Source organism: Streptomyces sp. NPDC002018 (assembly GCF_042890865.1).
Lineage (GTDB): Bacteria > Actinomycetota > Actinomycetes > Streptomycetales > Streptomycetaceae > Streptomyces.
Genome location: NZ_JBIASO010000019.1, coordinates 57,517 through 115,187, shown reverse-complemented (window position 1 = coordinate 115,187; position 57,671 = coordinate 57,517). Strand labels below are relative to the sequence as shown.

Here is a 57,671-nt window from a genome sequence, read left to right as displayed (position 1 = left end):
GCTGCTGATCGTGCCGCTGGCGGCGGCCCAGATGATCTTCGCGCCGCGCGCCCGGCTGATCGTGGACCGGTTCGGCGCCCGCGCGGTCTGCACGGGCGGCATGCTGCTGGTCGCGGGCGGTCTCGCGGCGTTCGCGTTCTTCGACGCGGACACCCCGGTCTGGGTGCTGTGCGTGGTGTTCTTCGTCCAGGGCACCGGAATGGCGCACATCATGCCGCCGGTGACCGTCGCGGTGATGCAGGCACTGCCCCGTGAGAAGGCCGGTTCCGGCTCCGCGATCAACAACACCTTCCGCCAGGTCGGCGGCGCCCTCGGGGTCGCCGTCCTCGGTTCCGTGCTCTCCGCGACCTACCGGGGCGGTATCGAGGGCCATCTCGGCGCCGTCCCGGCCGCCGCGCGGGACGCCGCGGGGGAGTCGATCGAGGCGACCCTCGGTGTCGCGGCGAAGATGGGTCCGGCGGGCAGGCCGCTGATCGGCTCGGCGTACGACGCGTTCCTGCACGCCATGCATGTCACGGCCGTCGGCTCGGCGGTGGTCGCGCTGATCGGCGCAGCGGTCGTCGCGCTGTTCCTGCCGGGGCGGCCACCGGCGCGCAAGCTCGCGGGGAGCGACGAGGCGCCCGAGCCCGCCGCCGCTGCCGGCACCCGGGCCTGACCCCGGCGCCTCGCAGGGCCTCGGCTGCTCCCGGCTGCCCGGCTGCCCGGCCATCTGGCCATCTGGCCGCCCGGCCGCCCGGCCTCCCGGTCGTCCCGGGTGGCCGGGAACGGCGGGCCCGCCGCCGTCGTGTACGAGAATCGAGGCGGCCGGACATACCCGGCGGCGGGACGGAACGGCCGACGGGCGGGCCGACGGGCCAGGCGAAAGGCGGAGCGACGTGCTGGACCAGGATCACGAGAAGGAACAGCGGCGCGGCAGGCCACGCAGCGAGGCGGCCGAACGGGCGATCCTGGAGGCCGTCGTGAAACTGCTGGAGGAGGGCGTGCCCCTGGGCTCCCTCTCCATCGAGCGCATCGCCCGCACGGCCGGCGTCGGCAAGGCCACCATCTACCGGCGCTGGCAGGGCAAGGAGGAACTCTTCGTCGACGTCCTGCGCGAGATCGAACCCCCCGAGGCCGAACTGCCCGGCACCTCGGCCCTCGACGATCTCCGCGTCACGCTGGAGTACATGCGCCGGCGCGGACTGGCCCAGCGCTCCTCGGCCCTGCTGCACAACGTCGCCGTGCAGATGAAGAGCCAGCCCCGGCTGTGGGAGGAGTACCACCGGACGGTGGTGGAACCCCGGCGCAGGGCCACCATGGCCGTGATCGCCCGTGGCGTCGCCTCGGGCGAGCTGCGGGACGATCTCGGGGTGGAGCTGCTGCACGACATGCTGATCGGCCCCATGCTGCTCCGTACGCTGCACCGGCCCGGCGCCCCGCTGGAGGAGGATCTCGCCGAGCGGATCCTCAGGACGGCGCTCCAGGGCGTGAGCCCCCGCGCCTGACGGTCGCCCCCAGGGGAGCGCCGGACGCTGATTCCCCGTACCGTACGGGATGCGGAATCGCCCGAACGGCGGACCGGGTCGCTGTCGTACTCATGTACACACGCACACATGTACGCGTGTATGCGCGGGGCGACGCGAAACGCCCGGCCGGGCGCGGCGATCCCCGGGGGGAGTCCGGGCGGCGGCGATCATGTGAGTGTTCCGTCACAGCCGCCCGTTATTCGTCCGTGATCGGAACCCGCCGCCCCGCGGCCTTCGTCTCCGAGACAGTACGGCCGTCCCCGGACGGCGGAGAAGCGTCCGTACATCCCCTAGGGTCAGGGGCGGGCGTGCACGGCAAGGCAGTGAGGGCAGCGGACATGACGCAGGAGTACACGGCGCACTCGGTGACGGCGGACGGGGAAGAGCCCCGCACCGGATCCCGCGTCAGAACCCTCCTGGGCCGCTGGCGCCGGGATCCCGGCATCTGGCGGCGCGGCATCGTCCTCGCGTTCGCCGCCGTACTGGTCGCCCTGCTGATGATCTTCCACGCGCAGATTCCCAACAGGATCGGCAACCTGGGCAGTCTCACCGAGACCTTCCTGCCCTGGCTCGGGCTGTCCGTTCCCGTGATCCTGGTCCTGGCCCTGGTGCGCCGCTCGGCCACCGCGCTGATCGCCCTGCTCCTGCCCGCCGTGGTCTGGCTCAATCTCTTCGGCGGACTCCTCGTCGGCAAGTCGGGCGTCGGCGGCGACCTCACGGTCGCCACGCACAACGTCAACGCGGGAAACCCCGACCCCGAGGGAACCGCGAGCAGCCTCGCGCGGTCCGGCGCGGATGTCGTCGCGCTGGAGGAGCTGAAGGACACCGCCGTACCGGCGTACGAGAAGGCGCTGTCCGGCACGTACAAGTACCACTCGGTGCAGGGCACCGTCGGGCTGTGGAGCAAGTACCCGCTGACGGGCACCGAGCCCGTCGACATCCGCCTCGGCTGGGTCCGCGCGATGCGCTCCACGGTCACCACGCCGCACGGCCAGGTCGCCGTCTACGTCGCCCATCTGCCGTCGGTACGCGTCAAGCTCCACGCGGGCTTCACCGCCAACCAGCGGGACGACAGCGCGGACGCGCTGGGCGAGGCCATCGCCGCGGAACAGCTCGCCCGGGTGGTCCTTCTCGGCGATCTCAACGGCACGATGAACGACCGTTCCCTCAACGCCGTGACCTCCCAGATGCGTTCGACCCAGGGCGCGGCGGGCAACGGCTACGGCTTCAGCTGGCCGGCGTCGTTCCCGCTGGCGCGGATCGACCAGATCATGGTGAAGGGCGTCGAGCCGACCTCGTCGTGGACCCTTCCCCGTACCGACAGCGACCACCTGCCGATCGCGGCCCGGGTGCAGTTGCGCTGACCCCCGCACCCGGGTGACCGTGGTGGGGCGCCGACCCCGTGGTTCGTGTCGCCCGTGCGGTCCGCGCCGACCGGGATCCCCGACGCAATCCGGTGTTCATCCGCCGGAACAAACGGGCTGAGAGGCTTTGTTCCGTAGAGGTACTTACTACGGAGAGGTCGTTCTTCATGCCCCTGGCCCTGCTCGCTCTCGCTGTGAGCGCCTTCGGCATCGGTACCACCGAGTTCGTGATGATGGGGCTGCTGCCCAATGTCGCGCACGATCTGGGCACGTCCGTGCCCACCGCCGGCCATCTCGTCTCGGCCTACGCGCTCGGCGTCGTCATAGGTGCCCCGCTGCTCACCGCCGTCGGCTCCCGGATCCCGCGCAAGCGGATGCTCCTGCTGCTGATGGCGCTCTTCATCGTCGGCAATCTCGCCTCCGCGCTCGCCCCCGGCTTCGGCTGGCTGCTGGCGGGCCGGGTGCTCGCCGGACTGCCGCACGGCGCGTTCTTCGGCGTGGGCGCGGTCGTCGCCGCCCGGATGGTCCACGAGGGACGGCAGGCACGGGCCGTGGCGACCATGTTCCTCGGGCTGACCGTCGCCAATATCGTCGGCGTCCCCGCCGCCACCCTGCTCGGCCAGCACCTCGGCTGGCGGGCCACCTTCCTGGTGGTCACGGTGATCGGCCTGCTCGCGCTGGTGGCACTGGCGCGGCTCGTCCCGTACGTACCCGTCGACGCGCACCAGAGCCTGGGCCGTGAGGTACGCGCCCTCGGCAACCGGCAGGTGCTGCTCGGTCTCGCCACCGCCGTACTCGGCTTCGCCGGGGTCTTCGCCGTCTACTCGTATCTGGCCTCGATGACCACCGAGGTGATGGGCTTCGGCGAGTCCACCGTCACCCTCGTCCTCGCGCTGTTCGGTATCGGGATGACCTTGGGCGCGCTGGCGGCGGGCCCGCTCACCGACCGGGCGCTGCGGCCCACCCTCTATGTCTCGCTCGCCGCCCTCGCCCTGGTCCTGGTCGCCTTCCGCTTCACGGCGCAGGTGCAGTGGGCGGCGCTGGTGACGGTCGTGCTGCTCGGAGGGATCGGTTTCCTGACCACCACGCCGCTCCAGATGCTCGTCATGAACAAGGCCAAGGACGCCCCGACGCTCGCCTCCGCTTCGAACCACTCGGCCTTCAACCTCGCCAACGCGGGCGGCGCCTGGGCCGGCGGCGCGGCGATCGCGGCGGGCTGGGGCTGGATGTCCCCGACCCTGGTCGGCGCGGCGCTCGCGGTGGTCGGCCTGACGATCGCGGTCACGGCCGGAGTGCTGGACCGGGGCGGCAGGGACACGGCGACGGGGACCTCCCGCGTCGTGGCGGAAGGCCCCCGCCGGGAGCAGGAGCACGCACCGGGCGTATCCGCGCACGCACCCGGCGTATCCGCCGACACCGCGGCGAGCGGTGCGGTGACCGGTGCGGTGAGCGGTGGCGCGGTGAGTGGTATCGAGGGCGGTGTGTGAGCGGTCGTGGTGGTCGCGCCACCGGCCGCTCCGGCCGCTGCTGCTCCGGCCGTTGCCGCTCCGACCGCTGCCGGGCCGACCGGAGCCGGGGCCCCCGGGGCTACTGAGCCCCCTCCGGGGCCGATGCCGTCGACTCCCGCCAGCGGTTCGTGATCGGCAGCCGCCGGTCCTTGCCGAAGCCCTTCGCCGAGATCTTGGTGCCCGGCGGGTACTGGCGCCGCTTGTACTCCGCCGTGTCCACCATCCGCAGGGTCCGCGCGACCAGTTCGACATCGAAGCCGGCCGCGACGATCGCGTCCTTGCCCTGGTCGCGGTCGACGTACAGCTCCAGGATCCGGTCCAGTACGTCGTAGTCCGGCAGCGAGTCCGTGTCGACCTGGCCGGGGCGCAGCTCGGCGCTCGGCGGCTTGGAGATGGAGTTCTCCGGGATCGGCGGGGTCTGTCCGCTCTCCTCGGCGGCGCGGTTGCGCCACCGGGCGAGCCGGAAGACCGAGGTCTTGTAGACGTCCTTGATCGGGCCGTACGCGCCGACGGAGTCGCCGTACAGCGTCGAATACCCCACCGCCAGCTCGGACTTGTTGCCCGGCGCGAGGACGATCTGGCCCTCCTGGTTGGAGAGGGCCATCAGCATCGTGCCGCGCAGCCGCGACTGGAGGTTCTCCTCCGCGAGCCCGGTGAGCGCGAGCGAGCCCATATACGCGTCGAACATCGGCTCGATCGGGATCGTACGGAAGTTGAGCCCGGTACGGCGGGCCAGTTCGGCCGCGTCGCCCTTGGAGTGGTCCGAGGAGTACTTGGACGGCATGGCCACGCCGTACACGTTCCGGGCGCCGACCGCGTCGCACGCGATGGCGGCGACGAGCGCGGAGTCGATACCGCCGGAGAGCCCGATCAGCACGGAACGGAAACCGTTCTTGGCGGCGTACGCGCGCAGACCCACGACCAGCGCCGAGTACACCTCCTCGTCGTCGTCCAGCCGGTCGGCGTACCCGCCGGCCAGCTCGGGCTCGTAGGCGGGGAGAGGCTCCTCGGAGAGGACGACCCGGTCGATCCGCAGCCCGTCGTCCACGACGCCGGTCGGCGGCTCGGGCGAGGCGGCCGGGAGGTCGAGGTCCAGCACCACACAGCCCTCGGCGAACTGGGGCGCGCGGGCGACGACTTCGCCGTCCCTGTCGACCACGATCGAGTCGCCGTCGAAGACCAGCTCGTCCTGGCCGCCGATCATGGCGAGATACGCGGTGGTGCAGCCGGCCTCCTGGGCGCGCTTGCGCACCAGTTCGAGCCGGGTGTCGTCCTTCTCGCGCTCGTACGGCGAGGCGTTGATGGAGAGCAGCAGCCCCGCCTCGGCGGACCGGGCGGCCGGCACCCGGCCGCCGTCCTGCCAGAGGTCCTCGCAGATCGCGAGGGCGATGTCGATGCCGTGGACCCGGATCACCGGCATGGTGTCGCCCGGCACGAAGTAGCGGAACTCGTCGAAGACGCCGTAGTTGGGCAGATGGTGCTTGGCGAAGGTCAGCACGACCGCGCCGCGGTGCAGCACGGCGCCGGCGTTCTGCGGGGAGCCGGCCGGCTGGCCGTACCGGGGCTGGGCGTCGGAGCGGTCGAGATAGCCGACGACGACGGGCAGCTCCCCGAAGCCCTCCTCGTCGAGCCGGACCGCGAGCGCGCGCAGGGCGGCGCGGGAGGCCTCGACGAAGGACGAGCGGAGGGCGAGGTCCTCGACCGGGTAGCCGGTCAGCATCATCTCGGGAAAGGCGACGACATGCGCGCCCTGCTCGGCGGCGTGCCGGGTCCAGTGCACGATCGCCTCGGCGTTCGCGGCGAGATCGCCGACGGTCGAGTCGATCTGATTCAGGGCGAGTCGTAGTTGAGGCACGGGCCCAGTGTAATCGTCTGTCTGACGCGATGTCCCGGGGTGGGAGATGTGTGCCGCCCCACTCGCACGGAGGCCGTGGTGCCAGGGCCGGTGCCGGGTCGGGGGCGGGAGTCTGGTCCGGGTGCCGGGTGCCGGGTGCCGGGTGCCGGGTGCCGGGTGCCGGGTCCGATGCCGGGTCCGGGGTCGGCGCCGGAGCGGCCGGTCCTAGCTGGAGCCGCCCGACCTGCTGGAGCCGCCCGACTTGGCGGAGCTGCCTGACTTGGCGGAGCCGCTGGAGCCGCTGGTCGCGTAGACCTGCTCGCACCACGCGCCGACCTGTTCGTCGCTGAGGTGCTGGGCGAGATCGGCCTCACTGATCATTCCGACCAGGCGCTTGTCCTCGATCACCGGAAGCCGGCGGATCTGGTGGCCCTGCATCTCGTACAGCACGTCGTCCACATCCGCGCTCGCCTCGATCCAGCGCGGTGTGCCGTGCGCCATCTCGCCCGCCGTGGTCTGCGCGGGGTCATGGCCCATGGCCACACAGCCGACCACGATGTCACGGTCCGTGAGTATGCCGCTGAGCCGTTCGTTCTGGTCGGCTATGGGGAGCGCGCCCACATTGAGCTGACGCATGAGCTGTGCGGCGCGATCAAGGGTCTCGTGGGCCGGGATCCACTGGGCTCCGGTGTGCATGATGTCCTTGGCAGTGGTCATGGGGTTCCGCCTCCTGTGCGTGGATACGTGGAGATGAGTTCCGTCCACCCCGAGCCACATCCATCATCATGCAGCCGTTCGGGTGACGCGACCGCTGAATGTGCGCGACCGCTGAACGTGCCAGGGGCCGCCGGTTCGTTTCGAACCGGCGGCCCCTGTGCGGCGTGAGCCGCTTGCCTCCGCCGAGAACCGCTACGGGCCCGTAGGCCGGAACGGGCCCCGTGAGCCGGTACAGCGCTCCTCAGCCGGTACGGGGCTTCGCGCCGCGGGCCTTCAGCAGGTCCGCCATCAGGCTCAGCTCCGACTGCTGGGCCGCGACCATCCCCTCGGCGAGGCTCTTCTCCGTGGGGACCTCGCACAGCTCGACGCAGCCTCGCGCCATCGCCACGCCGCCCTGGTGATGGTCGGTCATGAGCTGGAGATACAGGATCTCGGCCTGCTCGCCCCGTGCCGCGCGGAGCCGCTCCAGCTCCGTCTTCGTGGCCATGCCGGGCATCAGCGAGCCGTCACGGACCTCGTGTCCGGCGCTCCCGTGATCCATCCCGCTCATCCCGCTGTGATCATCGGAACCGGTGCCGGAACCCATGTCCATGCCGTCGGCTGTGTCCTTGGAGCCCTTGGACCCCTCGGAGCCCTTGCCCTCGGACTTCGCCATCCAGGCCATCGGCTCCTGGCCCGCCTCCACCTTCGGCAGTCCCCACAGATCCAGCCAGCCCAGCAGCATGCCGCGCTGGTTCGCCTGGGTGTTGGCGATGTCGTAGGCGAGCCGGCGCACCTCCTCGTCGTCCGTGCTGTCGCGCACGATGAAGGACATCTCCACCGCCTGCTGGTGGTGGACGGCCATGTCACGGGCGAAGCCCGCGTCCGCCGAGCCGGCCGCGGGGGAGGGGTCGGGCCCCGCCCCGCTGTCGCGTCCGGCGGACGCCACCGTCGCCGTACCGGCGAAGAGCAGCGCCAGGACGACCACGGTGATCGCCGCCCACTGCGTACGGGTGACCGAGCGGGCGGCGGAGGTCACCGGGCTCACTGCGCGCCCATTCCACCCGTGCAGGCGGCGCCCGGCTCGGGGGTCTGCGCGCCCTGGACGTACTTCGTGAGGAACTGGTCCACCCGCGGGTCGCCCGCGCTCTCCACGCTGACCTGCTTGCCCCACGCGCTCAGCATGATCGCGCCGGGCTGCTCCTTCACCGGGCTCATCAGCGAGTACGGAGTCTTCTCGACCTTCTCGCCGAGCGTCTTCACATCGGCGTCCGAGGCCTTGTCGTTGTACGTGACCCAGACCGCGCCGTGCTCCAGCGAGTGGACGGCGTTCACATCGGGGACCGGCTCCTTGTAGACGTCACCCTGGCAGTTCATCCACACCTGGTTGTGGTCACCGCCCACCGGCGGCGTCATCGGGTACTTGACCGGCTCGGTGACATGGTTGCGCCCGAGCTTCTTGACGTCCCAGGACTTCTCGTCCTTGATGGGCGCCTTGGCCGCCGCCTGCTGCTGCTCCTTCTTGTCGGACTCCTTGTTCAGGATGTAGCCGCCGAAACCGACGAGGGCGACGACCACGACGGCGCTCGCCGTGATCGTGATGATGCGGTTGCGCCGCTCACGGGCACGCTCGGCGCGGCGCATCTCCTCTATTCGGGCCTTGCGCTCGGCGGACTGGGACTTGGAAGCCATGATGTATGTCCTTCTGCGATGACGACGGAACGCGGATAACTGCGGAACTCAGGTGGGGGGATCGGGATCCCGGTGCGGGGTGCGGGCCCGGCTACGTCCGCAGTACTTGAAGGACGTGGAGGTCCGGCGCGCGGGCGAGCGCTCCGGAGCGGGGCACCTGGCCGGTGGGGCACGGCAGTTCGCGGTGCGGAAGCTGTACGTCGGCGGCGAGGGGGGAGGCCGGCGGCGGTACGGTGAGCACGGCCGGGCTGAGATGGGTGAAGAGCCCGCAGTCGCCGTCGTCGTACGGACAACTGAACCGGGCCTCGGCCTTGCTCACGGCGGTGAAGGAACGGTTCACGGCATGGCTGCCGCCGGTGGAGCCGGGGCCGGAACCGGGATCGGCGCCGGATTCGGGCCCCAGACATATGAAGAGCGCGGCGAACAGCGTCGCCACGGCACTCGCCAGTGCCATGGGACGCGTGCTGCGTATGTGGCTGCGCCGCGGTCCCCCCATGGGCGCAGATCGTAGTGCGTGCGCCCCCGGTCAGCAGCAGTGAGGAGCCCTTCCGCGGTCTGATGACGCCGCGACCGGCTCCGGACGGGGCCCGGCGGGAGCCGGTGGGGAGCCCGGGAGGAGCCCGTGAGGGTCCCGGGGGAGGCTTGCTGTCGGCGGGGGCGACGGTACGCATCGGACGGTACGAATCGGTTCCCGAGGGGGGACGAACCGGTCATCGGCGCGATACAAAGAGGACATGGCCGATCATCCGGAGACACCGCCCCCGCGTGACGGCCAGGGCGAGCCCGGCGGGGGCCGGCCGGACGCGGCCGAGGAGCCGTCGGCCGAGGGCCCGTCGGGCGAGGGCGCCGGTGTCCCGCCGGGGGCGGCCGGCCCGCCACGTGCCGATGTCGCGGGGCCACCGGACGCCGATGCCGCCGGTGCCGCCGGGGGTCCGCCCGACGTGGACGCTGATGCCGCTGATGCCGCTGATACCGCCGGGGGTCCGCCGGACGTGGACGCCGTGACCCATGCCGTGCTGGCCGCCTCGCGGCTGCTGGTCTCCGTGTCCGCCCGCTCCCTCGCGGCCGTGGGGGAACGGGTCACCCTGCCCCAGTACCGCCTCCTGGCGGTCCTCGCCACCCACGGCGACGCGAAACTGGTGGAGGTGGCCGAGCGGCTCGGGGTGAACCCCTCGACCGCCATGCGCATGCTCGACCGGCTCATCGCCGCCGGTCTCGCGACCCGGCAGAGCAATCCGGACAACCGCCGCGAGACGATGCTGCGGCTGACGCCCGAGGGGCGCGGACTGGTCGAGGAGGTCACGGCCGCGCGGCACCGCGAGATCTCGGCGATCGTGGAGCGGCTCACCCCCGGGCAGCGAACGGCCCTGGTCGGGGCGCTGACCGCGTTCACGGAGGCGGGCGGGGAGCCCACGGTCCCGGGCGACGACTCGGAGCCGTATCCCCTGGGCTGGTCGGACACCCACGCCCGCACCCGGCCCCCGGAAACGGGCGTCCGCCACCCGGAGACCCACACCCGGCCCCCGGGCGCGCGCCCGGCGCACAGGTGACCGCCGGACGCATCCGCGAATGACCGCCGGACACCGGCCCCCGGCCCCGGGCACGGCCCCCCGGCGCCTCAGGTCTGGACCCCCGGCGCCTCCGGCGCGGACCCCCGGCGTCGATCTTCGACACCACTTCAGCACCATGGGTTGCGGTCACCTATTACCTGGGCACCACTCGTAAGGGCACTATGGGCAGGTGTCCGTACACGCGCGCGATGCGGAGCGTTGGACGGGGGTTCGCAACGTGCCGGAAATCGTGTGGTGGGATGCTCGTGTGCCCCAACGTGCCCCAAGGCATCGGAGCAGGTGGCCTGACCAGCAAGGATGGGTAGGACAGCTAATATGGATAAGCAGCAGGAATTCGTGCTCCGCACGCTTGAGGAGCGCGACATCCGCTTCGTGCGCCTGTGGTTCACCGATGTGCTCGGCTTCCTGAAGTCGGTCGCCGTCGCGCCCGCCGAGCTGGAGCAGGCCTTCGACGAGGGCATGGGCTTCGACGGCTCCGCGATCGAGGGATTCGCTCGTGTGTACGAGTCCGACATGATCGCCAAGCCCGACCCGGGCACGTTCCAGATCCTCCCCTGGCGCGCCGAGGCCCCCGGCACCGCCCGTATGTTCTGCGACATCCTGATGCCCGACGGCTCGCCGTCCTTCGCGGACCCGCGCTTCGTGCTCAAGCGGATGCTCGCCAAGACCTCGGATCTGGGGTTCACGTTCTACACCCACCCCGAGATCGAGTTCTTCCTGCTGAAGGAGAAGCCGGTCGACGGCACCCGTCCCACTCCGGCGGACAGCTCGGGCTATTTCGACCACACCCCGCAGAACGTCGGGATGGACTTCCGGCGCCAGGCGATCACGATGCTGGAGTCGATGGGGATCTCGGTGGAGTTCAGCCACCACGAGGGCGCCCCCGGCCAGCAGGAGATCGATCTGCGGTACGCGGACGCGCTGTCGACCGCCGACAACATCATGACGTTCCGTCTGGTGATGAAGCAGGTCGCGCTGGAGCAGGGCGTGCAGGCGACCTTCATGCCGAAGCCGTTCTCGGAGTACCCGGGCTCGGGCATGCACACCCATCTCTCCCTGTTCGAGGGGGACCGGAACGCGTTCTACGAGTCGGGCGCCGAGTACCAGCTCTCCAAGGTCGGCCGTTCCTTCATCGCCGGTCTGCTGAAGCACGCGGCGGAGATCTCGGCCGTCACCAACCAGTGGGTCAACTCGTACAAGCGCATCTGGGGCGGTTCCACCCGCACCGCGGGCTCGGGCGGCGAGGCCCCCTCGTACATCTGCTGGGGCCACAACAACCGCTCGGCGCTGATCCGCGTCCCCATGTACAAGCCCGGCAAGACCGGCTCGGCCCGGGTCGAGGTCCGCTCGATCGACTCCGGCGCCAACCCGTACCTCACCTACGCGGTGCTCCTCGCCGCCGGCCTCAAGGGCATCGAGGAGGGCTATGAACTCCCGGCGGGCGCCGACGACGACGTCTGGGCCCTCTCCGACGCCGAACGCCGCGCGATGGGCATCGAACCCCTCCCGCAGAACCTCGGCGAGGCGATCTCCCTGATGGAACGCAGCGAACTGGTCGCCCAGACCCTGGGCGAGCACGTCTTCGACTTCTTCCTCCGCAACAAGAAGCAGGAGTGGGAGGAATACCGCAGCGAGGTCACGGCCTTCGAACTCCGCAAGAACCTCCCGGTGCTGTAGCCGCGGATCGCAGCAGGGTTCGCGTCGCCGCGAACGTGTGGGGCCGGTGGTCGTCGACCGTCGGCCCCGATGAGCGTGGCCTCCGTGAGGCGGGACCAGGGGCTGAGGAACATCAGGCCCCGGTCGGTGGCGCGCTCATCGCTGCCGCCAGGAATGTGATCGCCCAGCTCCGGGCCGCCTCGCCCGCTGCCGGGGACAGGCCGGCCGGCGGGCGCCGGTTGTAGACCTCGACGCGGTCCACCGCCGTCACGGCGAGGATCCCCCGCATCCGGAACCACAGTTCCTCCGGGGAAAGGCCCGGCAGCGCGCGTCCGAAGGCCGCCAGGTACCGGTCATAAACCGTGTTCTCGGCCGGGCCGGTCCAACTGCGCATTTCCTCGGCCGGGTCGCTGATGATCGTCACGATCAGCCGGGACGTCCGGGCGCCGCCCTCGTCGCTGGCCGGCATCTTGTCGAACAGCGGCCCCGCGAACGCCTCCACCAGTTCTGTGACCGGCGGGTCCGGGGTCCGGGCGAGCAGTCGGTCGAGCCCGGCGCGCTGCGCGGCGGTGATGGGCTCGATCACGCGGCGGGCGACCGCGGCCAGGAGCTCCGCCTTCGAGCCGAAGTGGTACCCGATGGCGGCCAGATTCGCTCCGGCGAGTTCGGTGATCGCGCGGACCGAGGTGCCGCGGTAACCACGCTCGGCGAAGAGGTGTTCGGCCGCGTTGAGGAGCTGGGTGCGGGTGTCGGGTGGCGCCACGCGCATACTGTACAGACGTTTGATTCAAACGAACGTATGAGTGAAACGCATGTGCGAAAGAGGGTTGTCGATGAAACTGCTCGTGTACGGCGCCGGGGTTCTCGGCAGCCTGTTCTCCGCCCGCCTGCACGAGGCCGGGCACGACGTCTCGCTCCTCGCCCGGGGCGAGCGCCTGGCCGCTCTGCGGCGGTACGGCGTGCGGCTCGCCGAGGGAGACAGCCCGGCCGTCAGGCGGATACCGGTGCCGGTGGTCGAGCACCCGGCCGGCGGGTACGACCTGATCGCCGTCCTCGTCCGCACCCATCAGGTGGACGCGGTGCTGGAGTCACTCGCCGGTCTGGAAGGCGACGTGCTGTTCCTGCACAACTGGGCGGCCGGCGCGAAGCCCCTGGGCGCGGTGATCGGCCACGAGCGGGTGCTGCTCGGCTTCCCCGCGGCCGCCGGCACGATGGACGGCGACGTGGTCCGCTACCGCCCGACCAACGTGGTGACCCGCCGGGTCGCGATGCCGATCGGCGAACCCGACGGCCGCACCACCCCTCGACTGGAGCGGATCGTGCGGGAGTTCCGCGCCGCCGGGATCAATGCCAGGGCCGAGCCGCGGATGGACGCCTGGCTCAAGACGCATGCCGCGTTCGAGGTGGCACTCGGGCAGGCGGTGAACGCGGCGGGCGGCCCGGTAGCGCTGGCCGACGATCCGGACGCGGTCCGCGGCATGCTCCGCGTCATGCGGCAGAATCTGGCCGCCCTGCCGACGCCGCCGGTGCCCCGTGGGTTCGTCGCGTTGCGGACTCTGCCGGAAGGGCTGCTCGTGGCCGTGCTGCGGCGCTTCTTGCGGAGCCCGACGGCCGTACACAGCGGACTCGGCAGCGCCTCGCCCGCGGTGGCGGCCGAACTGGAGCGGATGGCCGAGCAGGTACGTGCCCATGCGAGGGTCCGGTAGGCGACAGTCGGCTGTGCCTCCTGGGCCGCCGGCCCCGCCCGCTGCACCCGCGGCTCGTCCTATGGACCCACCGGCCGCGTCAGTACCGGCTCGATCCGTAGGACACTCCCCGTGATCCCCGCACGGGGCGGGTCTTCGTGGCAATCACCCTTCTGTGGGGTGTGACCAGGGATTTGTCGCTCATGCCGGTGAACGCGTGGGCGGTTACGGTTGGTGACGGCGGAGCGGAGCAGATCTTCTTCCGACCGGGCGTGCCTCGCGCCCAGACGGAAGGAACGTCCCTATGATCCGCACCCTCGCCGGTACCGTCGCCGCCGTCGCGGCCCTCGGCTTCGGGCTGGCCGGCCCCGCTGCCGTCGCCGTCGCCGCCGCTCCCGTGCCGGTCACCGGTCTGACATGTGACGGGGATACGGGTAAGTGCACGGCGGCTCTTCAGTTCGGTGATGGCAAGTGGAAGGCCCGCTGGGACGCCACGGTCTTCCACCAGGCGGAGCGGGCCGCCGCCGCTCCGGTGCCCGTGACCGGTCTGACATGTGATGGCGATACGGGTAAGTGCACGGCGGCTCTTCAGTTCGGTGACGGGAAGTGGAAGGCCCGTTGGAACGCCACGGTCTTCCATCAGGCGGAGCGGGCCGCCGAGCGCGCGGGGTGGGCCGGGACCGGGCGGCCCGGGATCGCCGCCATGGCGGCTCCCGTGCCGGTGACCGGTCTGACGTGTGACGGGGACACGAACAAGTGCACGGCGTCCCTCCAGTTCGGTGACGGCAAGTGGAAGGCGCGCTGGGACGTGACGGTCTTCCACCAGGCGTAACCGCCGGCATCCGGCAGCCGGCACCCCGGCACCGTGGGGTACCCCGGCACCGTCGTCACCCGGCACCGTCAGCGCCCCGGCGTCACCGGTATCCGGCACCACCGGCCGCCGACGCGGACGGGGTAGGGGCCGATCGACCCGCTCGCCCGGTCGGTCGGCCCCGTGCCGTGTGCGGGGTCAGGACTCATCGGTCCCGCGCGCCGCCCGGTGACCGGACAGGGCCTAGGCTCGAATCCCGGGGTTGATCGGACGAGGTCGACGGGTCGACGGGGTCGCGGACAGGAGACGGTGGATGACGGTGCCGGGTCGCAGAAGCAGTACGTTCATCCGCCTGCTGCGGCACGGCTTCACCGACCCCTCCGCCGCCGAGCGCCTGCTCGACGCGCCGGAGCTGGCGGTCGTACGGACCGATCCGCTGCTGCTCGACGCCTTCGGCGCGACCGCAGACCCCGATCTCGCGCTGCGCGGGTTCGTCCGGCTGGCCGAGGCGCAGAAGCCCGACGAGCGGACGATGCTGCTTGACACCCTGATCACGGCGAAGCCGCTGCGGGACCGGCTGCTGGGAGTGCTCGGCGCCTCCGAGGCACTCGGCGACCATCTCGCCAGACACCCCGGGGACTGGCACGCCCTGGTCACCTATGAACTGGCCGATCTGCACCCCGGCGTCGAGGAGTTCGAGCGCTGTCTCGCCGGGGCCGACGACCCGGTGTCCCTGCGGGTCGCCTACCGCCGCTGTCTGCTGGCCATCGCCGCCCGGGACGTCTGCGGTACGACGGATGTCGCCCAGACCGCCGCCGAACTGGCCGATCTGGCCACCGCGACCCTGCGCGCGGCCCTCGCGATCGCCAGGGCCGCCGCGCCCGAGGACGCCGCCGCGTGCCGCCTCGCCGTCATCGCGATGGGCAAGTGCGGCGGCCACGAGCTGAACTATGTCTCCGACGTGGACGTGATCTTCGTCGGGGAGCCGCCGGAAGGCGTGGACGGCTCCGCCGACGAGGGCAGGGCGGTCCGGGCGGCGACCCGGCTGGCGTCCCATCTGATGCGGATCTGCTCCGAGTCGAACGTCGAGGGGACCATCTGGCCCGTCGACGCCAATCTGCGGCCCGAGGGCCGCAACGGGCCGCTCGTACGGACGCTGAGCAGCCATCTCGCGTACTACCAGCGCTGGGCCAAGACCTGGGAGTTCCAGGCGCTGCTCAAGGCCCGGGTGGTGGCGGGGGACCCGCAGCTCGGCGCGGAGTACATCGACGCCGTCTCGCCCCTGGTCTGGCAGGCCGCCGAGCGTGAGCACTTCGTGCCCGACGTCCAGAAGATGCGCCGCCGCGTCATCGACAACCTGCCCGCGGGCCAGGCCGAGCGTGAGCTGAAGCTCGGTCCCGGCGGGCTGCGGGACGTCGAGTTCGCCGTACAGCTCCTCCAACTGGTCCACGGCCGCAGCGACGCCTCACTGCGCAGCAGCTCCACCCTCGAAGCGCTCGGCGCGCTGGCCGCGGGCGGCTATGTGGGCCGTACGGACGCCCGGCAGTTCGACGAGGCCTACCGCTTCCTGCGCGCCATGGAGCACCACATCCAGCTCTACCGGCTGCGCCGTACGCATCTCGTCCCGGAGGACGAGGCCGATCTGCGCCGGCTCGGGCGCTCGCTCGGGCTGCGCGGCGATCCGGTCGCCGAGCTGAACAAGGTGTGGCGACGCCATGCCTCGGTGGTGCGGCGGCTGCACGAGAAGCTCTTCTACCGGCCGCTGCTCGACGCGGTCGCGCAGCTCACGCCCGGCGAGACCCGGCTCAGCCCGAAGGCGGCCGGCCAGCGGCTCGAAGCGCTCGGCTACGACGACCCGGTGGCGGCGCTGCGCCATCTTGAGGCGCTGTCCTCCGGGGTGAGCCGCAAGGCGGCGATCCAGCGGACGCTGCTGCCGGTGCTGCTGGGCTGGTTCGCGGACTCGGCCGATCCCGACGCGGGGCTGCTCGGCTTCCGCAAGGTGTCGGACGCGCTCGGCAAGACCCCGTGGTATCTGCGGCTGCTGCGGGACGAGGGCGCGGCGGCGGAGAATCTGGCGCGGGTGCTGTCGGCAGGACGGCTCGCCCCCGATCTGCTGCTGCGCGCGCCCGAGGCGGTCGCGATCCTTGGCGACCCGGGCGGCCTGGCCCCACGCGGCCGGGACCATCTCGAACAGGAGATCCTCTCGGCGGTCGGGCGCGCGGACACCGCCGAGGGCGCCGTCGCCGCCGCGCGCGGGGTGCGCCGCCGGGAGCTGTTCCGTACGGCCGCCGCCGATCTGATCGGCTCGTACGGCACGGAGGAGAGCCCGGCCGAGGAGGACCCCGGGGCGCTGGTCGACCGGGTCGGGAACGCGGTCACGGACCTCAACGCGGCGACGCTCGCGGGCGCCCTGCGCGCCGCCGTACGGGCGGAGTGGGGCGAGACCCTGCCGACCAGGTTCGCCGTCATCGGCATGGGCAGGTTCGGCGGGCACGAGCTGAGCTACGGCTCGGACGCCGATGTGCTGTTCGTGCACGAGCCGCGCGAGGACATCGACGAGCACGAGGCGGCCCGCGCCGCGAACGCGGTGGTCACCGAGATGCGCCGGCTGCTCCAGCTCCCCACCGCCGACCCGCCGTTGCTGATCGACGCGGATCTGCGTCCGGAGGGCAAGAGCGGTCCCATGGTGCGCACGCTGGCCTCCTACGCGGCGTACTACCGGCGCTGGTCGCTGGTCTGGGAGAGCCAGGCGCTGCTGCGCGCGGAGCCGATGGCAGGCGACGCCGATCTCGGCCGCCGCTTCATCGAGGTGATCGACACCCTGCGGTATCCGGCGGAGGGGCTCGGCGAGGACGCGGTACGGGAGATCCGCCGCCTCAAGGCGCGGATGGAGCGGGAGCGGCTGCCCCGGGGCGCCGATCCGACGCTCCACACCAAGCTGGGCCGGGGCGGTCTCTCGGATGTGGAGTGGACGGTCCAGTTGCTCCAGATGCGGCACGGCTGGGCGGAACCGGGGCTGCGGACCACCCGCACCCGCGAGGCGCTCGCGGCGGCCGAGGCGGCGGAGCTGCTCTCGGCGGAGGACGCGCAGATCCTGGACGACGCCTGGGTGCTGGCCTCCCGGGTGCGCAACGGGGTGATGCTGGTCCGGGGCAGGCCGGGCGACACCTTCCCGTCGGACGGCCGGGAGCTGGCCGCGATGGGCCGCTACCTGGGGTACGGGCCCGGACACGTGGGGGACATGCTCGACGACTACCGGCGCATCACGCGCAGGGCACGCGCGGTGGTCGAGCGGCTGTTCTACGACGCGGGGTGAGCGCCGCGCGAGGAGGCGGCCGTGGAGCCGTCCCGGACGACCGGGGTGGCGCGTGCCTCCCAGGCCTCCTGTGCGTCCTCGGCCTCCCGTGCGTCCCGGGCGTCCCGGGCTTCCTGTGCGTCCCAGGCCCCCCGTGCGTTCCCCGCCTCCCGGGCGTCCTGGGTGTCCCGGACGGCGGCCGGTGCCCCGCCGACCGGTGCCCCGTCGGCGCCTGCTCCGCCGTCTGCCGCACCGCCTCGCGCCGCCGGCTCCGGCGCCGTCGGCGGGACCGCCGTACGCCTCACGGGCCCGAACACCGACGGCCGGCGTTCCGGCAGCCATCGCCCCGCCGGCCGTCGCCCGGTGAGCCACCGCCCCGTACCGTCGTCCTCCGCCACGGCGCGGGGGAGCTGGTGGGGGAGCGAGCCGTACCAGACGTACGAGACCGCGAAGCCGAACGCCAGACAGGCCATGCCGCCCACCGCGTCCAGCCAGAAGTGGTTCGCGGTGGAGACGATCACCACCAGGGTGGCCGCCGGGTAGAGCAGACCGAGGATCCTCGCCCACGGCGCCCTGGCCAGCGCGAAGACCGTCAGTCCGCACCACAGCGACCAGCCGATGTGCATCGACGGCATGGCCGCGTACTGGTTGGACATGTTCTTGAGGTCGCCCGAGGCCATCGAGCCCCAGGTCTCGTGGTGCGCGACCGTGTCGATGAAACGGGTCCCCGCCATCAGCCGCGGCGGTGCCAGCGGATACAGGTAGTAGCCGAGGAGGGCCACGGCCGTGGTCGCGAAGAGCACCAGCCGCCCGGCCGCGTACCGGCCGGGATGGCTGCGGAAGAGCCAGACCAGGACCCCGATCGTGACGACGAAGTGCAGGGTCGCGTAGTAGTAGTTCATGCCCACGATCAGCCACGTCACGGAATTCACCGCGTGGTTGACCGACCGCTCCACCGCGATGCCGAGAGTCTGTTCGGCGTGCCAGATCCAGGCCGCGTTCTCCAGGGCCTTCGTCCGCTGCTCCGGGACCGCGTTGCGGATCAGTGAGTACGTCCAGTAACTGACCGCGATCAGGAGGATTTCGAACCAGATGCGGGGACGGCGGGGTGAGCGCGCCCGCCGTAGCCACGAGCGGCCGTCCACCGGTTCCGTGGCCGCGTCGCGGGGCGCGTCGGTCGGCACGTGGTTCGCGTCGGCCTCCTCGTGAGTGATGGGTGACGGGGCGGCCCCAAGGCCTTCCTCTGTCTTCACTGTCGGTTCACCCATAGCGAGAGAGTCTGCCAGATTCTGGTTCTCCGACCGATCATCCCCCGGTCGGGTTCCCCGCGCATGTGCTACTACCGCAGGACGAGTTCTCAGCCCTCAGGAACGGGCCCGCGACCCGGACGCGCCGTGCGGCCCGGGGGCCGGACCCGAGGCGGTTGAACCGCGAACCACCAGCTCGGGCATGAAGACGAACTCGCTGTGCGGCGCGGGGGTACCGCCGATCTCCTCCAGGAGCGTCCGCACCGCCGCCTGGCCCATGGACGGCACCGGCTTGCGGATCGTCGTGAGCGGAGGATCGGTGAACGCTATGAGGGGCGAGTCGTCGAAACCGACCACCGACAGATCGCGCGGCACTTCGAGCCCGAGCCGGCGCCCCGCCCGGATGGCGCCCAGCGCCATCATGTCGCTCGCGCACACCACCGCCGTACAGCCGCGGTCGATCAGCGCCGAGGCCGCCGCCTGGCCGCCCTCCAGCGTGAACAGCGACTGCTGGATCAGCTCGTCCGTCTCGCCGGAGGACAGCCCCAGCAACTCCTGGACGGTGGACCGGAACCCCTCGATCTTGCGGAGCACCGGGACGAAGCGGCGGGGGCCCACGGCCAGGCCGATCCGCTGATGGCCGAGCGAGACGAGATGGGTCACCGCCAGCCGCATCGCCGCCCGGTCGTCGGGGGAGATGAACGGCGCCTGGACCTTCGGCGAGAAACCGTCCACGAGGACGAAGGGCACGCCCTGGGCACGCAGTTTCTCGTACCGCCGCATGTCGGCGGAGGTGTCGGCGTGCAGTCCGGAGACGAAGATGATGCCCGAGACATCCCGCTCGACGAGCATCTCCGTCAGCTCGTCCTCGGTGGATCCGCCGGGGGTCTGGGTCGCGAGCACGGGGGTGTAGCCCTGCCGTGTCAGCGCCTGGCCGATGACCTGCGCCAGCGCCGGGAAGATCGGATTCTCCAGCTCGGGGGTGATCAGGCCGACGAGTCCCGCGCTGCGGCGGCGCAGCCGCACCGGACGTTCGTAGCCGAGGACGTCGAGCGCGGCGAGTACGGATTCACGGGTGGCCGCGGCAACCCCGGGTTTGCCGTTCAGTACGCGGCTGACCGTCGCTTCGCTGACCCCCGCCTGAGTTGCGATATCGGCAAGCCGTGCGGTCATGTGAGTGGACTGTACCGGGCGGCTGTCCGATTGCCCACCGCGCGCGGGAACCGGCCGTCCGGAACCGTTCTTGCAAGATCTTGCGAAACCTTCCTGCGGTACGGGTGCCCTCCCGGCCGTACGTCTCCCACCTGCGCGATCCCTTCCCGTCAGGCCTTCAGGCCCCGCGTCAAGAGGGCCGGCCGCAATCGACGGGACGCGCCACAGTAACGATCAACGCTCCTTGCGGAAATCTTCCGCAAGGTCTTTCGGCCTTCTTGCATCGCTGTTACCTTCACGTCCGACCCGGCCCGCGACGGAGCGGTACGGCAGTTGAAGGAGTTCGGATGCGACGTGGCATAACGGCCACCGCCCTGGCCGCGACCCTGGCCCTCGCTGCGACCGCCTGCGGCGGTGACGACGAGTCACCGACCGGCAGGAGCGCGGGCGGCGAGCTCTCGGGAACGGTCACCTGGTGGGACACCTCCACCGTCGGCAGCGAGGACAAGGTCTTCAAGCAGCTCGCCGAGGACTTCGAGAAGAAGCACCCGAAGGTCGACGTCAAGTATGTGAACGTGCCCTTCGGAGAGGCCCAGAACAAGTTCAAGAACGCGGCGCAGTCCGGCTCCGGCGCGCCCGACGTGATCCGCTCCGAGGTGGCCTGGACCCCCGAGTTCGCCGATCTCGGCTATCTCGCACCGCTGGAGGGCACCCCCGCGCTCAAGGACGAGACGGACTTCCTGGCGCAGGCCGCCGCCTCCACGAAGTACAACGGCAAGACCTTCGCCGTGCCGCAGGTCATCGACTCCATGGGCGTCTTCTACAACAAGAAGATCCTCAAGGCCGCCGGGGTGGAGGTCCCCACGACCATCGCCGAGCTGAAGACCGTGTCGAAGACCGTCAAGGACAGGACCGGGAAGACCGGGCTGTATCTGCGCGGCGACGACGCCTACTGGTTCCTGTCGTTCCTGTACGGCGAGGGCGGCAATCTGGTCGACGCCGAGTCGAAGACCGTCACCGTGGACGACGCGGCCGGCGTCAGGGCCATGACCGTCGTCAAGGACCTCGTCGACTCGGGGGCGGCCAAGACCGACGCCACCGACGGCTGGGAGAACATGCAGTCGTCCTTCAAGGACGGCGAGGTCGCCATGATGATCAACGGCCCCTGGGCCGTCACCGACACCTACGGCGGCGCCGAGTTCAAGGACAGGGCCAATCTGGGCATCGCGCCCGTACCGGCCGGCTCCGTCGCGCAGGGCTCCCCGCAGGGCGGCCACAACCTCGCGGTGTACGCGGGCTCCAAGAACCTCGACGCCTCCTACGCCTTCACCGAGTACATGACCTCCGCCGAGAGCCAGGCCAAGGTCGCCGAGGAGCTGAGCCTGCTCCCGACCCGTACCTCGGCCTACGCGATGCCGGGCGTCGCGGACAACGAGATCGTCGGATTCTTCAAGCCCGTCGTGGACAAGGCCGTCGAGCGCCCCTGGATCCCGGAGACCGGCAGCCTGTTCGCGCCGCTGGTGACCGAGTACACCAAGGTCCTCACCGGGCAGACCACGCCGGAGAAGGGCGTCGGCAGCACCGGCGACGCCTACCGCGAACTGCTCAAGGGCTGGAAGTAGACCGGCCGGAGCACGGCGGACGGCGGAAGGGGAGGGGCCGGGATGCGCGCATCGCACGGCGGAGGGAGCCATGGCGGGGCCATGGCGGGTCATGACCGTAAGGACAACGGCAAGGACAACGGCGCCGTGAGGCGCGCGCACCGGCCACCGGGCACCGCACCGGCCGCGGCGGGCACCGCCCCGGCCGCGCGGACCGCCCCGGGCCCCGCCCGGCCGGTCCTCGCGGGCCCGGCGGGAAGGCGGGCCGGCTGATGGCGCTCCACACCGGCCGCCCCGCCGCCGCGACCGCGCGGGACGAGGCCGTCCGCGGCCCCCGGCGCGGCTCCCGCGGACCGTCCGCCACGCCCCCCGTCTCCGTACGGATCCGGCGGGGCCTCTCCACCCACTGGTACGCCTGGGCCATGGTCGCCCCGGTGGTGGCCGTGATCGGCGTGATCATCGGCTATCCGCTGGTGCGCGGTGTCCATCTGTCGCTCACCGACGCCAACGAGCGCAATGTCGAGCGCAGCATCGGCGTCAACCACCTGCCCGCCACCTACGAGTTCGTCGGACTCGACAACTACACCGCCGCGCTGACGGGCGATCAGTTCCTGTCCACGCTGGGCTGGACGCTGGTGTGGACGGTCTCCTGTGTCGCTCTCACCTTCGGGCTGGGGCTGGCCCTGGCGAACATCCTCAACCGCCGGATCGCCGGCCGCTCCTTCTACCGGATGCTGCTGATCCTGCCCTGGGCCGTCCCCGGCTTCGTCTCCGTCTTCGCCTGGCGCTTCCTCTACAACGAGGACCGGGGCTTCCTCAACAAGCTGCTGGCCGGCGGCGGTATCGACGCCGTGCCCTGGCTCAACGACCCGACCTGGGCCAAGTTCTCGGTCATCGCCGTGAACATCTGGCTCGGGGTGCCCTTCATGATGGTCGCGCTGCTCGGCGGACTCCAGTCCATCCCGGGGGAGATGTACGAAGCGGCCGAGATGGACGGCGCCAACGCCTGGCAGCGCTTCCGCCACATCACCCTGCCGGGGCTGCGCTCGGTCAGTACGACCGTGATCCTGCTCTCCACCATCTGGACGTTCAACATGTTCCCGGTGATCTTCCTGCTGACCCGCGGCGGCCCCGGCGAGGCGACACAGATCCTGGTCACCCAGGCGTACAAGTTCTCCTTCGAGATCAGCCCGCGCGACTACGCGCAGTCCTCCACCTGGGGCGTGCTGATCCTCGTCCTCCTGATGGCCTTCGCCGCGGTCTACCGGCGAGTCCTCCGTTCGCAGGGAGATACGTGGTGACCACCGCCGCAACCCCCCGGGCCGCCACCCCCACCAGCGCCCCCGCCCCGGCCACCGCCAACACCCCGCGCCGGGGCAGGCGTTCACCCCTGGCCTCCGTCGCCCTGCACACCACCCTGGCCGTCGCGTCCGTGATCGCCGTCTTCCCGGTGCTGTGGGTCCTGCTGACCTCGCTCAAGCCCGCGAGCTACGCGACCACCACCGACTTCTTCAGAGAGACGACGTTCGAGAACTACACCGGCCTGCTGCGGGACACCCCGTTCCTCACCTGGTTCGGCAACTCGCTGCTCATCGCCGGATTCACCACCCTGCTCGGTGTCTTCACCGCCGCGACCACCGGCTACGCCGTCAGCCGCTTCCGCTTCCCCGGCAAGCGCGGGCTGATGTGGACGCTGCTGATCACCCAGATGTTCCCGGTCGCCGTCCTGATCGTGCCGATCTACAACATCATGTCGGGGCTGGGACTGCTCAACCGGTCGGCCGGTCTGGTGATCACCTATCTCACCATCGCCGTGCCGTTCTGCGCCTGGATGATGAAGGGCTTCTTCGACACCATCCCCCGGGAGATCGACGAATCCGGCCAGGTCGACGGACTGACCCCGTTCGGCACGTTCTTCCGGCTCGTCCTGCCGCTCGCCAAGCCGGGGCTCGCGGTGACCGCGTTCTACTCCTTCATCACGGCCTGGGGCGAAGTGGCCTACGCCTCCGCCTTCATGGTCGGCGACGAGAACCTCACGCTCGCCGGCGGCCTCCAGAAGTTCGTCAACCAGTACGGCGCCCAGTGGGGCCCGATGACCGCGGCGTCCGTGCTCATCGCCATCCCCGCCGCGCTCGTCTTCCTCTTCGCCCAGCGCCATCTCGTCACCGGCGTGTCCGCCGGTGCCGTCAAGGGCTGACCCCCCTTGGCCGTACCACCGTGTTCGAACGACGACGACGGCGCCCGGCCGACCACGTCCGGCGCGCCGCTCCCTTCCCCCAGACACTCCAGGGATGACATGACCCAGCACCTCGCTGCCCCTCTGACCGGCACGTCCGACGACGCCCCGGGCCACCGCCACGGCTGGTGGCAGGACGCGGTGATCTACCAGGTCTACCCACGCAGCTTCGCCGACGGCAACGGCGACGGAATGGGCGATCTCGACGGGGTACGCCGCCGGCTGCCGTATCTCAGGGAGCTGGGCGTCGACGCCGTCTGGCTCAGCCCCTTCTACGCGTCCCCGCAGGCCGACGCGGGCTACGACGTCTCCGACTACCGCGCCATCGACCCCATGTTCGGCACCCTGCTCGACGCGGACGCGCTGATCAGGGACGCCCATGAGCTGGACCTGCGGGTCATCGTCGACCTCGTGCCCAACCACTCCTCGGCGGAGCACGACTGGTTCAGGCGGGCACTGCGGGAGGGGCCGGGCTCCGCGCTGCGGGAGCGCTACCACTTCCGTCCCGGCAAGGGCGCCCACGGCGAACTCCCGCCCAACGACTGGGAGTCCATCTTCGGCGGCCCCGCCTGGACCAGGACGACCGACCCCGACGGCACCCCCGGCGAGTGGTATCTGCATCTCTTCGCCCCGGAGCAGCCCGACTTCAACTGGGACCATCCGGCCGTCGCCGACGAGTTCCGCTCGATCCTGCGCTTCTGGCTGGACATGGGGGTCGACGGCTTCCGGGTGGATGTCGCCCACGGCCTGGTGAAGGCGGACGGACTGCCGGACATCGGCGGGGCGGGACAGCTCAGGCTGCTCGGCAGCAGCGACGGCGGCATGCCCTTCTTCGACCAGGACGGGGTGCACGAGATCTACCGGCAGTGGCGCAGGATCCTCGACGAGTACCCGGGCGACCGGATCGCCGTCGCGGAGGCCTGGACCCCCACGGTGGAACGCACCGCGAACTACGTACGCCCCGACGAGCTGCACCAGGCGTTCAACTTCCAGTATCTGAGCACCTCGTGGGACGGGCCCGCGCTGCGCGAGGTCATCGATGTGTCGCTGGCGGCGATGCGGCCGGTGGGCGCGCCCACCACCTGGGTGCTGTCCAACCACGATGTGACCCGGCACGCCACCCGGTTCGCGGGCCCGCCAGGAGCCGGTACGCAGACCCGGGAGCCCGGCGACCGTACGCTCGGACTGCGGCGGGCCCGCGCGGCCAGTCTGCTGATGCTGGCGCTGCCCGGCTCCGCGTACATCTACCAGGGCGAGGAACTCGGGCTGCCCGATGTCACCGATCTGCCCGACGAGGCGCGGCAGGATCCCTCGTACTTCCGCGCGGACGGGCAGGACGGCTTCCGCGACGGATGCCGGGTGCCGATCCCCTGGACCCGGGAGGGCAGTTCGTACGGTTTCGGCACCGGCGGGAGCTGGCTGCCGCAGCCGGAGGGCTGGGGCCCGCTGAGCATCGAGGCCCAGACCGGCGACCCCGGCTCCACGCTGGAGCTGTACCGGGCGGCGCTGACGGTCCGCAAGGAGCACCCGGGCCTGGGCGGCGGCGCGTCGGTGGAGTGGCTGGACGCCCCCGAGGGCGTCCTGGTCTTCGCCCGCCCCGGCTTCCTCTGCACGGTCAACACCACGGACACGGCCGTACGGATCCCGGTCCGCGGCACCCTGCTGCTGTCCAGCGGCCCCGTCACGGTGGACGGTCCCGAGGCCGAGCTGCCCCCGGACACGACGGCGTGGTGGGCGGTGTGAGCCACCTCCCGCCGTGGGGCACGGCCGGGCCGGAGGGCGCCGCCGCCGGGCGGCGCTCCCCGGCCGCCGGGCCGGGCCCCGCGGCGGGCGCCCGGGACCGGCCCGGGTCCCCCGCTCCACGCGCGCGTACCGGCAAGAGCTCCACCCGCACCCATCGGTAAGGGCACCACCCGCACCTCCCCCCACCAGTGCAGGAGGAACCATGGCTCGCAGATCCCTGGCCGCCGCGCTCGCCCTCGTGGCCGGCGCCGCCGCCGCCCTCGTGACCCCGGCCGGGACCGCCCAGGCGGCCCCGCCGGGCTCCAAGGACGTCACCGCCGTCCTGTTCGAGTGGAAATTCGACTCCATAGCCAGGGCGTGCACGGACACCCTCGGCCCGGCCGGCTACGGCTATGTACAGGTCTCACCGCCCCAGGAGCACATCCAGGGCGGCCAGTGGTGGACTTCGTACCAGCCCGTCAGCTACAGGATCGCCGGGCGGCTGGGCGACCGCGCCGCCTTCTCGAACATGGTGAACACCTGCCACGCGGCGGGCGTCAAGGTCGTCGCCGACACCGTCATCAACCACATGGCGGCCGGTGACGGCACCGGCACCGGCGGCTCCTCGTACACCAAGTACCACTACCCCGGCATCTACTCGGGCGCCGACATGGACGACTGCCGGTCGCAGATCGGCGGCAACTACGGCGACCGGGGCAACGTCCAGAACTGCGAACTCGTCGGCCTCGCCGATCTCGACACCGGCGAGGAGTATGTGCGCGGCCGGATCGCCGCGTATCTGAACGACCTGCTCTCGCTCGGTGTCGACGGCTTCCGGATCGACGCCGCCAAGCACATGCCCGCCGCCGATCTCGCCAACATCAGGAGCAGGCTGAGCAATCCGGGCGTCTACTGGAAGCAGGAGGCCATTTACGGCGCGGGCGAGGCCGTCTCGCCGAGTGAGTACCTCGGCAACGGTGACGTCCAGGAGTTCCGGTACGCGCGCGGCCTCAAGCAGGTCTTCACCAACGAGAACCTCGCCTATCTGAAGAACTACGGCGAGGGCTGGGGCTATATGGAGTCCGGCCGGTCGGCGGTCTTCGTGGACAACCACGACACCGAGCGCGGCGGCGACACCCTCAGCTACAAGGACGGCGCCAACTACACGCTGGCCAATGTGTTCATGCTGGCCTGGCCGTACGGCTCGCCCGATGTGCACTCCGGGTACGAGTTCAGCAACCATGACGCGGGTCCGCCCAACGGCGGTACCGTCAACGCCTGTTACAGCGACGGCTGGAAGTGCCAGCACGCCTGGCGCGAGATCTCGTCCATGGTCGGCTTCCGCAACACCACGCGCGGCCTGGCCGTCACCGACTGGTGGGACAACGGCGGCGACCAGATCGCGTTCGGCCGGGGTTCGGCGGGCTATGTCGCCATCAACCACGAGGGCTCCTCGCTGACCCGGACGTTCCAGACCTCGCTGCCGGGCGGGGCCTACTGCGATGTGCAGAGCGGGCGGACGGTCACGGTGAACGGCTCGGGGCAGTTCACGGCGACGCTCGGCTCGAACACGGCGGTCGCGCTGCACACCGGCGCCCGCACCTGTCCCAGCGGCGGGGGCGGCAACCCCGGGCCCGGTGCGACGGGCGCGTCCTTCGGCGTCAACGCGACGACCCAGCCCGGCCAGAACATCCAGGTCACCGGCGACCAGGCGGCGCTGGGCAACTGGAACACCGGCAGCGCGCCCACGCTCGACCCGGCGGCCTATCCGGTGTGGAAGCTCGATGTGGCGCTGCCGGCCGGGACGACCTTCCAGTACAAGTACATCCGCAAGGACGCGGGCGGCGCGGTCACCTGGGAGAGCGGCGCCAACCGCACGGCGACGGTGCCCCCGTCCGGCCGGGTCACACTGAACGACACCTGGCGCAACTGAGCCCGGCTCAGCGGTGGCTCGGGCCCTGAACGCGTTGGGGCCGTTGGCTCGCCGGACGGGCCGCCGTACTCCCTCCTGAGTCGCCGGACGGGCTCACCGCGGCCCGTCCGGCGACCGGGGCATGCCCGTTCCCCCCGCCCTCGGGGACGCGCGACCCGGGATCCGCGTCCATGTCCGCACCCGCACCCGCGCCGCGCCCCGCCGCATCCGCCTCCGTCTTCGCACCCGCCCCTGCCCCCGCCCCCGCACCCGTACCTCCGAGGAGATCCCGAGTGACACGTCCGCCCCTGCGAAGAACGGTGCCCGCCGTTCTCGCCGCCGCCCTCTGCGCGGCGCTGGTGCCCGCCCTGCCGGCCGCTTCGGCCGGGCCGCCCGCCCCGCCGTCGGACGCCCGGCTCGCCGCCGAGCCCGTACGCCACGATCTGACCCGTGAGCAGTTCTACTTCGTCCTGCCCGACCGCTTCGCCAACGGCGACCGGGCCAACGACCGCGGCGGGCTGACCGGTTCGCGGCTGGAGACCGGGTACGACCCCGCCGACAAGGGCTTCTACCAGGGCGGCGACCTCAAGGGCCTGACCGGGAAGCTCGACTACATCAAGGGGCTCGGCACCACCGCGATCTGGCTCGCGCCGATCTTCAGGAACAAGCCGGTGCAGGGAGAGGGCGAGGACGCCTCGGCCGGCTACCACGGCTACTGGATCACCGACTTCACCCAGGTCGACCCGCACTTCGGCACCAACGCCGAACTGGCGAAGCTGATCGACAAGGCCCATGACAAGGGCATGAAGGTCTTCTTCGACGTCATCACCAACCACACCGCCGACACCGTCGACTACGCCGAGAAGGCCTATGGCTACCGGCCCAAGGGCGCCTATCCCTATCTCGACAAGGACGGCCGTCCCTTCGACGACCGCGCCGGGACGGGCGCGAGCGCCGACGCCGACTCCTTCCCGTACACGCCCGTCGTACGCGCCGGGGAGAAGAAGGTCCCCGGCTGGCTCAACGACCCCGCCATGTACCACAACCGGGGCGACTCCACCTTCGCGGGCGAGAGCAGCGAGTACGGCGACTTCTCCGGGCTGGACGATCTGTGGACCGAGCGTCCCGAGGTCGTCGACGGCATGGAGAAGATCTACGAGAAGTGGGTCCGCGACTTCGACATCGACGGCTTCCGCGTCGACACCGTCAAACACGTCGACCTGGACTTCTGGACCCAGTGGGCGACCGCGCTCGACGCCTACGCCGCCGAGCGCGGCCGGGACGACTTCTTCATGTTCGGCGAGGTCTACTCGGCGGACACCGCGATCACCTCGCCCTATGTGACCCGGGGCCGGCTCGACGCGACGCTCGACTTCCCCTTCCAGGACGCGGCGCGCGCCTACGCCTCGCGGGGCGCGCCCGCCGGCCGGCTCGCCACGGTCTTCGCCGACGACTACCGGTACACCACGGACAAGGCCAACGCCTATGAGCAGGTGACCTTCCTCGGCAACCACGACATGGGCCGGATCGGCACCTTCCTGCGGCAGGACAACCCGGGGGCCGGCGAGAGCGAGCTGCTCGGCCGGGCCCGGCTCGCCAACGAGCTGATGTTCCTGTCCCGGGGCAACCCGGTCGTCTACTACGGCGACGAACAGGGCTTCACGGGCGCGGGCGGCGACAAGGACGCCCGGCAGACGCTCTTCGCCTCGCGGACCGCCGACTATCTGGACGACGACCAGTTGGGCACGGACCGTACGCACGCCTCCGACGCGTACGATCCCGCGCACCCGCTGTACCGGTCGATCGCCGCGCTCTCGAAGCTCACCCGGGAGCATCCGGCGCTGCGCGACGGAGTGCAGACGGAGCGGTACGCGAAGGACTCCGTGTACGCCTTCTCGCGCACCGCCTCGCCCGCCGACTCCCGCACCGGCACCGACTCCCGCACCGGCACCGACTCCCGCACCGGTTCCGGCACGGACACCCGGGCACGCGCCGAGTACCTCGTCGCCGTGAACAACGCCACCGCCGGCCGGACCGTGGAGATCCCCACCGGAGCGGCCGCGGGCACCGGCTTCCGTACGCTGTACGGCGGTTCGGGCACGGTACGTGCCGGAGCGGACGGGACCCTCACGGTGACCGTGCCCGCGCTCTCCTCGCTGGTGCTGAGGGCGGCCGAGCCTCCTGCCGCGCCCGCCACCCGGCCCGTGATCACCCTGAAGGCCCCGGCGCCCGGCGCCACCGGCACCGTCGAGCTGTCCGCCGAGGTCGGCGGCGGCGGCCTCAACCGGGTCGTCTTCGCCGCGCAGACCGGCAACGGGACCTGGCGGACACTCGGCACCGCCGACCACGCCCCGTACAAGGTCACGCAGTACATCGACCCCGGCACGGCCGCCGGCACCCCCCTGCGCTACAAGGCCGTCGTCGTCGACAGCGCGGGCCGCACCGCGAGCGCGACCGCCGCGTCGACCGCCGGACGGACACCCCCGCCCGCCCCGCCCACCGCCGTGGACCGTGACTACGCGGTCGTCCACTACAAGCGCCCAGCGGGCGACTACGACGGCTGGCAGCTCGTCTCCGACGGTACGACGGCCCCGTTCACCGGACGGGACGCGTACGGCGCCTTCGCCTGGGTCAAGGTCCCCGAGGGCGCGTCGAGCGTCCCGTACACCGTGGAGAAGCCCGGCGCCCCGGCCGAAGGACCGCGGCGCACCGTCGATCTCGCCCGCACCGGCGAGGTGTGGATCGCCCAGGGCGAGGACGGCCAGTCGGACACCCCGCCCGACGGCGCCCGCCCGCCGCAGGACAGGACCAAGGCCGTCCTCCACTACCAGCGCGCGGACGGCGCGTACGACGGCTGGGGGCTGCACACCTGGACCGGCGCCGCGACGCCCACCGACTGGTCCAGGCCGCTCCAGCCGGTGCGGCGGGACGCGTACGGCGTGACCTTCGAGGTCCCGCTCGCCGAGGGCGCCACCTCGCTCAGCTACATCCTCCACAAGGGCGACGAGAAGGACCTCCCGTCCGACCAGTCGCTCGACCTGGCGACCTACGGCCACGAGGTGTGGCTGCTTGCCGGGCAGCCCGCCTACCTCCTGCCGCAGACCGGCGCGGGCCCGGATCTCGATCTCGCCAGGTCCGAGGCGCAGTGGATCGACGCGGACACCGTCGTCTGGGACGTGAGGGCGACCGCCGCCACCAGCCAGCAGCTCGTGTACGCGCGCGACGGCGGCATCACGGTCGAGGACGGCGCGCTGTCCGACGAGGGACAGTGGCTCCGGCTGACCCCGTCGGCCCTGACCGACGCCCAGAAGGCCGCCTTCCCGCATCTGAAGGACCTGCCGGCCTTCACCGTGGACAGCCGTGACCGGGACAGGGCCGGGGAGTCGCTGTCCGGGCAGCTCATCGCCACCCAGCGGGCCGCGAACGGCGCGCTGCTCGCGGCGACCGGCGTGCAGATCCAGGGCATCCTCGACGATCTGTACGGCGCCCGCGCGACCGGCGCCGCCCTCGGCCCGGTGTTCCGGCACGGCAGACCGACCCTCTCCGTCTGGGCCCCGACCGCCCAGCGGGTCGCTCTCGAACTCGACGGCCGTACCGTCCCGATGAGGCGCGACCCCGCCTCCGGTGTCTGGTCGGTCACCGGGCAGAAGAGCTGGACGGGCAAGCCGTACCGCTATGCCGTACGGGTCTGGGCGCCGAGCGTCCAGCGGGTCGTCACCAACAAGGTCACCGACCCGTACTCGACCGCGCTCACCACCGACTCCGCCCGCAGTCTGGTCGTCGATCTGGCCGATCCCGGGCTGGCGCCCCGGGGATGGTCCACGCTGCGCAAGCCCGCGGCCGTCCCGCTGCGCGACGCGCAGATCCAGGAGCTGCACATCCGTGACTTCTCGGTCGCGGACCGCACCTCGAAGCACCCGGGCCGCTATCTCGCCTTCACGGACAGCGGCTCCGACGGGATGCGGCATCTGCGCGCGCTCGCCGCGTCCGGCACGTCGTACGTCCATCTCCTGCCGGCCTTCGACATCGGCACCGTCCCGGAGCGCGCCTCCGGACAGACCACGCCCGCCTGCGATCTGAAGGTGTACGCGCCCGACTCGGCCGAACAGCAGGCCTGTGTGACGGCCGCCGCCGCGAAGGACGCGTACAACTGGGGATACGACCCGCTGCACTACACCGTGCCCGAGGGCTCGTACGCCTCCGATCCGGAGGGGACCCGCCGCACGGTCGAGTTCCGGCGGATGGTCCAGTCGCTGAACGGCGCCGGACTGCGCACGGTGATGGACGTCGTCTACAACCACACCGTGGCGAGCGGCCAGGACGACAAGTCCGTCCTCGACAGGATCGTGCCCGGCTACTACCAGCGGCTGCTGGCGGACGGCACCGTCGCCACCTCCACCTGCTGCGCCAACACCGCCCCCGAGAACGCCATGATGGGCAAGCTGGTCGTCGACTCGGTCGTCACCTGGGCCAGGGAGTACAAGGTCGACGGCTTCCGCTTCGACCTGATGGGCCACCATCCGAAGGCCAATGTCCTCGCCGCGCGGAAGGCGCTGGACGCGCTGACCGTGGCGAAGGACGGTGTCGACGGCAGGAAGATCGTCCTCTACGGCGAGGGCTGGAACTTCGGCGAGGTCGCCGACGACGCCCGTTTCGTCCAGGCCACCCAGCGCCATATGGCCGGGACCGGGATCGCGACCTTCTCCGACCGGGCCCGGGACGCGGTGCGCGGCGGAGGTCCCTTCGACGAGGACCCCGGGGTCCAGGGCTTCGCCTCCGGGCTCCACACCGATCCCAACTCCTCGCCCGCCAACGGCACCCCGGCCGAGCAGCGGGCCCGGCTGCTGCACTACCAGGACCTGATCAAGGTGGGGCTGACCGGCAATCTGGCCGGATACTCCTTCACCGACACCTCGGGACGCACGGTCACGGGCGAGCAGGTCGACTACAACGGCGCGCCGGCCGGTTACGCGCGGGCCCCCGGCGACGCGCTCGCCTACGCCGACGCGCACGACAACGAGTCGCTGTACGACGCCCTCGCCTTCAAACTGCCCGCCGCGACCTCACCCGCGGACCGTTCCCGCGCACAGGTGCTGGCCCTGGCCACCGCCGTGCTCTCGCAGGGCCCGTCCCTGTCGCAGGCCGGTACGGATCTGCTGCGGTCCAAGTCCCTCGACCGCAACTCCTACGACAGCGGGGACTGGTTCAACGCGATCCACTGGGACTGCCGGGACGGCAACGGCTTCGGGCGCGGGCTGCCGCCGGCGGCCGACAACGAGACCAAGTGGCCCTACGCCCGGCCGCTGCTGACCAGTCCGGCGCTCACCCCGGGCTGCGCGGAGATCGACGGCGCCTCCGCCGCCTACCGGGACCTGCTGCGCATCCGCACCACCGAGCCGGCCTTCGGTCTCAGCTCCACGGAGGCGGTCCAGTCCGCGCTGTCGTTCCCGCTCTCCGGGCCCGACGAGACACCGGGGACGATCACCATGCGCCTCGGTGATCTGGTGGTGGTCCTCAACGCGGCACCGGGTACCAGGACCCAGCGGGTGCCGGCTCTCGCCGGACGGCCGTACGCCCTGCACCCGGTCCAGGCCGCGGGAGCGGACCGTACGGTCAGGGAAGCGGCCTACGAGAGGAGCACGGGTACGTTCACCGTGCCGGGGCGGACCGCCGCGGTGTTCAGGACGGACTAGGGCGTGTTTCGGAACACGCCCTAGTGCATTGGCTCAGTGCGTCGGCGTCGGGTCGCCGAACCGACCGGAAAAGAGCAACTCTCGGTCGTTTCTGACTGTTTCCCACCATGGGTGTCGGCCATGCGGCCGAACTGGTCCAGACTGTCCCCGTGGTGGGGAACCTTCCCGGGGAGAAGACCAGTTTCGTCGGCCGCCGGACCGAACTGGTCCTGCTGGAACACGCGCTCCAAGAGGACCGGCTGATCACCCTGACCGGTATCGGCGGTGTGGGCAAGACCCGGCTGGCGCTCCGGGCCGCCCGGCAGGCGGGCCACGGCGGGGACGGGGCCCCGGACGGCCGGGGCCGCTTCCCGGACGGTGTGTGGTGGGCCGATCTCTCCCCGCTCCACGACGAGCGGATGCTGCTCACCACGGTCTCCGACGCCGTCGGGCTCGCCGACCACTCCCTGCGGATGCCCATCGAGGCGCTCTGCGAATGGCTCGGCGACCGGCGGATGCTGCTCGTACTCGACTCCTGCGAGCGGATGGCGCCCGCCTGCGCCCATCTCGTCGCCGAACTGCTCACCGCCGCCCCCGGCCTCACCGTCCTCACCACCAGCAGAGCGCCCCTCGGCGCCAAGGGCGAACGCCTCGTCGACGTGCCGCCCCTGCCGGTGGACGACGAGGACGACGAGATCCTCCAGCTCTTCCAGGACCGCGCCGCCGTCGCCGCGCCCCGGCTGCGGCTCGACGATCCCGGCACCCTCGCGTCCGCCGTCCGGATCTGCCGCAGGCTCGAAGGAATCCCGCTCGCCGTCGAACTCGCCTGCGCCCGGCTCCACGACAACTCCGTCGAGCGGATCGCCGAACTGCTCGAAGTCCGGCTCGACGCCCGGCTCGACATGCTCACCCACCAGGACGTGTGGCCCCAGCGCCACCGTGCCCTGCGGACCGCCATCGGCTGGAGCCACGAGCTGTGCGCCCCCCTCGAACGGCTCCTCTGGGCAAGGCTCTCCGTCTTCCGCGGCGACATGGACGAGTACGACATACGGGAGGTCTGCGCGGGCGGCCCGCTCACCACCGCCGGTGTCACCAGGGCCCTGGACGGTCTGGTCGCCCAGTCCGTGCTGCGACGGGACGGCGCCCGCTACCGGATGCTCGACACCATCCGGGAGTACGGCGCCATGTGGCTGGCCGAACTCGGCGAGGAGAAACAGCTCGCCGACCGGCACGCCGCCCACTTCGCCGCACTCGTACGGCAGGCCCACACGGGCTGGATCGGACCCGACCAGTCCGGCTGGTACCGGCGGATCTCCGACGCCCACGCCGATCTGTGCGCCACGCTCGACCATCTGCTCGTGCACGACCCGGCGACGGCCGTCGAGACGGCGGGCCGCATCGGCTTCTTCTGGAACTGCTGCCGCCATCTCCACGAGGCCCGGATCTATCTCGAACGCGCGCTCGACGCGTCTCCCGCCCCCGGGCCGCACCGCACCCGCGCCCTGACGGCCTTCGGGATCGCCCTCGTGCTCCAGGGCGACCACGAGGGCGCCTACCGGCTCGGCGAGCAGTGCACCCTCGCCGCCTGGCACGACCAGGACCCCGAGTCCGCGCTCTTCGCCGCCTATCTCCTCAGCCTGAGCTGTCTGATGCTGGGCCGCGCCCGCGCCGCCCACACGGTCGCCGACCGTGCCCTGCGCGCCCACCCCGGGGGCCCCTTCGACTCGCCGTCACAGCTCATGTGCCGGCTGGCCCTGGTCTTCTCGCTCACCGCGCTCGGCCGGCTCGACGAATCGCGCGCGCGGGCCGACGAACTGCGGCGGCTCTGCCAGGAGCACGGGGAGTGCTGGACCGGTGCCTACGCGGACTACCAGCTCGCGCTGGTGCATCTGCTCCAGGGCCGCCCGCACGAGGCGGAGGCACACGCCCGTTCGATGGTCAGGGGCAAGGAACAGCTCGGCGACAGCTTCGGGATCGCCCTCGGCCTCGATCTGCTGGCCGCCGCCGTGGCCGCGCAGGGCGACGGCGAACGGGCCGCGTACGCCTACGGCACGGGCCAGGCCTTCTGGCGCATGGTGGGCCACCCGCAGCGCGGCACCCCCGAACTCGGGCCGGTGCGCGCCGAGTGCGAACGGCAGGCGCGCGCGGCGGCCGGGAACCCCGCGTACGAGGAGGCGTTCCACCGCGGTCTGGTGGCCGACGGCGAGAGCGGTCTCGCCCGCGCCCTCCACGGCCGTCCGCCCCTGGAACCCGGGGCGTGAGCGCGGTGTGAACCGGCGCGCGTGGGACATCTGATAGCTATGACGTCCACCGACGTGAACGACGCGAAACCGCGCGCCCCCCGGCCCCCGCGCTGGACCAAGATCCCCCTCGCCCTCGTCGTCGTGGCCGCGCTGCTCTTCCTCGGCAGCCGGCTCGATCTGCTGCCCGGACTCGGCAACCTGTTCGGCGAGGAGACCCACGACCGTACGGGACCGACCCTGCTCGAATCGATTCAGGACCTCGACCGGTACGAGGCCGCTTCCGGCAACTTCCAGGTCGTCGTGGACCTGGAGAAGGACGCCAAGTATCTGCCGGACGCGATCCGCGGCACCCGGACCCTCTATGTGGGCGCCGGCACGGTCAGTTCGTACGTCGACTTCGGCGGACTCGGCGGCGACAGCGTCATGACCGACGAGAAGCGCACCTCCGCGACGATCCGGCTGCCGCACGCGCGCCTCGGGCAGCCCGCCCTGGACCCGGACCGTTCGTACGCCGTGTCCAAACAGCGCGGACTGCTCGACCGGCTCGGGGACCTCTTCTCCGACAACCCGGCCGACGAGCGCGCCGTGAACCAACTGGCGGCCCGGCACATCTCGGACGCGGCCAAGGAGAGCGAACTGACCGCCCGCGCCGAGAAGAACACCACCAGCATGCTCCAGGGCCTGCTGCGCTCCCTCGGCTTCACCGAGGTCACGGTGGTCTACGCCTGAACGCCCAGCCGGGTGAGCCGGCCGACGAGATCCCCGAAGGCGCCGTCGGCCGGCTCGTCCGCGACGACCCGGAGCAGCAGCGCCGCCATCTCGTCGTCCTGGGCGGCGCTGACGGCGATCAGCGCCGCGAAGTCCTGCACGAGCTGCACCTCCAGCTCACCCCGGGGGATACGGCGGCCCTCCAGCCATATCAGCGCCGTCGTCTCGGCCAGCGACACCCAGGACCGTACGACCAGCTCCAGCCGCGCGGGCGGGCGGCCCACCCCGAGATGGGCCGCGATCTGCTCATATGCGGCCTGCCGTACCTCGCCGACCATCGCGGTCGCGGTGGACGAACCGATGGCGGGACCGCCGCGCATCAGGGCGGAGAAGCCGGGGCCGTGCTCCTCGACGAAGTCGAAGTAACGCCCCATGACCCGCAGCAGCCGGGCCCCGAGCGGCCCTTCGCGCGGCTCCGCGAACCGGCCCGCCAGATCATCGGCGGCCCGCCGCAGCGCGGCCTCGTACAGGCTCCGCTTACCGGGGAAGTAGTGGTAGACGAGCGGCCGTGAGATACCGGCCGCCGCCGCGATCTCGTCGATCGAGACGTCCTCGGGGGAGCGGTGGCTGAACAGCTCCAGCGCCACGCCGATGAGCTGCTGCCTCCGCTCCTCGACGCCCATCCTGCGGCGCACTACGGTCGTCATATGAACAGCCTAACGGGCGGGCCATCCGGGAGGTCCGTTACGCTCGCCGTCCATGAGCGCATCTGACCAGGACGAGGTCGTGGACACACCGACACCGGAGCCCGAGCGCGAAGGCCTGACGCCCCATCAGGCCAGGCTCGTCGGAATCGCCCTGGCCTCACTGCTGCTCGCGGCACTCGCGGTCCTGCTCCTGGTACGGCTGGCCCAGCGGACGTCGGTGCTGGTGGTCGGGGTCTACGGACTGGCGATGGTCCTGTGCGGCATCGTGATCGAACTGAACCGCCACGGCCGCACCCGCCTGGGCGCCTGGCTCCTGGGCGTGGGCCTGATAGCAGCCCTGAGCGCGGACTGGCTGCTGCCGTAATTTTTTTGAGGGCTCGGTTCGCCTCCGGGGCGCCTCATGTCGGTGCCGACAGTCGACCGTGCTCGGCCGCTCGTTCCTCACGGCCTCCGCGCGCTCTCCTTTTCGGCACCGACGCGCCCCTTCGGCTCACACACCTTCTTTTTTGAGGGCTCGGTTCGCCTCCGGGCGCTTTGTGCCACTGTCGACGGTCGACCGTGCTCGGCCGCTCGTACCTCACGGCCTCCGCGCGCTCTCCCTTTCGACAGCGGCGCGCCCTTCGGCTCACTCGCCGGCGGCCGACAGCAGCCGGAGACATGTCCGCACCCCGAGGCGGCCGGGGTGATCCGGCACCCGAACGGGACCCACCGGCGGGAGGCCAACACGGCCAGTGCATGCCCACCCGCTCACCCGCAGTGGGCGACGGGCGGGAGGGGGTCGGGGTCGTAGGAGGTGCGTGTCCGGACACTAAAGCGTGATTTGTGGCGTCCGGACGCCCGTATCCAGCGGCCGCCCAGGGGCGCCGTAAATCATGCCGTCCGGACATGTACCTCCGGAGGCCCCGGCACCCGGCACCACCCACCCACCGCACCCCCGCCGGAAGGCGCACCGCCGGGAGGCGCACCGCACCCCGCACCACGGCCCCCCCCGCCGGACGGCGCACCGCACCACCCACCCACCCACCCACCCACCGCACCCCCGCCGGAAGGCGCGCCCCGTTACCTCAGCGCGTCCACCCTCCCGCCCTCCCCGTCCCGCCCGTACAGCGCCGCCTCCGCCCCCTCCTTCGACCGCACAGCCAGCAGCCGCCCCTTCGCGCGTCCCTCGACGCCCCCCGACACCTCCAGCGACGCGACCCGTTCGCTGCCCGCCGCCAGCACGTACCACCGGCCGCCGCGCGACTTCCACAGCACACCCGCCAGCACCCGCGGCTCGCGGACCCCGCACGCCGGTGTGTCCTCCGCGCGGGCCGCGACCGCGCCCGGCGCCGTCTTCCGCTCCGCGGGCGCCTGGAACTGGGCCAGGACGCGGTCGCCCGTCCCCCGCCAGGTCTCCGCGCGGGTGCACAGCCACAGTGCCGTCCCGTTGGACTCGGGCAGGGGCTGCCGGGCGTACTCCCAGGAGTTCACCGAGCGCACCCCATGCGACCGCACGGTCGGCAGCAGACAGGCGGTACGCGCCCAGGCGGCCCGGTCCGCCGCGGCCGAGACGTCCTCCGGCGACGACGGCGGCCCGGACGTCAGCCGCGCCGGGATCAGCTCGCCGAGATCGGTGAGCAGCCGCTCCGTGCCGTCGGCGTGCACCTCCAGCGTGTCCCAGGACGCGCAGTCCCGTGCCATCGCCGGACTCTCCAGCGGCTCCGTCACCCCGTGCGCGTCCCGGCGCAGCGGACGCGCCGCCCCCGCGGGGTCGAGCAGATCGCGTACGGACGTCTCCCGCACCCACGGCGCCGTCAGATAGCGCACATTGCCGTCCGAGCGGCCGAGGACCAGCGCGCCCGAGACCGTCGCGTCCGCGCCGTCGGCCCGCGCGAAGTCGAGCGCGACGGCCTTCCCGTCCGCCGTGCGGCCGCTCCGGCCCGCGCCGCGCCCGTCCGGCGCGGGTTCCGCGTACCGCACCACCCGCAGACCGTCGTGGAAGAGCACCACCCGCGCCCTGTCCACCCGCCCCGCGTAGAGGAGTTGCGGCGGTCCCATCGGCGGCCCCGGCGGAGTCGAGGGCGTCGCCGTGACCCGCACCGCCGTGCCGGGCCTCGTCCAGACCGTCAGCGCCCTGCGCAGCAGCTCCCGGTCCCCGGCCAGCGGTCCGCGCGCGGGCCAGACGGAGAAGTCCGTACGCGTGGAGCGCTCCCACGCGGTGGGCGCGACCCGCCGTACCTTCGCCGGATCGAGGGCGGCCTCGAGCGCCGGATGACGGGAGGACGAGGGCGCCGCCGCCCCGTCCGGGCCCCACCCGCCGCCCGGCAGCCCGAACAGCGCGCCGCTGACGGCCAGCGCCGCCGCGGCCGCGACCGCCGTCCGCGCGTGATGGCGCCGGCGCATCAGATCCGTGGGCCGCGCCTGGAGCGAGCAGGGGTCGAACTCGGACGACTCCAGCAGCTCACCGGCGTCCGCCGTGCCGACCGTCCTCAGCCCGGCCGCCGCCGCGAGCGCCGTATCGACGTCCCTGGCCCCCGCCGCGTCCAGCACCCGCCATACCTCCGGGTCCGGCAGCTTTTCCAGGGCGCGCAGCACGAACGCCGCGCGCGCCGCGCAGGAGAGGCCGGACAGCCGCTGGTCCAGGGCGAGTTCGTCCGCGCCGCCCGAGCGCGGGAACAGCCGCAGCCCCCACACGTGCGGCAGCAGCGGCGGCAGTTGCGCGCGCCGGGGCCTGGCGAGCCGGCGCAGCGGACGCCCCGCGTCCAGTGCCTGCCGCAGCACCCGCCCGCGTACATACGCGTAGCCGAGGTCCCGGGCGCTCCCGTCCGTGCGGCGCGGCGCCGGGATCCCGGACATGTCCGCCGCCGTACGGCCGCGCGGCAGCGAGCGCTGTACCAGGGCGTGTGCGGTCAGCACCCGCCGGTTGCGGCCGAGCGACGGCGGCAGGACGAGATAGGCGATCCGGACGAGGCGCGGATAGTGCTCGACGAGCGCCGCCTCGGCCTGTTCGACGCCGACGGTGGCGGCCGGAGGTTCGGGAGTGGTCACGGAAGCGGTGACGGCTTTGTCCTGGGGCACGTTCAGCAGAACGAGCGATAGGTCCGATGGTCACCCCATCGCATCCCGGCCCGTGGCCCCGTCCGGGTCTTTCGTCCCGTTCCGGTCCCTCGTCATGTTCCATCCCGCTGTTCCCTCCCGCAACGGGGGCCTCAGGAGGCACGATGGTCCCATGAGCAAGGAACGAACCCGAGTGGTACTGGCGGCCCTGGCCCTGATGCTGGCGGCGGGCTGCGGCGCGAACGACGGCGCGGACCACGACTCGAACGACAACAAGGCCCCCGGGGTGCCGAAGACGGCGACCGGGAGCCTCGAACAGCTCGCCTCGAAGGCCGAGTGCGAGCCGAACATCCAGACCGACGCGACCGAGCTGCGGCAGGCGAACTGCACGACGGGCGACGGCAGGTATGTGCTGGCCACCTTCGCCACCGACCGCGGCCAGCGCGAGTGGATCAACGAGGCCAAGGACTACGGCGGCTCGTATCTCGTCGGCAGGAAGTGGGTCGCGGTCGGTGACGCGAAGGTGGTCGCGGCGCTGCGCGGCCGGCTCGGCGGGACCGTGGAGACCGGCTCGTCACACCACGCCGGAGGCGATGGTGGTGGGGAGCACGAGGGTCACTCCGGTCACGACATGGGCTGAGCCGGCCGCGCGGCGCGGGCGGGGGGTGCCGGACCGGGCGGGAGGAGCGCCCGGTCCGACGGTGGGCGGGTGCCTCAGCGGCACTTGCGCCCGGTGTTGATGCAGTTCACCACGCGGTTCATCAGGTTCTCGTCGAAGACGTTGATGAAGTCGCCGTGGTCGGTGACGGGCTTGTGGAGCTGCTCGGGGAAGGAGTCGAGCGCGAACCCGGGCCCCGGCGGTACGTTGTACACCACCCGCTGCTGAAGCTGCGGAATCGCCTTGAACCCGTTCTGGCAGCGGCCGTTCGCATCGGCGAACGCCACATGCGTGCGGTGGTTGGCGCTGTCGCTGTTCTGGCCGTCCCAGCAGCTCTGGAACTTGAAGGTACGGACCACCTGGCTGCCCTCGGGGCAGATCGGGTATTTGTCCTTGAGCTGGCGGTTCTCGAATCCGGTGCAGCTCCACGACGCGTTGGCGTTGGCGTTGCCGTTGACGAATGCCTTGGCGTCACCCGTGATGATCCGCAGGAACCGCGGCATGGCGGTGACCTTGGACACCGGGCTGCCCGCGAATTTCAGGGTCACCTGCGACGGAGTCTGGATCTCTCCGACATTGCCTTCCTTGCCACCGCCGTCGGCATTGGCGTCCGCCTCGGCCTGCCCGTTCTGGAGACGCAGGACCGGCCAGTAGTAGGTGGACTTGTCACCCTGATTACGGCAACTGGTGGCTGCGGCGGCGAGAGAGTCATCGGTGGCGAAGGCATCGTTGGCCTGGTTGCCGACATAATCGTGCATATGGTGGGCGCCATTGCTCACACCAGGCGCGACGATGACATTGTCCGAATTGAACTTTCCGGCCTCGTTACGACCGCATTCGGTGGTGAAAGCGCCGTTCGAAGAACCGCGGCGCTGACGGGGCTGGCTCACATTCGGCTGGACGGTCGTGATGTCGACGAAATCGGAGGCCTCGGGGCCGTTGCCGGCCTGACCGCCACCGGCCTGGCCACCGTCCTGACCGTCGCCCTGGCCACCGTCCTGGCCCTGATCCTGACCCTGGTCCTGGCCGCCGTCCTGGCCCTGACCGCCGTCCTGACCCTGGTCCTGACCACCGTCCTGGCCTTGGCCGCCGTCCTGACCCTGGCCGCCGTCCTGGCCGCCGGGCTCTTCGCCGCCCTGGCTGTCGTCGGCCCGCAGGGTGCAGGGCGCCAGCGCCTCCAGGCCCTGCGGCCGCTCGCCGACGCGGTCGATCGCGTTCGCGATCCGCTCCAGCGAGGACAGCCGCTTCTGCTTCAGCGGATTGAGAATGGCATTCTCGGCGAACGCGGGGTCCTGCTCGATCTGTTCCTTCTGATCGGCGAACCGCTTGTACGCCTGGGTGATCTGGCTGTCGATCCTGGCCAGCTCCCGGTCGACCTGCCAGCGTGCCCCTCGGGGCACGTCCGTAAGTTCGTTCGCCACATCAGGGCAGTCGATGGTCGACATTGCCTGTCCGGCATTCTCGCTCTGCGGCGGACGCTGGTGGGACCTGCCCTCACCCGCGGATGCGTAGACATTCACCGCTACCAGGCCACCCCCGCCCAGGAGCAAGGCAGCCGAGGCGGCGATCGCCCGGTTTGCCAGTGTGGAGCGTTTTCTCGATGTGCGTCCCATGGAACTCCTCAAGCTTCGTTTGCCGGTTACAGGGAAATCTCGGCAGGGGGAGAAGCGAAGCGCTCCGTTCCATACGGACACCATTCGCGGCGTGTTCAGCCGCCGCGCGAATTCATAGAAAACTCCATCAACAAAACGGGCGGATACCCCTGATTGCGTCCTCATTGCGGCCGAGCCGCGCGAAGGGGGTGATGGCCGGACAGGAAGGGGCACCTGTCACGGCCCGGACCGGCCCCGGACCGGCCCGGATCGGCCCCCGACCGGCCCGGATCGGCCTCGGACCGGCCCCCGACCGGCCCGGATCGGCCCCGGATCGGCCCCGGATCGGCCCCGGATCGGCCCTGGGCACCGTTTCACCTGTCCGGTCCGGACAGCTCATGTGCGGCGCTCCGGGTACATCACCGTCATCTGTCACGGTCCAGATAGGCGAGCACCGCGAGCACCCGGCGGTTGTCGTCGTCCGACACCGGCAGGTCCAGCTTCCCGAAGATGTTCGAGGTGTGCTTGGCCACCGCCCGCTCGGTGATGACGAGCTGGCCCGCGATCGCGGCGTTGGAGCGGCCCTGCGCCACCAGCTCCATCACCTCCCGCTCGCGCGGTGTCAGACCGCCGATCGGTCTGTCCTGGGCACGCCGGGACAGCAACTGCGAGATGACCTGGGGGTCCATCGCCGTACCGCCCGCCGCGACCCTCCGTACCGCGTCGATGAACTGGTCCGCGTCGAAGACCCGGTCCTTGAGCAGATACCCGACCCCGCCGTCGCCGTCCGCCAGCAGCTCACGCGCGTACAACTGCTCGACATGCTGGGACAGTACGAGGACGGGCAGGCCGGGGCGCGCGCGGCGCGCGGCGAGGGCGCACTGAAGGCCCTCGTCCGTGTGGGACGGCGGCAGCCGGACATCGACGACAGCGATGTCCGGCGTCAACTCCGCCAGCGCTTTGGTCAGTTCGGGTCCGCTCTCCACCGCGGCCAGGATCTCGAAGCCGTACGCCTCCAGCATCCGGACCAGACCGTCGCGCAGCAGGAAGAGATCTTCGGCTAGGACAACTCGCAAGGAATCTCCATGGTCACCATGGTGGGACCGCCGGCGGGGCTGCTGACGGCCAGGATGCCGTCGAATGTACCGAGTCTGCGCTCCAGACCGCTCAGCCCAGAGCCCTTCCCGATCGCCGCGCCCCCGCCGCCGTCGTCGGTGACCGCGATCCGCAGCATGCCCTCCGTATGGGAGAGATCGACCCAGATCCGGTCGGCACGCGCGTGCTTGATCACGTTGGCCAGAGCCTCGCTCACCGCGAAGTACGCGGCCGACTCCACCGGCGCCTCCGCCCGGCCCGGCAGCTCCACACTCACCTCGGCCGGCAGCGGCAGCCGCAGGGCCAGCGCCTTCACGGCGTCACCGAGCCCCCGCTCGGCGAGCACCGGCGGATGGATCCCCCGGACGAGATCCCGCAGTTCGGTCAGCGCCTCCGCGGAGGACTGACGGGCCTTGCCGATCAGCTCCTTGGCCCGCGCCGGATCCTTCTCGATCAGCGCCTCGACCGTGCCCAGATCCATGCCCACGGCGACCAGCCTGGCCTGCGCGCCGTCATGCAGATCGCGCTCGATCCTGCGCAGCTCGGCGGCCGAGGTGTCCACCGCGTCATGGCGGGACTCGGTCAGCCGCTCGATGCGCAGGGCCAGTTGCCGGTCCCGGCCGGGCGCGAGCATCACCCTGGTCAGAAGGAAGTGGAGCCGCAGCAGATCCGCGCTGTACCGCAGACCGAGCGCGAACAGCGCCAGCCCCAGAGCGGCGGCGGCCAGCGCTGTCACCTGGCTGTCGACCGGCACGAATCCGTACCAGTACTGATCGTCCCTGAACACCCGCCACAGGCCGGCGGCCAGGACGAACCCCTCCAGCGCGTAGACGTTCAGGGCGAAGGTCAGCAGGGCCAGGACAGCGCCCAGGGTCATGTCCACCAGCATCCACTGGAGATCACGCCACGTCGCGGGATCCTTCAGCAGCAGGGTGCAGCGCTCCACCTGACCGGTGACCCCACCGCGCACATCCGGCGGCAACGGCCGGTACGGCACGGCAATCGGTATGTCCGACCAGGTGGCGGCCAGCAGCCGGCGCTGGTTGGCGTGCTTCCTGACCGCCGTCAGCAGCGCCGGGGTGGTGAACACCCCGACGCCCAGCGGCACGAGGGCGATCGAGACCACCGTCAGCACGAAGAGCGTGATCGATCCGGCGAGCGCGGCGAACGACAGCACCAGCCCGCGCCCCATCGCCGTCAGCGCCCCCCGGAGCTTCCATCCGTCCATGGTCATCTCTCTTCCTCATGGCCGGGGCGAGTTCCCGTGGCCCCCGACGGCCCGGCCTCCGGGCATGCCGCCCAGTCTGAACTCTCCGGGGCCCGACCCGTCAGCCGGTCACCCCCCGACCGGGGGTGTTGCCAGCACCACCCCCGATCAGGGGCTTCGGCGGCTGGGGCGGAGGGCCCCGGATTCCTAGCGTCATGGACGACCTGTTCATCGCTTACGACGCATGTACTTCTGGGGGCGAAACGCCATGAGGCAGAACCTCGCGGCACGTATCGGTGTGTGGAGCGCACACCATCGCAAGACGGCGATCATCGGCTGGCTGCTGTTCGTCGTGCTGGCCGCGGGTCTCGGCGGTGCCTCGGGCATGGTCGAGATGTCCGCGTCCGAGAGCGGGGCGGGCGATTCCGCGCGAGCGGAGCGCATCCTCGACGAGGCCGGCATCGACGAACCCGCCGGGGAACTGGTCATGGTCGCGGGCCGGGCCGAGGGCGGCTGGCGTACGGCGGCCGGAGCGCTGACCGAGGCCCTGCGCGCGACGGGTGAGGTGGGCGGGATCGCCCCGCCCCTCGCCTCCGAGGACGGCAAGGACGCGCTGATCCGCTTCGAGATCAAGGGCGACTCGACGACGGCGGCCGACCGGGTGGGGCCCGTGCTCGACGCCGTACGGGAGACCGGCGAGGCGCACCGGGACGTGCGGCTCTACCAGTTCGGAGAGGCCAGCTCGGGCAAGCTGCTCGGGGATCTGCTCGCCGACGACTTCCAGCGCGCCGAGTTCACCGCCGTACCGCTGGCGCTCGGCATCCTGCTGGTCGCCTTCGGGGCCGTGGTCGCGGCGCTGCTGCCCGTCGGGCTCGCGCTCACCGCGTGCCTGGCCGCCTTCGGACTGCTCTCCCTCGCCAGCCACCAGCTCCATCTCTTCCAGACGACCTACTCCGTGATGTTCCTGATGGGACTGGCCGTGGGCGTCGACTACTGCCTGTTCTACCTGCGGCGTGAACGCGACGAGCGGGCCGCGGGGCGCGACGCCGAGACCGCGCTGCGGATCGCGGCGGCCACCAGCGGCCGGGCCGTCCTGGTCTCCGGTGTGACGGTGATGGTCGCGATGGCCGGGATGTTCCTCTCCGGGCTGATGCTCTTCAAGGGCTTCGCCCTCGCCACGATCCTGGTCGTGTTCATCGCGATGATCGGCTCGGTGACCGTCCTGCCCGCGCTGCTGGCCTGGCTCGGCGACCGTGTCGAGGCCGGACGGGTGCCGTTCCTGAACCGCCGGGGGAAGAAGAACGCGCGCAAGGGCGCGCGGGAGAGCGGCGCGCTGGCGGGGGCGCTGCTGCGGCCCGTACTGGCCAGGCCCAAGCTCTTCGCGGTGGCCTCGGCCGCCGTGCTGGTGGCACTGGCGGTGCCGGCGCTCGGCATGAAGACGGAATCGCTGGGCATGGAGAAGCAGTTCGGCTCCGGGTCCGAGCTGACGGTCGCGCACCGGAACATCACCGAGACGTTCCCGGGCGGTCCCGCACCCGCGCGGGTGGTCGTGAAGGCCGACGACATCGGGGCGGCCGGGGTACGGAAGGCGCTCGGGCGGTTCCCCGCGGACACGGTGACCGTGCACCCGGAACGGAACATCGCGGAGATCGAGGTCCCCCTCGCGGGCAACGGCAGCGACGCGCGCTCGAAGGCCGCCCTGTCCGAGCTGCGGGACGAGCGGCTGCCCGCCGCCTTCGCGGGCACCGGCGCACAGGTCCATGTGACCGGCGATCTCGCGGGATCGGTCGACTTCACCGCTCAGCTCAGGCGCGGGATCGTCCCGGTGTTCGTCTTCATCACCGCGGTGACCTTCCTGCTGATGCTGTTCTGCTTCCGGTCGTATGTCATCGCCGCCACCTCGATCGTGCTCAATCTGCTCTCGGTGGTGGCCGCGTACGGGGTGATGGTCGCCGTCTTCCAGCACGGCTGGGGCGCCGAACTGCTCGGTACGGAGAAGATCGGGGCGATCGAGAGCTGGATGCCGCTGTTCGTGCTGGTGGTGCTCTTCGGCCTGTCGATGGACTACCACGTGTTCGTGGTCTCCCGGATGAAGGAGGCCCACGACCGGGGTCTGGACACCCCGTCGGCGATCCACGAGGGCATCCGCCGCACGGCGGGCGCGGTGACCGGCGCCGCGGTCATCATGGTCGCCGTCTTCGCGGTCTTCGGAACGCTGTCGATGCAGGACATGCAGCAGATGGGCGTGGGGCTCGCGGTGGCGGTACTGCTGGACGCGACGCTCGTACGGATGGTGCTGCTGCCCTCGGTGATGGTGCTGCTAGGGGAGCGGAACTGGCGTACGCCGAAGGGGCTGGGACGGCTGCCGGGGATCAGGCACGGCGACGTCGAGGGGGAAGCGGGCGGCGCGTCGGCCGGGGGAGCCGGCGTGGGTACGGAGCCGTCGGCCGCGGGGCCCCGGCACGTGGCGCCGACGACTTGGCGCTGAGGCGCCGGGGGAGCTGATCCGCTGAGGCGGCGGCGGCCGTCGCGCCGGGCGGTTCGCCGGCGGGGCCTCACAGGCCCATGGTCCGGACACCGTACGGGGGGTGTCCGGGCCATGTCCGTGCGCGGGGCCGATTGTCAGTGGCACCTGGCACGATCTCCGTAACGGGATGAAGAACGACCAGGGGGCAGACCGTGGGCACATGGGACACCGGCCACTTCGACAACGACACCGCGGCGGACTTCGCCGCCGACCTGGACGAGGCGACCGAGGCGGGGCGTACGGATCTGGTGCGTGCGGCGCTCCTCCGCGCGATCGCCGCCGAGGAGTATCTGGACAGCGACGAGGCGGTGGTGGCCGTGGCGGCGGCCGCGCTGGTCGCCGAGCAGTGCCCCGGCGGCCCGCCCGTGGAGACGGTGTACGGCCCGGACGAGCCCCTGCCCCGGTTTCCCGAGGAGCTGAGAGTTCTCGCGGTCCGGGCCCTGGACCGGGTGACGGCGGACAGGTCCGAGCTGCGCGATCTGTGGGCGGAGGCGGACGGAGAGGCCGGCGCGTGGCAGCGGGGGACGGCGGAGCTGCGGACCGCGCTGGCGGCGGCGATATCCACGGCGGCGTCCCCGGGGATATCCCCGGTGCCCGCCCCGGCGCCATCGGTCACGGCCTCATCGGTGCCGACGGGGACGATCACGGGGGACGGCGGCAGGAGCGGGGCCAGGGACAGGACCAGGGCCGGGGACACGCACGGCCGGTGAGGACGGCCCGAGCGGCCGGAGCGGCACGAGTGGTGGGCTGAGGGCGATCCTGGGTCGCCGGGGAAGCCGGGCGCGGCACGGGCCCGGGGCGGGGAGCCCGGCGGTGGGGGTGTCAGCCGCCCAGCACCTTGGCCTCCAGTTCGGGCGCCAGGCCCACGGGGGTGCGGTCCGGGCGCTGCGGTGCCCGGCCCCCGACCGACAGCAGCCAGGCCCAGGTGTCCGCGACCGTCTCCGCCACCGGACGGCAGCGCAGCCCCGTGGCCAGTGCCCTGGTGACATCGCTCCGGTGCAGGGTGTCGTGGAGTTCCCCCGGCGGCAGCCAGATCGGCAGGTCCATCCAGGGCTCGATGCCCGCGGCGAGGATCGGCTCCGGTGCGGTCCAGCGCAGTTCGGCACCGGAGCCCGTCACCCGTACGCACGCGTCGAGGAGTTCACCCATCGTGGTGTGCCCGGCCGAGCTCACCAGGTTGTACGGGCCGCCAAGACCCTGCCGCAGGGCGTCGAGGGTCCACTCGGCGAGATCGCGCGCGTCGATGTACTGGACGGGGTTGTCGTACGGCCCGGGGGCCAGCACGGGACCGCCCCTGGCGATCCTGTTCAGCCACCACGGCAGCCGGCCGATGTTCTCCCAGGGGCCGAGGATCAGACCGGCGCGCACCAGCAGCGCCCGGTCGCCGAAGACCGCCTCGGCGGCCAGTTCGCCGCCCCGCTTGTCCTGGGGGTAGGCGGTCTGTCCGGCCTCGGCGGACGCGCCCGTCACCAGCGGGCCGTCCTCGTCCAGTCCGGCCGGGGCCGGGTGGCTGTACACCGAGCGGCTGGAGACATACGCGTACCGGCCGGCCCGGCCCGCCAGCAGCCGGGCCGCCGAGAGCACCGTGGAGGGGGCCGCCGACCAGGTGTCGACGACCGCGTCCCACTCGCCCTCGGCCAGGGCGGCCAGACCGCCGGGGGCGGTGCGGTCACCGAGGAGGGTGACCGCCCCCGCCGGTGCCTCATGACGGCCGCGATGGAAGACGCTCACCTGCCAGCCACGGGCGAGCGCCGCCTCCGTGACGGCGCGGCCCACGAATTCCGTACCACCGAGGATCAGGAGTCTCATGGCACCGACTCTGCCCGTGAGCGGGCGCCGAGGACAGGGAAGTTCGCCGTCGGGAGAATCAAGGGCTTTTGGGATCTGCCGTACGGTCCCCCGGGATGGCAGCATGTGCGCACCATGACAGATGCCCGGTCGCCGTTGCGCGCCTTGCGGGCCGCGGCCTTCGCGGCGGTCTGCGTGACTCTGGCGGCCGTAGGGCATTTGTTCGCATCCGGGCATGAGATCCCGGTCGGCGCGCTGTGGACGGCGTTCGCGGTGACCGGATGCCTCGGCTGGCTCGCGGGCGGCCGGCGCCGCGGGGCGTGCTCGATCGGGGCCGCCCTCGTCACGGTCCAGGGTGTGCTGCATCTGATCTTCGCCGGGGCGCTGCCGTACGGACTGCCCACGGCGGCACGGCTGTCAGCGGTGGCGCACGGCCCGCGACCGCATCCGGTCACCGGGCCCGGGACGGGGATGGGCGGGGGCACGGGCGCGGTTGCCGGTATGCCTTCCGGCATGGGCGTCGGCATGACCATGGGCGGCGCGGGCACCGGCCCCGACGGGCGGCCGACCGTGCTGGAGGCCCTCACCGACGGCTCCCCCGCGATGCCGGCCGCGCATCTCCTCGCCGCCGTCCTCTGCGCGCTCTGGCTGGCCCGGGGCGAGGCCGCCCTGTTCCGGCTCGTGCACGCCGCCGGCGCCCTGGCCTTCTCGCCGCTGCGGCTGCTCCTCGCCGCCGTACGGCTGCCCGCCGCGCCCCGGCTGATACGCCCCCGGCCGGAGGCCTCCGCGCACCACCGCGTCCACGGGGTCGTACCGGCGCACACGCTGTCGCGGCGCGGGCCGCCCGCGTTCCGTACCACCCGTACCACGGCCCCTGGAGCCGCTCTCAGCACCACTGTCTGACGTCGGGCGGCGGCCGGGGCCGATTTCCCCATGCCAACGCCAACACCGAGGACAGTCATGGCCATTGACGACCCCGTACAGGGCGCAGCAGCGCACGGCGCCGCAGCAGCGCACAGCACCACGTCCGAGCCCCCGGCCCCGGCGGAGACGCCGTCCGTCCGGAGTTCCCTGCGGCCTCTTGTGCTGCGTCTCCACTTCTACGCGGGGCTGCTCATCGCCCCGCTCCTGCTGGTCGCCGCCACCAGCGGGTTCCTCTACGCCCTCTCCTTCCAGGCGGAGAAGGTGATCTACCGCCATGAGCTGCGGGTGCCGGTCGGTGACCGCACCGTTCCGCTCGCCCAGCAGCTCGACGCCGCCCGCGCCGCCCGCCCCGACGGCACGGTCACCTCCGTACGCCTCCCGTCGGACGAAGGCGCCACCACCCGGGTCCTGATGACCGCGCCCGGTGTCGAGGAGGGCAAGTCGCTCGCCGTCTTCGTCGATCCGTACACCGCGGAGATACGGGGCGAGCTGACCAGTTACGGCAGTTCGGGCGCCCTGCCGCTGCGCACCTGGCTCTCCGAGTTCCACCGCCATCTCCATCTGGGCGAGCCGGGCCGTCTCTACAGCGAACTCGCCGCGAGCTGGCTGTGGGTGGTCGCCCTGGGCGGAGTGCTGCTCTGGGCCGGGCGCAGACGTGCCTCCAAGCGGGCGCTGCTGGTGCCCGAGCGCGGGGCCACCGGCCGGCGCCGGACGCTCTCGCTGCACGGTTCGGTCGGTCTGTGGGCGGTGACCGGACTGGTGCTGCTCTCGGCCACGGGGCTGACCTGGTCGCGGTACGCGGGCGAGAACATCGGCGCGGTCCAGGACCAGCTCGGCGGCGCCACCCCGGCCGTCTCGGCCACCCTCGAAGGAGGCGGCGGCGCGGCGGGCGGCGGCCATGAGGGCCACGAGGGCATGGAGGACATGCCCGGGATGGAGGGGACGGACGGCGCGGGCGCCATGGACGTCGGTATCGATCTGGTGGTCGTCGCCGCACGGCAGGCCGGTCTCGACGGACCGCTCTCGGTGACCCTGCCGAAGGAGGGCGACGGCTATGTGGTCGCCCAGACGGACACCCAGTTCCCCGTCGCACTCGACTCGGTGGCCGTCGACCCCGCCAACGGCACGATCATCGACGAACTGCGCTTCGCGGACTATCCCGTGCTCGCCCAGCTCACCCGCTTCGGCATCGACGCCCACATGGGGGTCTTCCTCGGAGTGGTCAACCAGCTCGCGCTCGCGGCTCTCGCCCTGGCACTGATCCTGCTGATCGTGTGGGGCTACCGGATGTGGTGGCAGCGCAGGCCCACCAAGGAGCGCAGGCTGACCGCGGGCAGGCCGATACCGCGCGGTGCCTGGCGCAAGGTGCCGCTCACGGTCCTGCTGCCGCTCGCCGCGGTGGTGGCCCTGGTCGGCTGGTTCGTCCCGCTGCTGGGCATCAGCCTGCTGGTGTTCCTGGTTCTCGACGGGGTGCTGGGGGCGCTCTCCCGCGCCCGCGCCCGCGGCGGAGCCACCACCGGAACCGGGACGGGAACGGGATCCGGGACGGGCGCCCGGACGTAACGCCTCGGCATCGGGCGCGCCCCGTACGCCCCGTAGACAGGGCGCGCCCCGTGCGCTCCGTACGCAGGGTGTGCGGGGTGTGCGGGGTGCGCCCTGCGCGGGGAGCCCTGCCGGTCCGTCACCGGTCCGGCACCGGTCCGGCACCGGACCGGCAAGGCTGCCCTCCGGGCGGTTCAGGGCGTGTACTTGTACCCGACGCGCCGTACGGTCTGGATGGTGTGCCGGTACTCGGCCCCCAGCTTCCGGCGCAGCCTCGCCACATGGACATCGACGGTGCGTCCGTCGCCCACATGACCGTAGCCCCACACCGTGGTCACCAACTGGTCGCGCGTGTGCACCCGGTGGGGATGTGCCACGAGATGGGCCAGCAGCTCGAATTCGAGATACGTCAGGTCCAGCGGCTTCCCGTCCACCAGGGCGATCCGCTGGGCGCTGTCTATCCGGACGGGACCGCCGCCCGCGGCCCGCGCCTCGGAGGTGACCTCGGACCCGGCCGGTTCCGTCTCCACGGGACGGTACGGGGCCGAGGCGGCCAGCACGGCCGCCTGCTGGTCGGCGGGGACGAGCACGAGATAGCCGATCATCGGCGGCTGTCCCGGCAGGGAGGGCAGTGTGTGCTGGGGCGCGGGCAGCCAGGTGGCGCCGGGCGGCAGGAAGTCCACGACCTGTCCGGTGGGGGCGACGGCGGGGCGGGCGGCCGGGACGGTCTCGTCGCGGTCGACGGCACGGAGGCGGTGACGGCCGGGCGTCGCCGGTTTCTGGTTGTGTGCCGCGGCCGAGGCGGTGGCCGCGCCGGCGGAGAAGGAACGGGGGTTCGCCATGAGAGGTCAGCTCTTTCGCGCGAGGGAGTCGTCAAGTCGACAGGAGACGGACGGGACGTACGTCGTGCGCGGCGGCCGAAGGCCTCGAAGGAGGTTTTAGAGGGCCGGCGCGTTCCTCGCGCGGCAACACACGCGGTCGAAGTCGTGGTGCTGCCGGGACGGCCAGAAAGGCTCCAGGTCGGTGCGACCTGTCGCGGGGTGCTGGAAGCTGGCCATGACCCCATTGAAGCAGATACCGACGGGCGGCAGCAGGTCACTTTCCGCTGTCCTTACCCGCCCATGGCGTGACGGTCAGCACAGCGGCGACGAAGCCTCGACGAAGCGGTGACGAAATGGCGGCGAAGCGGCGACGAAACGGCGGCGTGACGGCCCTCGCGCACGCGTGGCGGACGCGTGCCGGACGCGCGCGGACTCATGGCAGGCGGCGCACGGGCGGCGGCGCACGGGCAGGCGGCGCACGACGGAGGGGGCGGACACCGAACCGGTGTCCGCCCCCTCCGGGTGCCGTGAGCGGGACGGCCCGCCCGGATCAGACCCGCCCGGATCAGACCTGGCCGGATCAGACCCGCCCGGATCAGACCTGGCCGGCCTTCTCCAGGGCGGTGCAGCAGGTGTCGACGATGAGCCGGGTGACGACATAGGGGTCGACGTTGGCGTTGGGGCGGCGGTCCTCGATGTACCCCTTGCCGTCCTGCTCGACCTGCCAGGGGATACGGACCGAGGCGCCGCGGTTGGAGACGCCGTAGCTGTACTCGTTCCACGGGGCGGTCTCGTGCAGTCCGGTCAGACGGTCGTCGATGCCCGCGCCGTAGTGCTTGACGTGGTCGAGCGGCTTGGAGCCCTCGCCCAGCGACTCGCACGCGGTGATGATCGCCTCGTACCCCTCGCGCATGGCCCGCGTGGAGAAGTTGGTGTGCGCGCCCGCGCCGTTCCAGTCGCCCTTGACCGGCTTCGGGTCGAGCGTCGCGGAGACGTTGAAGTCCTCGGCGGTGCGGTAGAGCAGCCAGCGGGCGATCCAGAGCTGGTCCGCCACGTCGAGCGGGGCCAGGGGACCGACCTGGAACTCCCACTGGCCCGGCATGACCTCGGCGTTGATACCGGAGATGCCCAGACCCGCCTTGAGACAGTTGTCCAGGTGCGCCTCGACGATGTCGCGGCCGAAGATCTCGTCCGAGCCGACACCGCAGTAGTAGCCGCCCTGCGCGGCCGGGAAGCCGCCCACGGGGAAGCCCAGCGGACGCGAGCCCTCGAAGAACGTGTACTCCTGCTCGATCCCGAAGATCGGCTCCTGGCCTGCGAACTTCTCCGCGACCTCGGTGAGCCGCGCACGGGTGTTGGACTCGTGCGGCGTCATGTCGATGTTCAGGACCTCGCACATGACGAGGACGTCGTCCCCGCCGCGGATCGGGTCCGGGCACGAGAAGACCGGCTTCAGCACCCGGTCGGAGGCGTGTCCCTCGGCCTGGTTGGTGCTCGACCCGTCGAAGCCCCAGATGGGCAGCTCGGCGCCGTCCGCGAGGATCTTGGTCTTCGAGCGCAGCTTCGCGGTCGGCTCGGTGCCGTCGATCCAGATGTACTCAGCCTTGAAGGTCACGGGGCCTCATCCTTTACGGGTGCAGCAATTTTGACCCGAAGCTTCGCAATCTGTGATTTCCCGTCTGTTGCCCGACCGTGAACCACGTGTTACTCAGGTTTCCTTTGTTTCAGCGGCGTCGCGTGGGGAAGCGCGCCCTGTGGCTTGTTCGGGGTGTTCGGGGTGTTCGGGGTGCCCGGTCGTACCGCCGGCGGTACCAACGTCCGGGTGACCGGCCGCGCGGCCGGCCGACCGCCTGGCCACCGCGTGCGTGTTGACCAGCGACTCGAATCCCGCGGCGCGGATCCGGCGTACCAGTTCGTCGTAGGTCGCCCCCAACGCCTCGGCCGTACGCCCGAGATGCCAGTCGTGATCGGCCAGCCGGGTCAGCAGATGGCCGCGTCTGATCTGCGCGTCGGAGAGCCGGAACGTCTTGAGATACGCCGTGCGCCCCTTGTGGTCGCTGATGAGTTCGCCGATGTGCTGCTCCTGCCGGTCCCGGTGGAACGGCGGGAGGAAACGGTGCAACTCATACGAACCCCTCCTATACACGCGTTCGAAGGAGTAGGACGTGGAGAGGAGTTCACGGGCGAGGACCGCTTCATGCGTCTCGCTCCACACGCGTTCCTGCGCACGCGCCGCGGCCCGCAGATCGGCGAGCGTCTCCAGATGACGGCCGTCGCGGATCCGCGCCTCGAACTCCGCCACCGGGGCGCCGAAGAACGCGTACTGATGGACCAGTTCCCCGTACAGGTCCTCGACCAGGGTCGGGTGCAGGGCCCGATAGTCGTCGGGGTGCGGTACGACGAAGGCGGCGGCGAGCGAGTCCGACGTGTAGACCATCACCCCGCACTGCCCGGGATGGATCTCGAACACGCGGAGGGCGTCGGTGAGTCCCCGGACACCGAGGCCGAGATAGGCGTCCTCGGCGCGGGGCGAGAGCCCCTGCCGTACCGCCTGCTGGGACCACTCGTCCCAGGCGATGGACGGACCCCCGAAGTGGAGGGAGAGATAGCCCTCCAGCGCCAGATGCAGGGGCAGGAAACGGCAGCGCGTGGCGGCGGCCGCGTGGGACAGGCCCTTGCCGCCCTTCCCCGCCCGCGCGCGCCTGACCATCCGGTGATGACGGCGCACGGGCACGGTCTCGGGTCGCAGGCCGGGCCGGTCGTACGGGTCGAGCCGGTCGTACGGGCCGGACCGGTCGTACGGGTCGGACCGGTCGTACGGGTCGGGCCGGTCGCCGTGACGCTGACCGTGACCTTCGCCGTCGCCGCGCCCTCCGCCGTGGCCGTGGCCGTGGCCGTCGTCGTCACCGACACCGAGCTGGGTGCCGTACGCCGCCGCCTGGCTCCCGTCGCCCGACCAGTCGGCCACGAAACCGTGCGGGATGTACGACACATAGCGGGTGCCCGGACCCACCTCGACCTCGCCGTGCCTTGCGCCGTCTCCGTAACCTTCGTAGATCCGCCGGTGCAGCCGCAGACCGGGCAGCGGCTCCGCGCGCACCAGCGGCACCAGACGGATACCGCCCCAGACCTGCGCGGGACGTGTGATCAGACCGGTGAGATCGAGCCGGGTCATCGCCCCTCCGGGAAGGTCTCGCCGCGCGTCGCTCCGGCGTCCACGAAACGCTCTGCCCGCCGGTCCAGATACGCGCGCAGCTCGGCCAGTCCCGTACGGCCCTCCGCGAACTGCGCGATCTCCACCAGCGCCGGCAGATCCTCGGCGTCCCGTATCCCCGCCGTCGGCACGCTCGCCGCCAGCCGGCGTACGTCGAAGCCGTCCGCGTCGTATACGGGGTTGAGATGAACCGCGCTCGTCCTGCCCTCCCGGTCGAGCCGGGTACGCCAGACCCGCAGCACCTCGCCCGCCAGCCCGGGAGGCGCGTTGTCCCAGCCGTCCGAGACGATGACCAGCCGGTCGGGCGCGTGGTCGAGCGCGTCGATGATCCGGGTGCCGAGCGGGGTCGGTCCATAGGGGCGGACCAGCAGCGGATCCGTGCTCCCCGAGGTCCACAACGGGGTGTACGAACCGGCGGCCGCCAGCGCGTCCAGCAGGAAGTGGCAGGCCAGAGCGGTGGCGAGCGGACGGCGGCGCTTCTCGCCCGACCCGGACGAGGAGTAGCTGTCGTCGAGCACGGCGGCGACCCGTCCCCAGGTGCCGGTGTACGGACCGGCCACGCGGCGCGCGGCCGTACGCAGGGCACGGGTGAGCTCGGCCCGGCGCCGCATCCGCTCGTCCGTGGCCAGGGACAGGACGTACAGGGCGAGCCGGGTCAGCGGCATGACGGTCAGATCGGTCCGCGTCGCCTCGGTGCCGGCGTCCGCGGCGCTCCGCGCCGTCGCGGCGCGCTGCGTACGGAGCCGCTCCAGCCGGGTCATCCGGGGCTCCATCCGCTCCAGGAACTCCCCACGCGGGACGCCGTGCCTGGCGGCGAATCCCTCGGCGACCGTGAACGGCAGCTCGTAGAGCGCGCCCTGCTCGAAGTGCGCACGGCGGTACGCGTCCAGCAGCCCGTGGTCGTAGCGCTTGCGGCGGCCGGGCGCGAAGAGGAAGTCACCGAGTTCGGACGAACGGCCGCGCTGCGCGGGCGCTGTCGCCGTTGTTGTCGCTGTCGCTGTCGTCCTCGGGTGGAGAGGCGCGTGGACAGGTGTGTGCGGAGGCGTGTGCAGAGGCGGGTGGAGGGGAGCGTGGAGGGGCGTGTGCGGGGGAGTGTGGAGCGGCAGGTGGAAGTGGCGCGCGGCGGACTTGAGACCGTTGCGGTACTTCACCGCGTCGTGGGCCAGATCCGGCCGGCCCGCCAGCCACTCGCGCAGGATGGCGCGGGTGCGGCGGTTGCCGACCCCCGAGGCCCGCAGCCCGCCGAAGAGCCGGTAGACACGCTGCGGGGGCAGCAGGGTCAGCCGCCTCGCGATCAGCCGCCCCTCCGCGCGCTTCTCCTCCGGGCCCGCCTCGCGCGGTGTGCGCAGCAGCCCCTCGATGATCAGCAGCGCGTTGTGGTCGTTGATGTCGAGCGCGAGCGTGGCGGCGTACACCGGGCGGTAGTTGACCCGTACGTACTCATGCAGAAAGGCGAGCGACAGCCGCTGCGTGTGCGCGTCCGAGTGGAACTCGCGCTGCCCGGTCGCCGTGACGGCCGCGTTGACGAACAGCAGCACGTCCTCGGCCGCGATCAGATCGGAGAAGGTCTCCGCCATGGTGTGTCCCCCAGTGCCTGCCTGAATCGGCGGTGCCGGCCGGGGCATGGGGGCGCGATCAGCGAAATCACTGCTTTACGAGGCAAGTCCCGGAAGTCGCGCCGGAGGCCCGCGGCCGGCCCGTGCAACGTAACACCGGCCGTGGGGCCGGGGGCCACTGTTTTATGTGCCGGGTGCCGGGTGCCGGGTGCCGGGTGCCGGGCGCTGCCCCGCTGTCCTGGCCGCCGGGTGCCGGGCGTCCTGCGGGGGCCGCCGCCGTACCGTTCGTCCGCCGCACGTGCTCTGCCCCAGGGGGCACCTGCTGTGTCCCAGGGGCAGGGGGCACACTGATCGCCATGAGCAAGCCACGTATCGGACTCCTCGGCACCGGCCCCTGGGCGGAGCGCACGCACGCCCCCGCCCTCGCCGCCCATCCCGGAATCGAATTCAGCGGTGTCTGGGGGCGGCGCCCCGAGGCCGCCGCCGCGCTCGCCGCCGCTTACGACACCACTCCGCACTCCGGCGAGGTCGGCCTCGACGCACTCTTCGCCGAGAGCGACGCCATCGCCTTCGCCCTGCCGCCCGACATCCAGGCGCCGCTGGCGGCACGGGCCGCCGCCGCCGGATGCCATCTGCTGATGGACAAGCCGGTCGCGACGACGGTGGCCGGCGCCCGCGAGGTCGCGGACGCGGCGGCCGACGCGGGCGTCTCGTCCGTCGTCTTCTGCACCCTGCGCTTCGCCCCCGGGACCGCGGACTGGATCGACGAGCAGGCCGCGAAGGGCGGCTGGTTCACCGCCCACGCGTACTGGCTCGGCGCGCTCTACGGAACCGGCGCGGACAGTCCGTACGCCGCGTCCCCCTGGCGCCGCGAGAAGGGCGGCCTGTGGGACG

The 57,671-nt window shown here is 71.8% G+C and carries 42 protein-coding genes and 1 pseudogene (2 of these 43 only partly in view); 25 read left to right on the top strand and 18 right to left on the bottom strand.

Annotated elements, in window-relative coordinates; translation table 11 throughout:
• From ACFYYH_RS27065 to ACFYYH_RS27050, 4 genes are all read left to right on the top strand, one after another.
• On the top strand, positions 1-655 hold the final stretch of the coding sequence (locus ACFYYH_RS27065) for an MFS transporter (protein WP_388556054.1). The gene continues 959 nt to the left of window position 1, outside the view; the window shows 655 of its 1,614 coding nt (coding positions 960-1,614); the start codon falls outside the window, past its left edge; the stop codon is at positions 653-655.
• Between the two features lie 220 nt (positions 656-875).
• Entirely contained in the window at positions 876-1,484 is a 609-nt protein-coding gene (locus tag ACFYYH_RS27060) for a TetR/AcrR family transcriptional regulator (protein ID WP_388556051.1), read from the top strand.
• 359 nt (positions 1,485-1,843) lie between these two features.
• A complete protein-coding gene (locus ACFYYH_RS27055; protein ID WP_388556049.1) occupies positions 1,844-2,869 on the top strand; it encodes an endonuclease/exonuclease/phosphatase family protein in 1,026 nt (341 codons plus the stop codon).
• A 167-nt stretch (positions 2,870-3,036) separates the two neighbouring features.
• Entirely contained in the window at positions 3,037-4,356 is a 1,320-nt protein-coding gene (locus ACFYYH_RS27050) for an MFS transporter (RefSeq protein ID WP_388556047.1), read from the top strand.
• 100 nt (positions 4,357-4,456) lie between these two features.
• Here ACFYYH_RS27050 and ACFYYH_RS27045 read toward each other — a convergent pair whose 3' ends face one another.
• The 5 genes from ACFYYH_RS27045 to ACFYYH_RS27025 form a co-directional block, all read right to left on the bottom strand.
• Entirely contained in the window at positions 4,457-6,232 is a 1,776-nt protein-coding gene (locus ACFYYH_RS27045) for an NAD+ synthase (protein WP_388556044.1), read from the bottom strand.
• A gap of 204 nt (positions 6,233-6,436) precedes the next feature.
• Complete coding sequence (locus ACFYYH_RS27040) at positions 6,437-6,928, bottom strand: CBS domain-containing protein (protein WP_388556042.1); 492 nt, start codon at positions 6,926-6,928, stop codon at positions 6,437-6,439.
• Between the two features lie 241 nt (positions 6,929-7,169).
• Positions 7,170-7,946 (bottom strand): DUF305 domain-containing protein, encoded by a 777-nt coding sequence (locus ACFYYH_RS27035; protein WP_388556170.1) that lies wholly within the window; start codon positions 7,944-7,946, stop codon positions 7,170-7,172.
• A gap of 5 nt (positions 7,947-7,951) precedes the next feature.
• Positions 7,952-8,599: a DUF3105 domain-containing protein gene (locus ACFYYH_RS27030; RefSeq protein WP_388556039.1), complete on the bottom strand. Its 648-nt coding sequence runs from the start codon at positions 8,597-8,599 to the stop codon at positions 7,952-7,954.
• Between the two features lie 91 nt (positions 8,600-8,690).
• Positions 8,691-9,053, bottom strand: coding sequence for a hypothetical protein (locus ACFYYH_RS27025; protein WP_388556036.1), 363 nt, complete (start codon positions 9,051-9,053; stop codon positions 8,691-8,693).
• 487 nt (positions 9,054-9,540) lie between these two features.
• On the opposite strand from ACFYYH_RS27025, the gene ACFYYH_RS27020 reads away from it, so the two are divergent.
• Together ACFYYH_RS27020 and glnA are read left to right on the top strand one after the other, a co-directional pair.
• Entirely contained in the window at positions 9,541-10,149 is a 609-nt protein-coding gene (locus ACFYYH_RS27020) for a MarR family winged helix-turn-helix transcriptional regulator (protein WP_388556168.1), read from the top strand.
• A 336-nt stretch (positions 10,150-10,485) separates the two neighbouring features.
• On the top strand, positions 10,486-11,847 hold the full coding sequence (gene glnA, locus ACFYYH_RS27015) for a type I glutamate--ammonia ligase (protein ID WP_388556033.1): 1,362 nt from the start codon (positions 10,486-10,488) through the stop codon (positions 11,845-11,847).
• Between the two features lie 112 nt (positions 11,848-11,959).
• Here glnA and ACFYYH_RS27010 read toward each other — a convergent pair whose 3' ends face one another.
• Entirely contained in the window at positions 11,960-12,589 is a 630-nt protein-coding gene (locus ACFYYH_RS27010; protein WP_388556031.1) for a TetR/AcrR family transcriptional regulator, read from the bottom strand.
• 70 nt (positions 12,590-12,659) lie between these two features.
• Between ACFYYH_RS27010 and ACFYYH_RS27005 the strand changes: the two genes are divergently transcribed.
• The 3 genes from ACFYYH_RS27005 to ACFYYH_RS26995 all read left to right on the top strand — a co-directional run bounded on the left by ACFYYH_RS27005 (position 12,660) and on the right by ACFYYH_RS26995 (position 17,638).
• On the top strand, positions 12,660-13,532 hold the full coding sequence (locus tag ACFYYH_RS27005; protein ID WP_388556029.1) for a ketopantoate reductase family protein: 873 nt from the start codon (positions 12,660-12,662) through the stop codon (positions 13,530-13,532).
• Positions 13,533-13,815: 283 nt separating this feature from the next.
• Positions 13,816-14,343, top strand: coding sequence for a hypothetical protein (locus ACFYYH_RS27000; RefSeq protein ID WP_388556026.1), 528 nt, complete (start codon positions 13,816-13,818; stop codon positions 14,341-14,343).
• A gap of 292 nt (positions 14,344-14,635) precedes the next feature.
• Entirely contained in the window at positions 14,636-17,638 is a 3,003-nt protein-coding gene (locus ACFYYH_RS26995; protein WP_388556024.1) for a bifunctional [glutamine synthetase] adenylyltransferase/[glutamine synthetase]-adenylyl-L-tyrosine phosphorylase, read from the top strand.
• Between the two features lie 227 nt (positions 17,639-17,865).
• Here ACFYYH_RS26995 and ACFYYH_RS26990 read toward each other — a convergent pair.
• Together ACFYYH_RS26990 and ACFYYH_RS26985 are read right to left on the bottom strand one after the other, a co-directional pair.
• A pseudogene (locus ACFYYH_RS26990) lies at positions 17,866-18,885 on the bottom strand (phosphatase PAP2 family protein); the annotation flags it as partial.
• 96 nt (positions 18,886-18,981) lie between these two features.
• The gene (locus tag ACFYYH_RS26985; RefSeq protein WP_388556022.1) at positions 18,982-20,037 is read right to left on the bottom strand and encodes a LacI family DNA-binding transcriptional regulator; all 1,056 of its coding nucleotides are present in this window, start codon (positions 20,035-20,037) and stop codon (positions 18,982-18,984) included.
• Between the two features lie 326 nt (positions 20,038-20,363).
• On the opposite strand from ACFYYH_RS26985, the gene ACFYYH_RS26980 reads away from it, so the two are divergent.
• From ACFYYH_RS26980 to ACFYYH_RS26940, 9 genes are all read left to right on the top strand, one after another.
• Positions 20,364-21,638, top strand: coding sequence for an extracellular solute-binding protein (locus tag ACFYYH_RS26980; RefSeq protein ID WP_388556019.1), 1,275 nt, complete (start codon positions 20,364-20,366; stop codon positions 21,636-21,638).
• A gap of 42 nt (positions 21,639-21,680) precedes the next feature.
• Positions 21,681-21,890: a hypothetical protein gene (locus ACFYYH_RS26975; protein ID WP_388556016.1), complete on the top strand. Its 210-nt coding sequence runs from the start codon at positions 21,681-21,683 to the stop codon at positions 21,888-21,890.
• Complete coding sequence (locus tag ACFYYH_RS26970) at positions 21,890-22,918, top strand: carbohydrate ABC transporter permease (protein WP_388556013.1); 1,029 nt, start codon at positions 21,890-21,892, stop codon at positions 22,916-22,918. Before ACFYYH_RS26975 ends, ACFYYH_RS26970 begins: the two co-directional genes overlap by 1 nt.
• Positions 22,915-23,814, top strand: coding sequence for a sugar ABC transporter permease (locus ACFYYH_RS26965; RefSeq protein WP_388556010.1), 900 nt, complete (start codon positions 22,915-22,917; stop codon positions 23,812-23,814). The genes ACFYYH_RS26970 and ACFYYH_RS26965 overlap by 4 nt, the downstream gene beginning before the upstream one ends.
• A 99-nt stretch (positions 23,815-23,913) precedes the next feature.
• Complete coding sequence (locus ACFYYH_RS26960; RefSeq protein ID WP_388556008.1) at positions 23,914-25,596, top strand: glycoside hydrolase family 13 protein; 1,683 nt, start codon at positions 23,914-23,916, stop codon at positions 25,594-25,596.
• Between the two features lie 202 nt (positions 25,597-25,798).
• Positions 25,799-27,508 carry a carbohydrate-binding module family 20 domain-containing protein gene (locus tag ACFYYH_RS26955; protein ID WP_388556005.1) on the top strand — a complete coding sequence of 570 codons (1,710 nt, stop codon included), beginning with the start codon at positions 25,799-25,801 and terminating at the stop codon, positions 27,506-27,508.
• A 272-nt stretch (positions 27,509-27,780) separates the two neighbouring features.
• Positions 27,781-33,180 (top strand): pullulanase-type alpha-1,6-glucosidase, encoded by a 5,400-nt coding sequence (gene pulA, locus ACFYYH_RS26950; RefSeq protein ID WP_388556003.1) that lies wholly within the window; start codon positions 27,781-27,783, stop codon positions 33,178-33,180.
• A 107-nt stretch (positions 33,181-33,287) separates the two neighbouring features.
• Positions 33,288-35,420 carry an ATP-binding protein gene (locus ACFYYH_RS26945; protein ID WP_388556001.1) on the top strand — a complete coding sequence of 711 codons (2,133 nt, stop codon included), beginning with the start codon at positions 33,288-33,290 and terminating at the stop codon, positions 35,418-35,420.
• Positions 35,421-35,459: 39 nt separating this feature from the next.
• Complete coding sequence (locus ACFYYH_RS26940; protein ID WP_388555999.1) at positions 35,460-36,131, top strand: DUF4230 domain-containing protein; 672 nt, start codon at positions 35,460-35,462, stop codon at positions 36,129-36,131.
• Here ACFYYH_RS26940 and ACFYYH_RS26935 read toward each other — a convergent pair.
• Positions 36,122-36,817, bottom strand: coding sequence for a TetR/AcrR family transcriptional regulator (locus ACFYYH_RS26935; protein WP_388555996.1), 696 nt, complete (start codon positions 36,815-36,817; stop codon positions 36,122-36,124). The genes ACFYYH_RS26940 and ACFYYH_RS26935 overlap by 10 nt on opposite strands.
• A gap of 52 nt (positions 36,818-36,869) precedes the next feature.
• On the opposite strand from ACFYYH_RS26935, the gene ACFYYH_RS26930 reads away from it, so the two are divergent.
• Positions 36,870-37,181 carry a hypothetical protein gene (locus ACFYYH_RS26930; RefSeq protein ID WP_388555993.1) on the top strand — a complete coding sequence of 104 codons (312 nt, stop codon included), beginning with the start codon at positions 36,870-36,872 and terminating at the stop codon, positions 37,179-37,181.
• 695 nt (positions 37,182-37,876) lie between these two features.
• Here the strand turns inward: ACFYYH_RS26930 and ACFYYH_RS26925 are convergent.
• Entirely contained in the window at positions 37,877-39,874 is a 1,998-nt protein-coding gene (locus tag ACFYYH_RS26925; RefSeq protein ID WP_388555990.1) for a hypothetical protein, read from the bottom strand.
• Between the two features lie 151 nt (positions 39,875-40,025).
• Here ACFYYH_RS26925 and ACFYYH_RS26920 point away from each other — a divergent pair, with 151 nt between their 5' ends.
• Positions 40,026-40,493, top strand: a complete 468-nt coding sequence (locus tag ACFYYH_RS26920; protein WP_388555987.1) for a hypothetical protein — start codon at positions 40,026-40,028, stop codon at positions 40,491-40,493.
• Between the two features lie 74 nt (positions 40,494-40,567).
• On the opposite strand, the gene ACFYYH_RS26915 is transcribed toward ACFYYH_RS26920, so the two are convergent.
• From ACFYYH_RS26915 to ACFYYH_RS26905, 3 genes are all read right to left on the bottom strand, one after another.
• Positions 40,568-42,124, bottom strand: a complete 1,557-nt coding sequence (locus ACFYYH_RS26915; RefSeq protein ID WP_388555985.1) for a DUF1996 domain-containing protein — start codon at positions 42,122-42,124, stop codon at positions 40,568-40,570.
• 404 nt (positions 42,125-42,528) lie between these two features.
• Positions 42,529-43,179: a LuxR C-terminal-related transcriptional regulator gene (locus ACFYYH_RS26910; RefSeq protein WP_388555982.1), complete on the bottom strand. Its 651-nt coding sequence runs from the start codon at positions 43,177-43,179 to the stop codon at positions 42,529-42,531.
• Positions 43,164-44,432, bottom strand: a complete 1,269-nt coding sequence (locus tag ACFYYH_RS26905; RefSeq protein WP_388555979.1) for a sensor histidine kinase — start codon at positions 44,430-44,432, stop codon at positions 43,164-43,166. The genes ACFYYH_RS26910 and ACFYYH_RS26905 overlap by 16 nt, the downstream gene beginning before the upstream one ends.
• 241 nt (positions 44,433-44,673) lie before the next feature.
• On the opposite strand from ACFYYH_RS26905, the gene ACFYYH_RS26900 reads away from it, so the two are divergent.
• Together ACFYYH_RS26900 and ACFYYH_RS26895 are read left to right on the top strand one after the other, a co-directional pair.
• A complete protein-coding gene (locus ACFYYH_RS26900; RefSeq protein ID WP_388555976.1) occupies positions 44,674-46,893 on the top strand; it encodes an MMPL family transporter in 2,220 nt (739 codons plus the stop codon).
• Between the two features lie 191 nt (positions 46,894-47,084).
• The gene (locus ACFYYH_RS26895; RefSeq protein ID WP_388555974.1) at positions 47,085-47,642 is read left to right on the top strand and encodes a DUF4259 domain-containing protein; all 558 of its coding nucleotides are present in this window, start codon (positions 47,085-47,087) and stop codon (positions 47,640-47,642) included.
• A gap of 112 nt (positions 47,643-47,754) precedes the next feature.
• On the opposite strand, the gene ACFYYH_RS26890 is transcribed toward ACFYYH_RS26895, so the two are convergent.
• The gene (locus ACFYYH_RS26890) at positions 47,755-48,741 is read right to left on the bottom strand and encodes an NAD-dependent epimerase/dehydratase family protein (RefSeq protein ID WP_388555972.1); all 987 of its coding nucleotides are present in this window, start codon (positions 48,739-48,741) and stop codon (positions 47,755-47,757) included.
• 114 nt (positions 48,742-48,855) lie between these two features.
• Here ACFYYH_RS26890 and ACFYYH_RS26885 point away from each other — a divergent pair, with 114 nt between their 5' ends.
• Both ACFYYH_RS26885 and ACFYYH_RS26880 read left to right on the top strand, forming a co-directional pair.
• Positions 48,856-49,623, top strand: coding sequence for a hypothetical protein (locus tag ACFYYH_RS26885; protein ID WP_388555969.1), 768 nt, complete (start codon positions 48,856-48,858; stop codon positions 49,621-49,623).
• Positions 49,624-49,680: 57 nt separating this feature from the next.
• Positions 49,681-51,207 carry a PepSY-associated TM helix domain-containing protein gene (locus ACFYYH_RS26880; protein ID WP_388555966.1) on the top strand — a complete coding sequence of 509 codons (1,527 nt, stop codon included), beginning with the start codon at positions 49,681-49,683 and terminating at the stop codon, positions 51,205-51,207.
• A 173-nt stretch (positions 51,208-51,380) separates the two neighbouring features.
• Here the strand turns inward: ACFYYH_RS26880 and ACFYYH_RS26875 are convergent, their stop codons facing one another.
• From ACFYYH_RS26875 to ACFYYH_RS26860, 4 genes are all read right to left on the bottom strand, one after another.
• Complete coding sequence (locus ACFYYH_RS26875) at positions 51,381-52,028, bottom strand: winged helix-turn-helix domain-containing protein (RefSeq protein ID WP_388555963.1); 648 nt, start codon at positions 52,026-52,028, stop codon at positions 51,381-51,383.
• Between the two features lie 574 nt (positions 52,029-52,602).
• The gene (gene glnII / locus ACFYYH_RS26870; RefSeq protein WP_388555961.1) at positions 52,603-53,622 is read right to left on the bottom strand and encodes a glutamine synthetase; all 1,020 of its coding nucleotides are present in this window, start codon (positions 53,620-53,622) and stop codon (positions 52,603-52,605) included.
• Between the two features lie 93 nt (positions 53,623-53,715).
• A complete protein-coding gene (locus tag ACFYYH_RS26865; protein WP_388555959.1) occupies positions 53,716-55,182 on the bottom strand; it encodes a hypothetical protein in 1,467 nt (488 codons plus the stop codon).
• Positions 55,179-56,798, bottom strand: a complete 1,620-nt coding sequence (locus ACFYYH_RS26860) for a hypothetical protein (RefSeq protein ID WP_388555957.1) — start codon at positions 56,796-56,798, stop codon at positions 55,179-55,181. Before ACFYYH_RS26860 ends, ACFYYH_RS26865 begins: the two co-directional genes overlap by 4 nt.
• A gap of 335 nt (positions 56,799-57,133) precedes the next feature.
• Here ACFYYH_RS26860 and ACFYYH_RS26855 point away from each other — a divergent pair, with 335 nt between their 5' ends.
• Positions 57,134-57,671 carry the 5' portion of a Gfo/Idh/MocA family protein gene (locus tag ACFYYH_RS26855; protein ID WP_388555954.1) on the top strand. Its footprint extends 365 nt past the window's final position, so only the first 538 of its 903 coding nucleotides appear in the window; it begins with the start codon at positions 57,134-57,136; the stop codon falls past the right edge of the window.

Excerpts from the sequence above, each read along its gene's own strand:
- ACFYYH_RS26935 (WP_388555996.1), bottom strand. The coding sequence starts at position 36,817 with ATGACGACCGTAGTGCGCCGCAGGATGGGCGTCGAGGAGCGGAGGCAG.
- ACFYYH_RS26955 (WP_388556005.1), top strand. The coding sequence starts at position 25,799 with ATGGCTCGCAGATCCCTGGCCGCCGCGCTCGCCCTCGTGGCCGGCGCC.
- ACFYYH_RS27050 (WP_388556047.1), top strand. The coding sequence starts at position 3,037 with ATGCCCCTGGCCCTGCTCGCTCTCGCTGTGAGCGCCTTCGGCATCGGT.
- ACFYYH_RS26915 (WP_388555985.1), bottom strand. The coding sequence starts at position 42,124 with ATGGGACGCACATCGAGAAAACGCTCCACACTGGCAAACCGGGCGATC.
- ACFYYH_RS26890 (WP_388555972.1), bottom strand. The coding sequence starts at position 48,741 with ATGAGACTCCTGATCCTCGGTGGTACGGAATTCGTGGGCCGCGCCGTC.
- ACFYYH_RS26880 (WP_388555966.1), top strand. The coding sequence starts at position 49,681 with ATGGCCATTGACGACCCCGTACAGGGCGCAGCAGCGCACGGCGCCGCA.
- ACFYYH_RS26865 (WP_388555959.1), bottom strand. The coding sequence starts at position 55,182 with ATGACCCGGCTCGATCTCACCGGTCTGATCACACGTCCCGCGCAGGTC.
- ACFYYH_RS26900 (WP_388555976.1), top strand. The coding sequence starts at position 44,674 with ATGAGGCAGAACCTCGCGGCACGTATCGGTGTGTGGAGCGCACACCAT.
- ACFYYH_RS26940 (WP_388555999.1), top strand. The coding sequence starts at position 35,460 with ATGACGTCCACCGACGTGAACGACGCGAAACCGCGCGCCCCCCGGCCC.
- ACFYYH_RS26945 (WP_388556001.1), top strand. The coding sequence starts at position 33,288 with ATGGGTGTCGGCCATGCGGCCGAACTGGTCCAGACTGTCCCCGTGGTG.
- ACFYYH_RS27005 (WP_388556029.1), top strand. The coding sequence starts at position 12,660 with ATGAAACTGCTCGTGTACGGCGCCGGGGTTCTCGGCAGCCTGTTCTCC.
- ACFYYH_RS27040 (WP_388556042.1), bottom strand. The coding sequence starts at position 6,928 with ATGACCACTGCCAAGGACATCATGCACACCGGAGCCCAGTGGATCCCG.
- ACFYYH_RS26905 (WP_388555979.1), bottom strand. The coding sequence starts at position 44,432 with ATGACCATGGACGGATGGAAGCTCCGGGGGGCGCTGACGGCGATGGGG.
- ACFYYH_RS26930 (WP_388555993.1), top strand. The coding sequence starts at position 36,870 with ATGAGCGCATCTGACCAGGACGAGGTCGTGGACACACCGACACCGGAG.
- ACFYYH_RS27030 (WP_388556039.1), bottom strand. The coding sequence starts at position 8,599 with ATGGCTTCCAAGTCCCAGTCCGCCGAGCGCAAGGCCCGAATAGAGGAG.
- ACFYYH_RS26885 (WP_388555969.1), top strand. The coding sequence starts at position 48,856 with ATGACAGATGCCCGGTCGCCGTTGCGCGCCTTGCGGGCCGCGGCCTTC.
- ACFYYH_RS26970 (WP_388556013.1), top strand. The coding sequence starts at position 21,890 with ATGGCGCTCCACACCGGCCGCCCCGCCGCCGCGACCGCGCGGGACGAG.
- ACFYYH_RS26975 (WP_388556016.1), top strand. The coding sequence starts at position 21,681 with ATGCGCGCATCGCACGGCGGAGGGAGCCATGGCGGGGCCATGGCGGGT.
- glnA (WP_388556033.1), top strand. The coding sequence starts at position 10,486 with ATGGATAAGCAGCAGGAATTCGTGCTCCGCACGCTTGAGGAGCGCGAC.
- ACFYYH_RS26985 (WP_388556022.1), bottom strand. The coding sequence starts at position 20,037 with ATGACCGCACGGCTTGCCGATATCGCAACTCAGGCGGGGGTCAGCGAA.
- ACFYYH_RS26960 (WP_388556008.1), top strand. The coding sequence starts at position 23,914 with ATGACCCAGCACCTCGCTGCCCCTCTGACCGGCACGTCCGACGACGCC.
- ACFYYH_RS26860 (WP_388555957.1), bottom strand. The coding sequence starts at position 56,798 with ATGGCGGAGACCTTCTCCGATCTGATCGCGGCCGAGGACGTGCTGCTG.
- ACFYYH_RS26875 (WP_388555963.1), bottom strand. The coding sequence starts at position 52,028 with ATGGCGAACCCCCGTTCCTTCTCCGCCGGCGCGGCCACCGCCTCGGCC.
- ACFYYH_RS27000 (WP_388556026.1), top strand. The coding sequence starts at position 13,816 with ATGATCCGCACCCTCGCCGGTACCGTCGCCGCCGTCGCGGCCCTCGGC.
- ACFYYH_RS26980 (WP_388556019.1), top strand. The coding sequence starts at position 20,364 with ATGCGACGTGGCATAACGGCCACCGCCCTGGCCGCGACCCTGGCCCTC.
- ACFYYH_RS26995 (WP_388556024.1), top strand. The coding sequence starts at position 14,636 with ATGACGGTGCCGGGTCGCAGAAGCAGTACGTTCATCCGCCTGCTGCGG.
- ACFYYH_RS27055 (WP_388556049.1), top strand. The coding sequence starts at position 1,844 with ATGACGCAGGAGTACACGGCGCACTCGGTGACGGCGGACGGGGAAGAG.
- ACFYYH_RS26920 (WP_388555987.1), top strand. The coding sequence starts at position 40,026 with ATGAGCAAGGAACGAACCCGAGTGGTACTGGCGGCCCTGGCCCTGATG.
- ACFYYH_RS27025 (WP_388556036.1), bottom strand. The coding sequence starts at position 9,053 with ATGGCACTGGCGAGTGCCGTGGCGACGCTGTTCGCCGCGCTCTTCATA.